Source organism: Gallaecimonas xiamenensis 3-C-1 (assembly GCF_000299915.1).
Taxonomy (GTDB): domain Bacteria; phylum Pseudomonadota; class Gammaproteobacteria; order Enterobacterales; family Gallaecimonadaceae; genus Gallaecimonas; species Gallaecimonas xiamenensis.
The window spans coordinates 1-56,705 of sequence record NZ_AMRI01000018.1; the positions used below are offsets into that span (position 1 = coordinate 1).

49 protein-coding genes (1 of these 49 running past the window's edge) are annotated in these 56,705 nt (G+C 62.2%); 16 read left to right on the forward strand and 33 right to left on the reverse strand.

Annotated features, from left to right (window positions below):
- Positions 1-150 precede the first annotated feature (150 nt).
- Together sohB and B3C1_RS12745 are read right to left on the reverse strand one after the other, a co-directional pair.
- Positions 151-1,119, reverse strand: coding sequence for a protease SohB (gene sohB / locus B3C1_RS12740; protein WP_008485287.1), 969 nt, complete (start codon positions 1,117-1,119; stop codon positions 151-153).
- 106 nt (positions 1,120-1,225) lie between these two features.
- A complete protein-coding gene (locus B3C1_RS12745) occupies positions 1,226-3,646 on the reverse strand; it encodes a VolA/Pla-1 family phospholipase (RefSeq protein ID WP_008485288.1) in 2,421 nt (806 codons plus the stop codon).
- 169 nt (positions 3,647-3,815) lie between these two features.
- Between B3C1_RS12745 and B3C1_RS12750 the strand changes: the two genes are divergently transcribed.
- The gene (locus tag B3C1_RS12750; RefSeq protein WP_008485289.1) at positions 3,816-4,559 is read left to right on the forward strand and encodes a YciK family oxidoreductase; all 744 of its coding nucleotides are present in this window, start codon (positions 3,816-3,818) and stop codon (positions 4,557-4,559) included.
- Positions 4,560-4,589: 30 nt separating this feature from the next.
- Here the strand turns inward: B3C1_RS12750 and B3C1_RS12755 are convergent, their stop codons facing one another.
- Together B3C1_RS12755 and B3C1_RS12760 are read right to left on the reverse strand one after the other, a co-directional pair.
- Positions 4,590-5,201, reverse strand: coding sequence for a glutathione binding-like protein (locus tag B3C1_RS12755; protein WP_008485290.1), 612 nt, complete (start codon positions 5,199-5,201; stop codon positions 4,590-4,592).
- 53 nt (positions 5,202-5,254) lie between these two features.
- A complete protein-coding gene (locus B3C1_RS12760; RefSeq protein WP_237750995.1) occupies positions 5,255-6,247 on the reverse strand; it encodes a carbohydrate kinase family protein in 993 nt (330 codons plus the stop codon).
- A 108-nt stretch (positions 6,248-6,355) separates the two neighbouring features.
- Here B3C1_RS12760 and B3C1_RS12765 point away from each other — a divergent pair, with 108 nt between their 5' ends.
- Positions 6,356-7,498, forward strand: a complete 1,143-nt coding sequence (locus B3C1_RS12765) for a 3-phenylpropionate MFS transporter (RefSeq protein WP_035482098.1) — start codon at positions 6,356-6,358, stop codon at positions 7,496-7,498.
- A gap of 39 nt (positions 7,499-7,537) precedes the next feature.
- Here B3C1_RS12765 and tesB read toward each other — a convergent pair whose 3' ends face one another.
- The 3 genes from tesB to B3C1_RS12780 all read right to left on the reverse strand — a co-directional run bounded on the left by tesB (position 7,538) and on the right by B3C1_RS12780 (position 9,585).
- On the reverse strand, positions 7,538-8,410 hold the full coding sequence (gene tesB / locus B3C1_RS12770) for an acyl-CoA thioesterase II (protein ID WP_035482100.1): 873 nt from the start codon (positions 8,408-8,410) through the stop codon (positions 7,538-7,540).
- Between the two features lie 9 nt (positions 8,411-8,419).
- Positions 8,420-9,064 carry an MBL fold metallo-hydrolase gene (locus tag B3C1_RS12775; RefSeq protein ID WP_008485296.1) on the reverse strand — a complete coding sequence of 215 codons (645 nt, stop codon included), beginning with the start codon at positions 9,062-9,064 and terminating at the stop codon, positions 8,420-8,422.
- Between the two features lie 68 nt (positions 9,065-9,132).
- A complete protein-coding gene (locus B3C1_RS12780; RefSeq protein WP_008485297.1) occupies positions 9,133-9,585 on the reverse strand; it encodes a hypothetical protein in 453 nt (150 codons plus the stop codon).
- Between the two features lie 89 nt (positions 9,586-9,674).
- On the opposite strand from B3C1_RS12780, the gene B3C1_RS19445 reads away from it, so the two are divergent.
- Entirely contained in the window at positions 9,675-10,907 is a 1,233-nt protein-coding gene (locus B3C1_RS19445) for a GGDEF domain-containing protein (RefSeq protein ID WP_083858333.1), read from the forward strand.
- 61 nt (positions 10,908-10,968) lie between these two features.
- On the opposite strand, the gene sucD is transcribed toward B3C1_RS19445, so the two are convergent.
- The 8 genes from sucD to sdhC form a co-directional block, all read right to left on the reverse strand.
- Positions 10,969-11,841 (reverse strand): succinate--CoA ligase subunit alpha, encoded by an 873-nt coding sequence (gene sucD / locus B3C1_RS12790; RefSeq protein ID WP_008485299.1) that lies wholly within the window; start codon positions 11,839-11,841, stop codon positions 10,969-10,971.
- Positions 11,841-13,007 carry an ADP-forming succinate--CoA ligase subunit beta gene (gene sucC / locus B3C1_RS12795; RefSeq protein ID WP_008485300.1) on the reverse strand — a complete coding sequence of 389 codons (1,167 nt, stop codon included), beginning with the start codon at positions 13,005-13,007 and terminating at the stop codon, positions 11,841-11,843. Before sucC ends, sucD begins: the two co-directional genes overlap by 1 nt.
- Before the next feature lie 112 nt (positions 13,008-13,119).
- A complete protein-coding gene (gene odhB, locus B3C1_RS12800; protein ID WP_008485301.1) occupies positions 13,120-14,310 on the reverse strand; it encodes a 2-oxoglutarate dehydrogenase complex dihydrolipoyllysine-residue succinyltransferase in 1,191 nt (396 codons plus the stop codon).
- 18 nt (positions 14,311-14,328) lie between these two features.
- Complete coding sequence (locus B3C1_RS12805) at positions 14,329-17,142, reverse strand: 2-oxoglutarate dehydrogenase E1 component (RefSeq protein WP_008485302.1); 2,814 nt, start codon at positions 17,140-17,142, stop codon at positions 14,329-14,331.
- Between the two features lie 160 nt (positions 17,143-17,302).
- Positions 17,303-18,010, reverse strand: coding sequence for a succinate dehydrogenase iron-sulfur subunit (locus tag B3C1_RS12810; protein WP_008485303.1), 708 nt, complete (start codon positions 18,008-18,010; stop codon positions 17,303-17,305).
- 10 nt (positions 18,011-18,020) lie between these two features.
- Positions 18,021-19,742: a succinate dehydrogenase flavoprotein subunit gene (gene sdhA / locus B3C1_RS12815; protein ID WP_035482103.1), complete on the reverse strand. Its 1,722-nt coding sequence runs from the start codon at positions 19,740-19,742 to the stop codon at positions 18,021-18,023.
- A 57-nt stretch (positions 19,743-19,799) separates the two neighbouring features.
- A complete protein-coding gene (gene sdhD, locus B3C1_RS12820; RefSeq protein WP_008485307.1) occupies positions 19,800-20,147 on the reverse strand; it encodes a succinate dehydrogenase, hydrophobic membrane anchor protein in 348 nt (115 codons plus the stop codon).
- The gene (sdhC, locus tag B3C1_RS12825) at positions 20,141-20,518 is read right to left on the reverse strand and encodes a succinate dehydrogenase cytochrome b556 subunit (RefSeq protein ID WP_035482123.1); all 378 of its coding nucleotides are present in this window, start codon (positions 20,516-20,518) and stop codon (positions 20,141-20,143) included. The genes sdhD and sdhC overlap by 7 nt, the downstream gene beginning before the upstream one ends.
- Before the next feature lie 422 nt (positions 20,519-20,940).
- On the opposite strand from sdhC, the gene B3C1_RS12830 reads away from it, so the two are divergent.
- The 7 genes from B3C1_RS12830 (at position 20,941) to B3C1_RS12860 (ending at position 33,706) form a co-directional block, all read left to right on the forward strand.
- Positions 20,941-22,221 (forward strand): citrate synthase, encoded by a 1,281-nt coding sequence (locus tag B3C1_RS12830; protein WP_008485310.1) that lies wholly within the window; start codon positions 20,941-20,943, stop codon positions 22,219-22,221.
- A gap of 294 nt (positions 22,222-22,515) precedes the next feature.
- Positions 22,516-23,550, forward strand: a complete 1,035-nt coding sequence (locus B3C1_RS12835) for an efflux RND transporter periplasmic adaptor subunit (protein WP_008485312.1) — start codon at positions 22,516-22,518, stop codon at positions 23,548-23,550.
- A complete protein-coding gene (locus tag B3C1_RS12840) occupies positions 23,547-26,654 on the forward strand; it encodes an efflux RND transporter permease subunit (protein ID WP_008485314.1) in 3,108 nt (1,035 codons plus the stop codon). Before B3C1_RS12835 ends, B3C1_RS12840 begins: the two co-directional genes overlap by 4 nt.
- Positions 26,647-29,676, forward strand: a complete 3,030-nt coding sequence (locus tag B3C1_RS12845) for an efflux RND transporter permease subunit (RefSeq protein WP_008485315.1) — start codon at positions 26,647-26,649, stop codon at positions 29,674-29,676. Before B3C1_RS12840 ends, B3C1_RS12845 begins: the two co-directional genes overlap by 8 nt.
- 89 nt (positions 29,677-29,765) lie before the next feature.
- Positions 29,766-29,993, forward strand: a complete 228-nt coding sequence (locus B3C1_RS12850; RefSeq protein WP_008485316.1) for a hypothetical protein — start codon at positions 29,766-29,768, stop codon at positions 29,991-29,993.
- 79 nt (positions 29,994-30,072) lie between these two features.
- Positions 30,073-32,562: a hybrid sensor histidine kinase/response regulator gene (locus tag B3C1_RS19450; protein WP_008485317.1), complete on the forward strand. Its 2,490-nt coding sequence runs from the start codon at positions 30,073-30,075 to the stop codon at positions 32,560-32,562.
- A gap of 1 nt (position 32,563) precedes the next feature.
- Positions 32,564-33,706 (forward strand): response regulator, encoded by a 1,143-nt coding sequence (locus B3C1_RS12860; protein ID WP_008485318.1) that lies wholly within the window; start codon positions 32,564-32,566, stop codon positions 33,704-33,706.
- On the opposite strand, the gene B3C1_RS12865 is transcribed toward B3C1_RS12860, so the two are convergent.
- The 9 genes from B3C1_RS12865 to B3C1_RS12905 are packed head-to-tail and all read right to left on the reverse strand — an operon-like array spanning position 33,703 to position 42,002.
- The gene (locus tag B3C1_RS12865) at positions 33,703-34,722 is read right to left on the reverse strand and encodes a protein-glutamate methylesterase/protein-glutamine glutaminase (protein ID WP_008485319.1); all 1,020 of its coding nucleotides are present in this window, start codon (positions 34,720-34,722) and stop codon (positions 33,703-33,705) included. The genes B3C1_RS12860 and B3C1_RS12865 overlap by 4 nt on opposite strands.
- Positions 34,719-35,297: a chemoreceptor glutamine deamidase CheD gene (locus B3C1_RS12870; protein ID WP_008485320.1), complete on the reverse strand. Its 579-nt coding sequence runs from the start codon at positions 35,295-35,297 to the stop codon at positions 34,719-34,721. Before B3C1_RS12870 ends, B3C1_RS12865 begins: the two co-directional genes overlap by 4 nt.
- Complete coding sequence (locus B3C1_RS12875; protein WP_008485321.1) at positions 35,294-36,109, reverse strand: CheR family methyltransferase; 816 nt, start codon at positions 36,107-36,109, stop codon at positions 35,294-35,296. The genes B3C1_RS12870 and B3C1_RS12875 overlap by 4 nt, the downstream gene beginning before the upstream one ends.
- Positions 36,094-38,475 (reverse strand): aerotaxis transducer Aer2, encoded by a 2,382-nt coding sequence (gene aer2, locus B3C1_RS12880; RefSeq protein WP_008485322.1) that lies wholly within the window; start codon positions 38,473-38,475, stop codon positions 36,094-36,096. The genes B3C1_RS12875 and aer2 overlap by 16 nt, the downstream gene beginning before the upstream one ends.
- Positions 38,466-38,948: a chemotaxis protein CheW gene (locus tag B3C1_RS12885; RefSeq protein ID WP_008485323.1), complete on the reverse strand. Its 483-nt coding sequence runs from the start codon at positions 38,946-38,948 to the stop codon at positions 38,466-38,468. The genes aer2 and B3C1_RS12885 overlap by 10 nt, the downstream gene beginning before the upstream one ends.
- The gene (locus tag B3C1_RS12890; protein WP_008485324.1) at positions 38,938-39,387 is read right to left on the reverse strand and encodes a chemotaxis protein CheW; all 450 of its coding nucleotides are present in this window, start codon (positions 39,385-39,387) and stop codon (positions 38,938-38,940) included. Before B3C1_RS12890 ends, B3C1_RS12885 begins: the two co-directional genes overlap by 11 nt.
- A gap of 9 nt (positions 39,388-39,396) precedes the next feature.
- A complete protein-coding gene (locus B3C1_RS12895; RefSeq protein WP_008485325.1) occupies positions 39,397-41,370 on the reverse strand; it encodes a chemotaxis protein CheA in 1,974 nt (657 codons plus the stop codon).
- Positions 41,371-41,378: 8 nt separating this feature from the next.
- The gene (locus tag B3C1_RS12900; protein WP_008485326.1) at positions 41,379-41,738 is read right to left on the reverse strand and encodes a response regulator; all 360 of its coding nucleotides are present in this window, start codon (positions 41,736-41,738) and stop codon (positions 41,379-41,381) included.
- A 9-nt stretch (positions 41,739-41,747) separates the two neighbouring features.
- Complete coding sequence (locus B3C1_RS12905) at positions 41,748-42,002, reverse strand: STAS domain-containing protein (RefSeq protein ID WP_008485327.1); 255 nt, start codon at positions 42,000-42,002, stop codon at positions 41,748-41,750.
- A 132-nt stretch (positions 42,003-42,134) separates the two neighbouring features.
- Here B3C1_RS12905 and B3C1_RS12910 point away from each other — a divergent pair, with 132 nt between their 5' ends.
- The gene (locus B3C1_RS12910) at positions 42,135-42,929 is read left to right on the forward strand and encodes a CLCA_X family protein (protein ID WP_008485329.1); all 795 of its coding nucleotides are present in this window, start codon (positions 42,135-42,137) and stop codon (positions 42,927-42,929) included.
- Here the strand turns inward: B3C1_RS12910 and B3C1_RS12915 are convergent.
- Positions 42,916-44,067, reverse strand: a complete 1,152-nt coding sequence (locus B3C1_RS12915; protein WP_008485330.1) for a benzoate/H(+) symporter BenE family transporter — start codon at positions 44,065-44,067, stop codon at positions 42,916-42,918. The genes B3C1_RS12910 and B3C1_RS12915 overlap by 14 nt on opposite strands.
- A gap of 84 nt (positions 44,068-44,151) precedes the next feature.
- Here B3C1_RS12915 and B3C1_RS12920 point away from each other — a divergent pair, with 84 nt between their 5' ends.
- Positions 44,152-44,688, forward strand: coding sequence for a helix-turn-helix domain-containing protein (locus B3C1_RS12920; RefSeq protein WP_035482112.1), 537 nt, complete (start codon positions 44,152-44,154; stop codon positions 44,686-44,688).
- Positions 44,689-44,705: 17 nt separating this feature from the next.
- Here B3C1_RS12920 and kdsB read toward each other — a convergent pair whose 3' ends face one another.
- Genes kdsB through B3C1_RS12945 form a run of 5 tightly spaced genes read right to left on the reverse strand, consistent with a single transcriptional unit; the run spans position 44,706 to position 50,473 of the window.
- Positions 44,706-45,464: a 3-deoxy-manno-octulosonate cytidylyltransferase gene (gene kdsB, locus B3C1_RS12925; protein ID WP_008485332.1), complete on the reverse strand. Its 759-nt coding sequence runs from the start codon at positions 45,462-45,464 to the stop codon at positions 44,706-44,708.
- Positions 45,461-45,649: a Trm112 family protein gene (locus tag B3C1_RS12930; protein WP_008485333.1), complete on the reverse strand. Its 189-nt coding sequence runs from the start codon at positions 45,647-45,649 to the stop codon at positions 45,461-45,463. Before B3C1_RS12930 ends, kdsB begins: the two co-directional genes overlap by 4 nt.
- On the reverse strand, positions 45,639-46,607 hold the full coding sequence (gene lpxK / locus B3C1_RS12935; RefSeq protein WP_008485334.1) for a tetraacyldisaccharide 4'-kinase: 969 nt from the start codon (positions 46,605-46,607) through the stop codon (positions 45,639-45,641). Before lpxK ends, B3C1_RS12930 begins: the two co-directional genes overlap by 11 nt.
- A complete protein-coding gene (msbA, locus tag B3C1_RS12940) occupies positions 46,608-48,389 on the reverse strand; it encodes a lipid A export permease/ATP-binding protein MsbA (protein WP_008485335.1) in 1,782 nt (593 codons plus the stop codon).
- Between the two features lie 38 nt (positions 48,390-48,427).
- Entirely contained in the window at positions 48,428-50,473 is a 2,046-nt protein-coding gene (locus B3C1_RS12945; RefSeq protein ID WP_192813379.1) for a DNA internalization-related competence protein ComEC/Rec2, read from the reverse strand.
- Between the two features lie 72 nt (positions 50,474-50,545).
- Here B3C1_RS12945 and B3C1_RS12950 point away from each other — a divergent pair, with 72 nt between their 5' ends.
- Positions 50,546-51,028, forward strand: coding sequence for a DUF2062 domain-containing protein (locus B3C1_RS12950; RefSeq protein ID WP_336391124.1), 483 nt, complete (start codon positions 50,546-50,548; stop codon positions 51,026-51,028).
- A 49-nt stretch (positions 51,029-51,077) separates the two neighbouring features.
- On the opposite strand, the gene B3C1_RS12955 is transcribed toward B3C1_RS12950, so the two are convergent.
- From B3C1_RS12955 to B3C1_RS12965, 3 genes are read right to left on the reverse strand one after another with little or no spacing between them, the layout of a single operon-like run.
- Complete coding sequence (locus B3C1_RS12955) at positions 51,078-52,310, reverse strand: FtsX-like permease family protein (protein WP_008485339.1); 1,233 nt, start codon at positions 52,308-52,310, stop codon at positions 51,078-51,080.
- Complete coding sequence (gene lolD, locus B3C1_RS12960) at positions 52,307-52,975, reverse strand: lipoprotein-releasing ABC transporter ATP-binding protein LolD (protein WP_008485340.1); 669 nt, start codon at positions 52,973-52,975, stop codon at positions 52,307-52,309. Before lolD ends, B3C1_RS12955 begins: the two co-directional genes overlap by 4 nt.
- A 31-nt stretch (positions 52,976-53,006) precedes the next feature.
- Entirely contained in the window at positions 53,007-54,200 is a 1,194-nt protein-coding gene (locus B3C1_RS12965; protein ID WP_008485341.1) for an ABC transporter permease, read from the reverse strand.
- Positions 54,201-54,278: 78 nt separating this feature from the next.
- Here B3C1_RS12965 and B3C1_RS12970 point away from each other — a divergent pair, with 78 nt between their 5' ends.
- The 3 genes in view from B3C1_RS12970 to B3C1_RS12980 are tightly spaced (each overlapping or abutting the next) and all read left to right on the forward strand, a layout consistent with a single transcriptional unit that may run on beyond the window.
- Entirely contained in the window at positions 54,279-54,824 is a 546-nt protein-coding gene (locus B3C1_RS12970) for a hypothetical protein (protein WP_008485343.1), read from the forward strand.
- Positions 54,825-55,874, forward strand: a complete 1,050-nt coding sequence (locus B3C1_RS12975) for an agmatine deiminase family protein (protein ID WP_008485346.1) — start codon at positions 54,825-54,827, stop codon at positions 55,872-55,874.
- Positions 55,871-56,705 carry the 5' portion of a carbon-nitrogen hydrolase gene (locus tag B3C1_RS12980; RefSeq protein WP_008485347.1) on the forward strand. The gene runs 47 nt beyond the window's last position, so the window shows 835 of its 882 coding nt (coding positions 1-835); the start codon lies at positions 55,871-55,873; its stop codon lies off the right edge, out of view. The genes B3C1_RS12975 and B3C1_RS12980 overlap by 4 nt, the downstream gene beginning before the upstream one ends.

Below are 56,705 nucleotides of genomic sequence, written 5' to 3' on the forward strand. Positions count from 1 at the left end.
CATGTTGCTGTCGATGCCCGCCAGGGCCTCGTCATAGCTGTGGACTATCTTGTTAAACCCAGACATCACAGGCTCCTTATGAGATTTGGGTCCATGCTAGCCCCAGCCTGACGCCGGGTACCAGCCTACTTTGGTACTAGAGACAAGGCGTTAAATCCCAAGGCGGGTCAGCAGGCAGCGAAAGGCCAGGCCTACCTTTTCACCCAGTTTGCGGCGCAGCTGGAATTTGACCGCCAGGATCTTATGACTGTCGAGTCGCTCGGTCAGGTAGCTGTCGGAGGTACTGATCCCGTCCACCAGGCCTTTTTCCAGGGCGTCGACACCCAGCCACACTTCCCCTGTGGCCACGTCGTCCAGGGCCAAAGCCGGCCGGTAGTGACCCACATGGTTACGAAAATGCCCGTGAATGACATTGAGATCGGCCACGAACTTTTCACGCCCTTCCTCGGAGTTTTCCCCCAACACCGAGAGGGTGCGCTTGAACTTGCCTGCGGTGTGCTGCTCGTAGTCTATATCGTGCTTTTTCAGCACTTTATGAAAGTTAGGGATACCGGCAATAACGCCGATGGACCCCAGCATGGCAAAAGGCGCCGCCAGGATGCGGTCGGCCACACAGGCCATCATGTAGCCGCCGCTGGCCGCCACCTTGTCCACCGCCACCGTCAGGGGCACACCGGCATCCCGGACCCTGGCCAGTTGCGAGGCCGCCAGGCCATAACCATGGACCACGCCGCCGGGAGATTCCAGGCGCAGCAGCACCTGGTCGGTGCTGGAGGCCACCGCCAATACCGCCGTCACTTCCTCACGCAGGGCGTCCACTTCGTGGGCGTCCATGGAGCCGTTAAAGTCCAGCACGAACAGGTTGGGTTTGCCCTGCTCGTCCTTCTGCTTTTTCTCGGCCTTGGCTTTGGCCTTGAGGGCCTTCTTGTCCAACAGCTCGGCTTGCAGCTTGTGGCCGTAGCTTTTCAGGCGCTGGCCCAGATCGGTCACCGTCAGCTCACCTTTTTGGCGCTGCTTGCGCATCGACAGGGCCGAGACCACCACCAGCACCAACACCAGGGCCAGCACCAAAGTCAGGGTCTTGGCCAGGAAAAGACCGTAGTCGCTAAGAAAGTCCAATGTCGCTACTCCATGACGTTAAAGGCTTGAGTGTAAAACAAAACACCCGGCCAGTGGCCGGGTGTTTTTCATTGCCCTAAGGGGTCCCCGAGGGTTCCCTCAAGGCTTATTCGGCGCCGATCAGCACAGAAGCGTTTTGCACCTGGATGCTCAGACCCTGGCTGGCCAGGAAGCTGGCCACCTGGTATTGCATCTCGGTGGTCACGGCAGGGCTGGCAGTGGGGTCCAGCAAGGAGCCGTGGGAACCGGCGTTAAAGCGCGCCACACCGCTGACCTGGGCACCGTCGCTGCTGGTGACAGAAGCGGTGATGGGGGTCAGACCCATGGCGGCGATCAACGGTTCAGTACCGGACAGGGGCGCACCGAAGGCAGCGTTGGAGTTGGGGATCACCTGGTCTCCACTGCCGGCAGTGCCGTCACCCACCACTTCGTGTACCAGCACGGCAGTGTTGCCGGTCAGGGTAGCCCCGTAGGCGATGGGGTCGGCGGAATCGACGATGGTCTGGGCGGCGAACAGAAAGGTGGGCAGGAACTGGGCGTAAACCGCCGCCACCAGTTGCTCGTAGCCGGCATCGCCAGGCTGCAGGTTGTTGGGGTTGGCTGCCGCCAGGGCCGCCTGGAAGGTGGCAGAGGCTTGCAGGCCGGTGGCAACGGTGCTGCTAAAGGTCGGTGAGTAGGCAAAGATACCCGCTACGCCGGCACCCGGTACAGACAGGGCCGCCGTCTTGAAGCTGAAGAAAGCGGAGTAATCGTTGCCGGTGAGCGGGTCTTTGGTTTCGGTGTTACCCACAGCTACCGCCTCGGAACCGACGATAGAGCCCATGGATACACCCACGTAGCTGACATTGGTGCCGTCCAGGGTGGTGCCGCCGCCAAGGTTCTGGGCGGTAATGGCGGCGCGCAGGGACAGCTGGTCGATGACGCTTTCACGCAGGTTGTCGCGCACTGTGCCAAGGCTGGCCAGGTTGGTGTAGATACCCACGTTGTCGCCGGCGTTGAGGTTTGAAGCACCGTCACCGGTCAGATCCAGGCCACGTTTGCCGTGCAGCGGCAGATCGATGGCGATCATCGCCTGGCCATTGAGGGCCAGGGTGCCGGCCATGGCCAGGCCGGTCTCCTTGTAGTTAGTGATGCCGTGACCATAGATGGTGGTGGGCCAGCCGGCAGCGCCTTTGGCAATGGTGCCTTGCATGCCCAGGTTGCTGCGCAAGACATTCACGGTGCTGGGAATAGGCAGGGTCACCAGCACGTCGATGGTCTTGAGAGAGCGGACCTGGGGCACCGGGTTGTACTGGGTGATGAATTGGTACGGGTCAATATCTTCACCGGCGTCATTGGTAAAGCTTGCACCGATCAACAGGGCGTTGTTGGCCAGCGCCGCCTGGGGATCGATACCCTGATTGACCGCCTGCTCGGCAAAGCTCGCCTGGCTCAGGGCGCCGCTTTGCAGGGCCAGCAGCACGGCGGCCGGGCTGTCGCCGGACGCTATCCAGCGGGAAGAGAGCTTGTCGCACTGGGTCAGGTCGCCGGTGGCGATATTACAATCACCGCTGGCAAAATCAGTTGCGGCAGGCTTATCCAGGAAGTACGGCAGGGTCAGGGTGGCGCTATATACCTCAGCGCCGCTGGCCAGCTGGCCGGCAGTAGTGGAGCCATCCAGGCCCAGGGCGTCGGCAGCGGTATAACCGGTGTCGGTCAGGGCAGAAAGCTGGAGCTGGCCAGCTTGCAGGGTCTGCATCAACACCAGTTTGGCGTAGTTGAGGGTGTCGGCAGTGCTCTGGGTGGTAAACAGGCCGGAATAGGTGACGCTGTCCTTGTCCACACCGGCCTCGGCCAGCACGTTCTCATAGGAGTTCACCGCGCCTTGCAGCAGTTTTTGCTGGTCGGTTCCCAGGGGGGCGGTGCTCAGGTCCTGCTTGAGCAGGTTGTAGGTGGAGGACCCCAGCACGGAGCGACCCATGGAGTCGGTTACCATGCTGGTGGTGGCCACCACGTAAGAGGTCTTGGCTTTCAGCGGCTTAAGGGGCACAACGGCGATGGAGTCGCCGGAGACCTGGGCCACGTAGTCGCTGCCGAAGGTCAAGGCGGTAACCAGGTTACAGGCGTTGACGGCAGAATCGGCGGCGCACTCTTCGTCACTGCCACCACCGGCGGTCACTTCCAGCAACACCACGGCGCCCGGCTGCTGCACGGACTCGGCATTGAGGGTCACGCCTTCGGGCAGAGACAAGTCAATGGTGAAGGGGGTACTGACAGACCAGCCGTCCAGGCCGGACAGTACGGCATAGGGGTCGTAGGGCGAGCCTTCGTCGGCGACATCCGGAATGTTCAGGGTGCCGTCAGTGGTGCCGGATTTGAGAATGTCGTTCGGGATGGGCAGGACACCATTGCTGGGATCAAAGGCGATCCTTGCGGTGGGGACTGCCGGGTCCGTGTTGTTTTGCTGCTCTTTGTAGTTGTCGCTGCCACCACAGGCACTCAGGCCAAGTGCGGCCAGCACAGCGATACTGATGATTTTCTTATCCATGATTCTCCCCAAAAATGGTTATTTTTATTAAGTTGACCATCGACTGATTACGTTATCGTACTGGTCGGACTTTTTACAAATATTTCCTGAAAAATCTCTCAGTTGCCATGACTTTGGCTTCTAAAGCCGCTGAGGTAGACTGGCCACAGACCGTCAAATGGGATAGCCAATGCTCGATTACCAGCCCCCCCTTTCTCTGCTTGCAGGTCGCGTCATTCTGGTCACCGGCGCCAGCACCGGCATAGGCCGTGAAGCGGCGCTGCACTATGCCCGCCACGGCGCCACCCTTATTCTGCTGGGCCGCAATGTGGCCAAGCTCGAAACCCTCTACGACGAGATAGCAGCAGCCGGCTACCCCCAGGCGGCCATTATCCCCCTGGATATGCTGGGGGCCACCGACCAGCATTACCGGGACATGGCCGCCACCATCGACAACCAGTTTGGGCGCCTGGACGGGGTCTTGATGAATGCCGGTGAGCTGGGGGTGCTGAGTCCCTTTGAGACCATAGACGACAGCACCTGGGACAAGGTGATGAAAATCAACGTCGACGCCACCTTTCGCATGACCAGGGCGCTGCTGCCCCTACTCAAGGCCGCCCCGGACGGGCGCCTTATCTTCACCAGTTCTGGGGTGGGCAAAAAAGGCCGGGCCTACTGGGGCGCCTATGCGGTGTCAAAATTTGCCACCGAAGGCATGATGCAGGTACTGGCCGACGAGCACAGCAAGGGCCCGCTGCGGGTCAACTGCATCAACCCCGGCGGCACCCGCACCTCCATGCGCGCCAAGGCCTTTCCGGGTGAAGACCCACAAACCCTGAAAACCCCGGCCGATCTGATGCCCCTTTATCTGTACCTGATGGGGCCGGACAGCAAGGACGTTAACGGCCAGAGCCTGGACGCCCAGCCCAAATAAAAACAAACCCGGCCATGGCCGGGTTTGTTTTTATTGCAGGCCTTCGCTGGCCATGGCCCGCTGCACCGCCGGCAAGGCCAGCATCCGCGCAAGGTAAGCCGCCACTGCCGGCACCTGTTCCAGGCCCACCTTGGCCTTGGCCCATCTGAGCATGGGAAAGAGATAGAGATCGGCAATGGTCAAACGCCCTTCGGCCAGGAAGTCCTTACCGGCCAGCACGGTTTCCAGTTGCACCAGCAGCTGCTCGACCTTGGCCTTGGCAGCCTCCTGGACAGCCGCCAGGCTGGGGTCGTCGGTCTGTAGGGTGAAACGCTGGGCACCGAAAAGGGGTTTGAAGGCGCCGTGGAAATCGCTGCTGGCAAAGGCCAGCCAAGCCTGAAGCCCGGCCTGCACTTCCAAGGAGGCCGCCTTGCCCAATTGCTGCTCGGGAAAACGGTCAGCTAGGTACTGCATAATGGCCGGGCCCTGAGTCAGTACCTGGCCGGAGTCCAGCACCAGGGCTGGCACGGCCTTGGCTGGGTTTACCTTGGCGAAAGCCTGCGAGCCCAGGTCGGCCTTTTCCAGGCTAAAGGGCACCCCCAGTGTTTCCAACAGGGCATGGATCCCAAGAGAGCAGGCCCCAGGCAGGTAAAAGAGTTTCATGTCACGGCTCCTTGTTTATTAGGCGCCTACAGTGACCCAGGGCATTTTCGTCGTCAATGTGCCGGCCAGGGTGATACGGACAAGGCTCTGTCGTCTTGTTTGAGCTGGGCCTGCAGCTCGGCGAGGCTCAAGAGGCGGTTCTTGGCGCCCTTGAAGGCCAGCACCGACTCGGCGTTGAGCATGCCGGCCCTGACCGCATCCGCCAACTCCTGGCCTCGGGCCAGGGCCGCCACCAGGCCGCTGGCACAGGCGTCCCCTGCCCCTGTGGTCTCCACTATGGCGAGGCCGTCTCTCGGCTTGGCCACCACCTTCACCTGGCCGTCGGTGGCCAACAGGCCCTCGGCGCCGTCGGTAATGGCCAGGGTTTTACCGGGCAGGGCCTGGTAAAGGGCGGCCAGCAGTTGGTCCAGGCTGTGCTGTTGGTGCTCATCCAGCCCCAGCAGCATGGCGCTTTCTTCTTTGTTCAGCACCAGCACCGCCACCGCCGACAAAATGGGCGCCAGCGCCGCCAAGCCCTGACGGGCCAGGTAGCTGGACGGGTTAAAGGCCACCTTGGCCTGGGTCTTGGCCAGCAGAGCCTTCATGGTGTCCAGGCTCTGGCCCAGCATGGCCGAGCAATAGAGCCAGCGGCTAGGGGGCAAGTTGGCCTCGGCCAGGCTGAGGTGGTCGGAGGCGCCCTTGAAGGCCAATATGGTCCTGTCGTCATGGATGGAGTCCAAAATCACCGACAGCCCGGTCTGGCCGCCCCTGGCCCCAACAAAATCCACTCCTTCCTTGGCCAACTCGTCCAGCACCTGCTGGCCCTGGGCGTCGTCCCCTACCTTGCCCAGAAAGGCGGTTTTCAGACCTTGGCGGGCAAAGGCCACGGCGCTATTGGTGCCGCCACCGCCGACGGTGACATTGAGATCCTTGATAAGGATCTTGCCCCCCAGGGGATAGGCGATGAGTTTTTCCAGGGAATGACGGGTCTCAATCTGCACCAGCTCCGAATCGGTGTCGGCAAACAAATCCACCGTGGCCGAGCCCAAGGTCACCATGTCGTACATAATGCGGTCCTCTTTTTTATCGAGCATGGCAGCAACTGGCCGAGGGCGCCTTGACCCGGCGCAAATCAGCAGCCAAGATCGCCCACCCCGCCTTTCCCGGAACTGGTTATGACCCTCAGGCCGTCAATTTGGTTATCGCTGTTTTATGTGCATTTCTTCCTAGGATGGGGTATTTACCTGCCGTTTTGGTCATTGTGGCTTAAGGGCCAGTCACTGACCCCGGCCCTGATCGGTATCATTTTGGGCCTGGCCCAGGGCACCCGCGCCCTGGGGTCGCTCTTTATCACCACCCGCATCAAACGCTCCGAGCAGCTGATGCCGGCCAGCCGCCTGTTGGCCCTGGCCACCCTGCTGACTTTTGCCGGTTTCCTGCTGCCCCAAAGCCTGCCGCTGCTGCTGGGGCTGACCCTGGTCAGCTCCCTGCTCTACTCGCCGCTGATGCCCATTTCCGACGCCATGGCCACCCGCATGGTGGCCCAGACCGGCATGGATTACGGCAAGGTCCGCCTCTGGGGGTCGGTGGCCTTCGTGCTGATGTCCACCGCCATGGGCTATATCACCGGCCTGTGGGGCAGCCAGGCGGTGCTGTGGTGCCTGCTGGCCACCCAGCTGCTGATGTTTGTGGGCACCCTGCCGGCCATGACCGAGCCCCTCACCGACGGCCCCAAGGCCCGCCCTGCCCTGCCCTGGACCCAGCTGCTGAAAGAACCGATGCTGCGCCGCTTCTTGCTGATCATCATGGCCATCCAGGGCAGCCACGCCGCCTACTACGGCTTTTCGGTGATCCATTGGGAGCGGCTTGGCATCAGCGCCGCCACCAGCGGCGCCCTGTGGAGCTGGGGTGTGGTGGTGGAAGTGCTGGTGTTCTTCTTTGCCCGGCGCCTCTTTAACCACCAAAGCGCCGCCACCTTGCTGAGCCTGGCCGCCGGGGCCGTGCTGCTGCGCTGGACCGGTACCGCCTTTGCCACCGAGCTTTGGCAACTGGTGATACTGCAAAGCCTGCACGGCTTTACCTTCTCCCTGGCGCACCTGGGGGCCATCCGCTTTATCAGCAAGGAGCTGCCCAGTCATTACGGGGTGGGCACCCAGGCCCTCTATTCGGCCCTGGCCCTGAGCCTGGCGGTGGCGGCGATGATGCTGGTGACAGGAGCCCTGTTCGATAGCCTGGGGGGCCTGGTGTTCCTGCTGATGGCGGCCCTTGGCCTGCCCGCCTGGTGGCTGGCAAGGGGCCTTAAACCCCTTAGCGAATAAAAAAGGGCGCCCCGGGGCGCCCTTTTTATTGCCACAGCCTTAGCCGTTACGGGGCTTTCGCTGGCGAATAAGGCCTTCTTGGGTGGTGGACGCCACCAGGCGGCCCTGGCGGTCGAAGAACTGGCCGCGCACCAGGCCTCGGCCGGCGCCGGCATTGGCGCTCTTGACCACGTACAGCAGCCAGTCGTCCATGCGAAAATCCCGGTGGAACCACATGGCGTGGTCGATGGACGCCACCTGCAGGCTCGGGTCCATGTAGGAGCGGCCATGGGGCTGCAAGGAGGTGGGCAGGAAGTTGAAGTCCGAGGCGTAGGCCAGCAGGTACTGGTGGATACGCAGATCGTCCGGCATCTGGCCATTGGCCTTCATCCACACGTAGCGTACCGGCTCGGCTACCGTCGGCGCCGTGGGGTCGTGAAAGACCACCGGGCGCATCTCGATGGGCATCTCGGTCAGGAAATTTTCGAGGATCTTCTTGGGCAAGCGTTCGGCCAGGGGTTCGGCCAGCTCGCGCTCGCTTTTCAGCCCCTCCGGGCCCGGCACCGCCGGCATCTCGTCCTGGTGTTCAAAGCCTTCCTCGGCTACCTGGAAGGAGGCGGTCAGGGCGAAGATGGCGCGGCCGTGCTGCACCGCCTTGATGCGGCGGGTGGAGAAGGTGCCGCCGTCGCGCAGGTTTTCCACCAGGTAGACCACCGGGCTCTTGGCGTCGCCCGCTTCCAGGAAATAGGCATGGAGGGAGTGGGCCGTGCGGCCCGGCTCTACCGTGGCCTGGGCGGCGCTCATGGCCTGGCCCAGCACCTGGCCGCCAAACAGGGCCGGAAAGCCCAGATCCTGGCTCTGGCCACGGAAGATGTCCTTTTCTACCGGCTCCAGTTCCAGCAGGGACAGCAATTCATTCAATACAGTCGACATAGGTTGTCCTCAACCGAAGCGGTGATCCGCCACAAAGGGGTTGCTGCGGCGCTCTTCACCCAGGGTAGACATGGGGCCGTGGCCGGGCACGAAACGCACCTGGTCCCCAAGAGGAAAGAGACGGTGACGGATGGCGTCCAGCAGCTGCTGATGGTTGCCCATGGGAAAGTCGGTGCGGCCGATGGAGCCTTTAAAGAGCACGTCCCCCACCTGGGCCCACTGGGCCTTGGGATTAAAGAGCACCACGTGGCCCGGGGTATGGCCGGGGCAATGCAGTACCTCGAAGGTTTCTTCCCCCAGGGTCAGGATATCGCCCTGCTCCAGGTAGCGGTCGGGGCTAAAGGGCACCGGCTCGGGAAAGCCGAACATCCGGGCCTGGTCCTCAAGACGGCTCAGCCAGAAGTCATCGTCCTTGTGAGGGCCGATGACAGGCACCCCAAGGCGATTTTTCAGCTCCCCTGTGGCACCCACATGGTCCAGGTGGCCATGGGTGAGCCAGATGGCGCTGATGGTGACACCCAATTCCTGGGCCTTGGCCAGCAGCTTGTCCGGCTCGCCGCCCGGATCGATAAGGGCCCCCTGCCTGGTCTGGCTGCACCACACCAGGGTGCAGTTCTGGGCGAAGGGGGTGACGGGGATCAGGGTAAAATCCATTGCCTTACTTCACGTTTTCATCAATTGCAGGCCATGGTACCCCGAAGGGGGCGCGCCCTGGCAAGTGGTTATTGCCCGGCCCGGCAGCGCTCCAGCTCAGCCAATACCCGGTCGGCCCGGGCGGCCAGCCAACTGGGCAGCACCACGTCCACGTCCATGCGCTCACGGTCATAAACCCGCCCCGGCCAGGCGTCGCGGCCGGCGTCGGTCAGGCAAAGGCCCACAGAGGGGAAAATATGGTGGTAGACCAGGCCCAGGGTTTCCACCTGCTGCCAGGAAATATGGGCCTTGCTGAACCAGTAATGGAGAGTCAGGCCCTCGGCGTCGGCAGCCAGCCACATGCAGCTGCGGCTAATGGCAGAGGCAAATAGCAGGGCAAGGACGGCGAAGATCCCCAACACCCAGACACCGTAATCTTCCCCCAACTGCCAACGCCAGGCGCCGATGGCCCCCAGCAGAGCGCAAAGGAGTACGGCAAGAAGGATCAGCCCTTTATTGGCGCCTTGGCTATATTGGTTCATAGGTCCTCCGAGAATCTTTGGAGGCACATGATACGACGTCGATAAGCACTTGTCTTACAAGGACGCAAACAAGGCACCAGAGTAGCGGCATGACAGCACACACTAAGGCAGAAGACATGGCCAAAAAACGCCTCGGCGCCATGCTGGCTCCTTTCAGTCTTACCTTCAAGGGAGAGCAGGCCGATTGGGAAGCGCCGTTTCGTCGAGCTTATTTTAAAAGCACCCTGGGCCAAGCCCGGGTCGCCATAGGTTTTGGGATCCTCTACTTCTCTTTGTTTGCCATCCTCGACCTGTTGGTGATCCCCAACCGGTTGCTGGAAGCCTGGCTGTGCCGCTTCGGGGTCTTCCTGCCGGCCGGCCTGGTGGTGCTGGCCCTGTCCTACCACAAGAGCTTTATGCACTACTTCCAGGCGTCACTGGCCTTCTTGGTGATACTGGGGGGGCTTGGGGTCATCTATCTGACCACCCTGACCACGGCTCAGGACGCCTACCTCTATTATGCGGGGCTGATCCTCGCCTTCATGTTCGGCTACGGTTTTGCCCGGCTGCGCTTCGTGGTGGCTACTTGCTGCGGCTGGCTGTTGGTGCTGGCCTTTTTGGTGGTGGAGCTGGGGGTCAACCACCCCAGCCTCAAAGGCCTGGTGGCCAACCAGTTCTTCTTCGTGGGGGCCAACATCGTCGGCATGATGATCTGCTACCACCAGGAAAAAGCCGCCCGTCTGGCCTTTTTGCTGCAAAACCAACTGTCTGACCAGAATGCCTTGCTGCTGAGCCACAACGAGAACCTGGCCAAACTGAGCAACCTCGACGGCCTGACCAAGGTGGCCAACCGCCGCCACTTCGACCACTTCATGTTCCAAAGCTGGCGCCAGTGCCAGGCCGGCCACCAGCCCATCGCCGTGATCATCTGCGACATAGACGTCTTCAAGCAGTACAACGACCATTACGGCCATCTGGCCGGTGACGACTGCCTGGTCAAGGTGGCCAAGGCCCTGGCCAGGACGGTGCGCCGCCAGGGCAGCCTGGTAGCCCGCTACGGCGGTGAGGAATTCGCGGTGGTACTGACCGGGGTCTACATGGAAGAGAGCATGCGCATTGCCGAGCGCATTCGCCAACAGGTGGAGGACTTGGCCCTGCCCCACTGCCTGTCGGCCCAAGGGGTGGTGACCCTGAGCCTGGGGGTGGCGGCAGTCATTCCCGACAACAGCCTCAGCCAGCGGGAATTGTTCCAGTGCGCCGACAGCGCCCTTTACGAGGCCAAGCTGGCCGGGCGCAACCAGGTCAAAGCCGGCAAGCTCTTTACCAGTCAGGTGCGGGCCTAGGCCCTTACGCTGCCATAAAAAAAGCCGCCCTAGGGCGGCTTTTTAGCAAAAACAACCGAGCTTACCAGCCGGTTACTTCGCGCAGGGCTTTGCCGATGTCGGCCAGGGAACGTACGGTTTTGACACCGGCGTCTTCCAGGGCAGCGAACTTCTCGTCGGCAGTACCGGCACCGCCGGAGATGATGGCGCCAGCGTGGCCCATACGTTTGCCCGGAGGAGCAGTTACACCAGCGATGTAGGAAACCACAGGCTTGGTGACGTTGGCCTTGATGTAGGCAGCCGCTTCTTCTTCAGCAGTACCGCCGATCTCGCCGATCATAACGATGGCTTCGGTCTGCGGATCATTCTGGAACAGTTCCAGAATGTCGATGAAGTTGGAGCCAGGGATCGGGTCGCCGCCGATACCTACGCAGGAGGACTGGCCGAAACCTTCGTCAGTGGTCTGCTTGACCGCTTCGTAGGTCAGGGTGCCGGAGCGGGAAACGATGCCCACTTTACCTGCTTTGTGGATGTGGCCAGGCATGATGCCGATCTTGCACTCGTCCGGAGTGATAACGCCGGGGCAGTTCGGGCCGATCATGCGCACACCGGTCTCTTCCAGCTTGACTTTAACGTCCAGCATGTCGAGGGTCGGGATGCCTTCGGTGATGGTCACGATCAGCTGGATACCAGCGTCGATGGCTTCGAGGATGGCGTCTTTACAGAAAGGAGCCGGAACGTAGATCACGGTAGCGGTAGCGCCAGTGGCTTCTACGGCTTCGCGAACGGTGTTGAACACCGGCAGGCCCAGGTGGGTGGTGCCACCTTTACCCGGGGACACGCCGCCAACCATCTGAGTGCCGTAGGCGATGGCTTGTTCGGAGTGGAAAGTACCTTGACCGCCGGTGAAACCCTGGCAGATCACTTTGGTGTCTTTATTAATCAGGACGCTCATTATTTACCCTCCGCAGCTTTAACAACCTGCTGGGCAGCGTCAGTCAGGCTGGTGGCGGCAATGATGTTCAGACCGCTTTCGGCCAGTTTCTTGGCACCGAGTTCAGCGTTGTTACCTTCGAGGCGAACCACGACAGGTACCTTAACGCCCACTTCTTCAACGGCACCGATGATACCTTCGGCGATCATGTCGCAGCGAACGATACCACCGAAGATGTTGACCAGAACGGCCTTAACGGCGTCGTCAGACAGGATGATTTTGAAGGCTTCGGATACGCGCTCTTTGGTGGCGCCGCCGCCTACATCCAGGAAGTTGGCAGGTTGGCCGCCGTGCAGCTTGACGATGTCCATGGTACCCATGGCCAGGCCAGCGCCGTTAACCATACAGCCGATGTTGCCTTCCAGGGCTACGTAGTTCAGTTCCCACTGAGCAGCACGGGCTTCACGGGCGTCTTCTTGAGACGGATCGTGCATTTCGCGCAGCTTGGGCTGACGGTACATGGCGTTGGAATCGATGTTGATCTTGGCGTCCAGGCAGTGCAGGTTGCCCTTGTCGGTGATGACCAGCGGGTTGATTTCCAGCAGGGCCAGATCGTAATCGGTGAACAGCTGGCCCAGACCCATGTAGATCTTGACGAACTGTTTGATTTGGTCGCCTTCGAGGCCCAGCTTGAATGCCAGCTCACGGCCTTGGTAAGGCTGCGGGCCGACCAGCGGGTCGAGGGCCATCTTGAAGATCTTCTCAGGAGTTTCGTGAGCAACGGTCTCGATGTCCACGCCACCTTCGGTGGAAGCCATGAACACAACGCGACGGCTGGCGCGGTCCAGAACGGCACCCAGGTACAGTTCTTTGGCGATGTCGGTGCAGGACTCAACCAGGATCTTGTTGATCGGCTGACCTTTCTCGTCGGTCTGGTAGGTCACCAGGTTCTTGCCCAGCCAGTGCTCGGCGAACTCGCGGACTTTCTCTTTAGAGTCGACGACTTTCACACCGCCCGCTTTACCGCGGCCACCAGCGTGAACCTGACATTTAACAACCCACTGGTTACCACCGATGGAGGAGGCGGCTTCTACAGCGGCCTGAGGATTGTCAACCGCGACACCTTCGGATACGGGCAGACCGTACTCGGCGAGCAGTTGCTTAGCCTGATACTCGTGCAAGTTCATTATGCTCAGTCTCTTTGCGTGTTTGTGGCAGCTAGGGGCTACCATCCCAAAAAGGGCCAAGGGCCCTTTCGTCCAGATTTAGGGGGGCCTTGGCCCCCCTTTGCCTGAAAGCTTAAACGTCCAGCAGAAGACGCGTCGGATCTTCCAGCATGTCCTTGATGGTGACCAGGAAGCCTACGGACTCACGGCCATCGACGATGCGGTGGTCGTAAGACAGGGCCAGGTACATCATCGGCAGGATCTCTACCTGACCGTTCACCGCCATGGGGCGATCCTTGATGGCGTGCATGCCAAGGATAGCGCTTTGGGGCGGGTTGATGATGGGGGTGGACATCAGGGAACCGAACACACCGCCGTTGGTGATGGTGAAGTTACCACCGGTCATGTCTTCGATGGACAGCTTGCCGTCACGGGCCTTGATGGCCAGGTCACGGATCGCTTTTTCGATGTCAGCCAGACCCATCTGGTCGGCATTGCGCAGCACGGGGGTAACCAGGCCTTTGGGGGTGGAAACCGCGATGCTGACGTCGAAGTAGTTGTGGTAAACGATATCGTCGCCGTCGATGGAGGCGTTGACATCGGGGTAGCGCTTCAGTGCTTCGACTACGGCCTTCACGTAGAAGGACATGAAGCCCAGCTTGATGCCGTGCTTCTTCTCGAAGATCTCTTGATACTGCTTACGCAGGCTCATGATCGGCTTCATGTTGACTTCGTTGAAGGTGGTCAGCATGGCCGTGTTGTTTTTGGCGTCCAGCAGGCGCTTGGCAATGGTCTTGCGCAGGCGGGTCATGGGCACACGCTTCTCGGAGCGGTCAGCCATGGCCGGGGCCGGGGCAGCGGCAGGAGCAGCCTTGGCAGCACCGTTCTTGATGTAGTTGTCTACATCTTCCTTGGTGATGCGGCCACCAACGCCAGTGCCTTTGATCCCGTCGGGGCTCAGGCCTTTTTCGGCCAGGGCGCGGCGTACGGAGGGGCTCAGGGCGTCGTTGGACTCGTCGCTGGCGGCAGCAGGAGCGGCGGCTTCAGCCTTGGGGGCGGCAGCGGCCGGGGCGGCAGCAGGGGCAGCGCCGGCTTTGAGGATGGCGATCACTTGCTCGGCGGTGACGGTAGCACCCTCTTCGAACAGGATCTCACCCAGCACGCCGTCTTCAGGGGCCGGTACTTCCAGAACGACTTTGTCGGTCTCGATGTCAACCAGGTTCTCGTCACGAGATACCGCTTCACCGGGCTTCTTGTGCCAGGTGGCGATAGTGGCGTCCGCCACAGATTCCGGCAGGACGGGTACCTTGATTTCGATGCTCATTCTATTGTTCCTTTTGCCTTAATCTTTTACTTCGAGGTTGAGCGCATCGGCGACCAGCGCCTGTTGCTGCTGGGCGTGCACAGAGGCATAGCCCACGGCCGGAGCGGCAGACGCCTTGCGGCCGGCATAACCCAGCTTGGCAGCCGCCGGCAGGGCCTCGCGGATGTCGTGCTGGATGAAATACCAGGCACCCTGGTTTTTGGGCTCTTCCTGACACCAGGCGAATTCAGTGACGTGGCTGTACTGAGCCAGCACTTTTTGCACTTCGTCGGCCGGGAAGGGATAGAGCTGTTCGACACGGACAATGGCGATGTCCGAAATCTCGTTCTTGCGGCGGGCGTCAAGCAGATCGTAATAGACCTTGCCGGCGCAGAACACCACTTTCTTGACCTTCTTCGGATCCAGGCTGTCCACTTCGCCGATCACGTTCTGGAAGCTCTCGGCTGCCAGTTCGTCCAGGCTGCTGACGGCCAGCGGGTGGCGCAGCAGGGACTTGGGCGACATGACGATCAGCGGGCGGCGTACCGGGCGTACCACCTGGCGGCGCAGCATATGGAATACCTGGGCCGGGGTGGAGGGGACGCAGACCTGCATGTTGTCGTCGGCGCACAGCTGCAGGAAACGCTCCAGACGGGCGCTGGAGTGCTCAGGGCCCTGGCCTTCGTAGCCGTGGGGCAGCAGCATGGTCAGGCCACAGAGGCGGCCCCATTTCTGCTCGCCAGAGCTCAGGAACTGGTCGATCACCACCTGGGCGCCGTTGACGAAGTCACCGAACTGGGCTTCCCAGATGAACAGGCCGTTAGGCTCGGCAGAGCTGTAGCCGTATTCGAAAGCCAGTACCGCTTCTTCGGACAGTACGGAGTCGTAGATGTCCAGGGTGCCCTGCTCTTCCTTAAGGTGCTTAAGGGGCAGGTACTCGTTGCCGGTGGTCTGGTCATGGACCACGGCGTGGCGGTGGAAGAAGGTGCCACGGCCCACGTCTTGCCCTGTGATGCGGACATGGTAGCCCTCATCCAGCAGGGTGGCGTAAGCCAGGGTCTCGCCCATACCCCAATCCAGGGCCTTCTCACCCTTGGACATGGTCAGGCGATCTTCGTAGATCTTACCAACCTGGCGCTGCAGCTTGACCTCGGCCGGCATGGTGGCCAGGGTGGTGCCCAGCTGGGCCAGCTTGTCGGTGCTGATGCCGGACTTGTACTGGGCATCGAACTGCTTGTTGAGGTAAGGGGTCCAGTCGGAGCTGTGCTCGCTCATGGGACGCCATTCCTCTACCACGCACTCGCCTTTGTCCAGCTGGTCACGGTAGTTGTCAGACAGGGCCTTGGCCTGCTCGGCATTGACGCTGCCTTCAGCGGCCAGGCGCTCGGCGTAGATAGCGCGCGGGGTCGGGTGGCTCTTGATCTTCTGGTACATCAAGGGCTGGGTGGCATTGGGCTCGTCGGCCTCGTTGTGGCCGTGGCGGCGGTAGCACACCAGGTCGATAACCACGTCACGCTTGAAGGTGTTGCGATAATCCACAGCCAGCTGGGACACGAACACCACCGCTTCCGGATCGTCACCGTTCACGTGGAAAATAGGCGCCTGCACCATCTTGGCGATGTCGGTACAGTACTGGGTGGAACGGGTGTCTTCCTGCTTGGAGGTGGTGAAACCAACCTGGTTGTTCACCACGATGCGGATGGTGCCGCCCACGCCGTAGGCACGGGTCTGAGACATGTTGAAGGTCTCGGCTACCACACCTTGGCCGGCGATGGCGGAGTCGCCATGGACGGTGATGGGCAGGACTTTGGAACCGTCTTGGTCGCCACGGCGGTCCATACGGGCACGGACAGAGCCCATGACCACAGGGTTGACGATTTCCAGGTGGGACGGGTTGAAGGCCAGTGCCAGGTGCACATTGCCGCCCGGGGTGGCGAAGTCGGAGCTGAAGCCCATGTGGTACTTCACGTCACCGCTACCCAGGGTGTCCTTGTGTTTACCGGCGAACTCGTCAAACAGGTCTTGGGGCTTTTTACCCAGGACGTTGACCAGCATGTTCAGGCGGCCACGGTGGGCCATACCGATAACGGACTCTTTAACGCCCTGCTCGCCGGCGCGGCGGATCATTTCCTTGACCATGGGGATCAAGGCATCGCCACCTTCCAGGGAGAAGCGCTTGGCACCGGGGAACTTGGCACCCAGGTACTTTTCCAGGCCTTCTGCCGCCGTCAGGCTATTGAGAATGCGGGTTTTGTCTTCGGTGCTGAAAGACCCCTTGCCGGCAACAGCCTCAACGCGGGACTGGATCCAGCGCTTCTCTTCGGTGTTGACGATATGCATGTACTCGGCGCCGATGGAGCCGCAGTAGGTCTTTTTCAGCAGGTCTGCCAGCGCGCCCAGCTTCATGGTCTCATCTTTGACCGCCAGGGAGCCGACATGGAAAGTCTTGTCGTTGTCGGAGCTGTCCAGGCTGTGGAAAGCCGGGTCCAGCTCAGCAACACGCTCTTGCTGCCACAGGCCCAGAGGGTCGAGGTTGGCGTGCTGGTGACCACGGAAACGATAGGCGTTGATGAGTTGCAGGACTTTGACCTGCTTGGCGTCGACGCCATCACCGGCAACGGTGACGCGGCGGGGTTGAGAAGCCATGACCCGGAATTGTTCGCGGATCTGACTGAAATTGGCTTCGGGGGAGCCGTCCTTGACCTTGGGGAGCTTGTCGAATTCGACTTTCCACTCGGCGGGTACCGAACCCGGGTCTTCCAGGTAGCTCTCGTAGAGCTCCTCGATGTAGCTGGCGTTGCCGCCCGCAAAGGGGGACGATTCCAGCCACGCCTGCATTGTGCCTTCGTGCATAGTGATCCCTTGAACCTCGCGTGATCGCAGTTGGGATTGGCCTGTTTTAAACGGCTGCTGTTTACACAGCCACGATTTTCAAAAAAATAGCCACCCCTCGGCAGAGGCGTGGCTATTTAGTTAGCGCTTGGTCCCCATTTTACTCTGAGGACGCAAGAGACTAAACAGCCCGCTTAAGCAGCATGGACTTAATGTGACCGATAGCCTTGGTAGGATTCAAACCTTTGGGGCATACGTTCACACAGTTCATGATGCCGTGGCAGCGGAAAACGCTGAACGGGTCTTCCAGATCGGCCAGACGTTCTTCGGTAGCGGTATCGCGGCTGTCAGCCAGCCAGCGGTAGGCAGCCAGCAAGCCGGCAGGACCGATGAACTTGTCCGGGTTCCACCAGAAGGACGGGCAGGACGTGGAGCAGCAGGCGCAGAGAATACACTCGTACATGCCGTCCAGCTTGGCGCGCTCTTCGGGGCTCTGGAGGAATTCGCGAGCAGGGGGCTGCTTGCTGTCGTTCAGCAGGAAGGGCTTAACCTTTTCCCACTGGGTGTAGAACTGGCCCATGTCCACGACCAGGTCGCGGATAACGGGCAGGCCGGGCAGCGGACGCACGACCACCTTGTTGCCAAGGGCAGACAGGGGGGTGATACAGGCCAGGCCGTTCTTGCCGTTCATGTTCATGCCGTCGGAGCCACAGACCCCTTCGCGGCAGGAGCGGCGCAGGGACAGGGTCGGATCCTGCTCTTTGAGCTTGATCAGGGCATCCAGCACCATCATGTCGGAGCCTTCTTGCACTTCAAGCTCGTAGTCTTGCATGCGCGGCTTGGTGTCGACGTCCGGGTTGTACCGGTAGACAGAAAACTTGACTTTCATCCCGTACTCCTTAGTAAGTCCGCGCCTTGGGCTTGAACTTCTCCAGTTCTTCGTCGGTCAGCATGGTCGGCGCGCGGTTAACGTCGCGCTTGCTGATACCGCCAGTGATCGGGTCAAACAGGCTGTGGCACAGCCACTGCGTGTCGTCACGTTCCGGGAAGTCAAAGCGGGTGTGGGCGCCACGGGATTCGGTACGGAAGTTGGCCGCTACGGCAGTGGCGTAGGCGGTTTCCACCAGGTTGTCCAGCTCCAGACACTCGATGCGCTGGGTGTTGAACTCCTTGGAGGTGTCGTCCAGGCGGGCGTTCTTGACGCGCTCACGGATGACTTTAAGCTCTTCCAGACCTTCCGCCATGGCGTCGCCTTCGCGGAATACCGAGAAGTTACGTTGCATGCAGTTCTGCAGATCTTTTTTGATCTGAACAGGGTCTTCACCGGTCTGGTTGTTTTCCCAGCGGTTGAGACGCTCAAGGGCTTTCTCGATGTCGGCGTCGGTGACGCTGGGCTCCGGAATTTCTTCCAGGGCTTTGCCCAGGTGCATACCGGCAGCGCGGCCGAAGACCACCAGGTCCAGCAGGGAGTTACCGCCCAGGCGGTTGGCGCCGTGTACGGATACACAGGCGATTTCGCCTACGGCGAACAGGCCAACAACGGGTACGTCCTGACCGTCCACCTGTTTCAGGGCTTGGCCATGAACGTTGGTGGGGATACCGCCCATCATGTAGTGACAGGTGGGGATAACCGGAATGGGTTCTTTGGAAGTGTCCACGTGGGCGAAGGTCTTGGCCAGTTCGCCAACGCCGGGCAGGCGCTCGTCCAGCACTTCCTTACCCAGGTGATCCAGCTTGAGCTTGAGGTGCGGACCGTACTGGGGGTGGTCACAGCCACGGCCTTCACGGATCTCGATCATCATGGAACGGGCCACAACGTCGCGGGACGCCAGGTCTTTGGCGTTAGGGGCGTAACGCTCCATGAAGCGCTCACCGTCCTTGTTCAGGAGGTAACCGCCTTCACCACGGCAGCCTTCGGTCACCAGCACGCCGGCGCCGGCGATGCCGGTGGGGTGGAACTGCCACATTTCCATGTCCTGCAGGGGCACGCCGGCACGGGCGGCCATGCCAACGCCGTCACCGGTGTTGATGTGGGCATTGGTGGTGGACTGGAAGATACGGCCGGCGCCGCCGGTGGCGAGCACCACGGCTTTGGACTTGAAGAACACCACTTCACCGGTTTCGATGTCGATGGCGGTACAGCCAACCACGTGGCCTTCTTCGTTCTTCACCAGATCCAGGGCGTACCACTCGGAGAACACCTTGGTTTTGTTCTTCACGTTCTGCTGGTACAGGGTATGCAGCAGGGCGTGGCCGGTACGGTCAGCGGCAGCGGCGGTACGGGCACCTTGCTCGCCACCGAAGTTCTTGGACTGGCCGCCGAAGGGGCGCTGGTAAATCTTGCCGTTATCCAGACGGGAGAACGGCAGACCCATGTGCTCAAGCTCGAGGATGGCTTCAGGGCCGGTGTTACACATATATTCGATAGCGTCCTGGTCACCGATATAGTCGGAGCCCTTGACGGTGTCGTACATGTGCCATTTCCAGTTGTCGTCGTGGGTGTTACCCAGGGCAACAGTGATACCGCCTTGGGCGGACACGGTATGGGAACGGGTCGGGAAGACCTTGGAGAGCAGTGCGCAGGACTTGCCCTCTTTGGAGATCTGCAGTGCCGCACGCATGCCGGCGCCGCCAGCACCTACCACGACAGCATCAAATTCATAAGTTGCAATAGTCACTTACACACCCCACAGAATGGCGAAACCGCTGATCACATAGGCCAGCACGGCTACGTTCACGAGGAACTGCAGCACGATGCGCAGGCCAGTCGGTTTGACATAGTCAGTCAGGACCTGCCACAGACCAATCCAGGCGTGCACCATCAGGCTGATCAGGGTCAGGAGGGTGAAGACCTTCACGCCCAGGTTGCCGAAGAACGCCTTCCAGGCATCGAAGGTCAGGTCGGGGGTGATGACAAGGAAGCCCACCAGGAAGATCACATAAAGTGTCATCACGATGGCGGAGGCGCGTACCAGAACATAGTCGTGGACGCCGGTACGGCCGAAGGTGCCGGTGTTAGTTACCATAGCCACACTCCTGCAAGTACGGAAAGGATCAGGGTAATGACAAAGGCGACGGCGGCGGAGGCCTTACCGGAGGGAAGTTCTTCCCAGTAACCCATGTCCATGATCAGGTGACGAATACCACCAACCAAGTGATACGCCAGTGCGGTCAGGATCCCCCACAGGATGAACTTGGCGAAACCGCCAGTCATCATGGCCTTGACGGACGCAAAGCCGGCTTCAGACGACAGGGACTGTGCCAGCATCCACAGCAGGATGGCTACGGCAAAGAACATGATGACGCCGGAAACGCGATGGAGGATGGACGCAATAGCGGTGATTGGAAAGCTGATAGTCGTCAATTGTAAATTGACAGGTCTTTGCTTTTTCACGATGTCTGCCCACTCGGCCCTTAAGAGCCTTTGTTGTTGTATCACCAGCTAAACCGGATGGAGGTGCCCTGGGCTTCGCTGGTCACATTCTAAGAGGAATTAAGAATGTAAAACTGGGTGACTGTAGGAAGTCAGACAGCATCGGCAAAGCCGGCAAGGCCAACCCGGGGCCAAGTATAATGATGCAACCAGCCAATTTCAACGACTTGAACCCGGTCACATTTTGGCGCCGGTTTCGCGCGAAAGTCCGCTGTTGTCTAGGCTTCTAAAGCGACCCCGCTGAACCGAAAATGTAGACCGTTCATCCCCAATCTAAGACCGTTGGGATTGTGGTCAAATTGACAAATCGGACCATTTGCGATTACAAAGGGCGGCTGTTTGCGACCGCAACATCGACGAATTCACGACCAAAGGAGACATGTTGTATGGCGGAAAAAATTGCCAAACTTATGGTGGAAGGCAAGGAAGCTATTGAATTGCCTATCCTTTCTGGCACCGCCGGCCAGGACGTAATCGACGTCCGGACTTTGGGCAAACACGGTCTTTTCACTTTTGACCCTGGTTTCCTGGCCACTGCATCCTGCGAATCGGCTATTACTTTTATCGACGGCGCCAAGGGTGTACTGCTGCATCGCGGCTTCCCTATCGATCAGCTCGCTGAAAACGCTGAATACCTGGAAGTCTGTTACATCCTGCTGTACGGCGAAGCCCCGACCAAAGAGCAATACGAAGAGTTTCGTAATACCGTTAAAACCCACACCATGCTCAATGAGCAGCTGCGCGCCTTCTTCAAGGGCTTCCGCCCCGACGCACACCCCATGGCCGTAATGTGTGGCGTTGTAGGCGCCCTGTCCGCCTTCTACCACGATTCTCTGGACATCAGCAACCCCCGTCACCGCGAAATCGCGGCCTTCCGCCTGCTGTCCAAAATGCCGACCATCGCAGCCATGTGCTTCAAGCACAGCATCGGCCAACCTTATATCTATCCGCGCAACGATCTGTCTTATGCAGAGAACTTCCTGCACATGATGTTCGCTACCCCTTGCGAGGAATATAAGGTCAGTCCTGTACTGGCGGACGCCATGGATAAAATCTTTATCCTGCACGCCGACCACGAGCAGAATGCCTCTACTTCTACCGTGCGCCTGGCCGGTTCTTCCGGTGCCAACCCCTTCGCCTGTATCGCGGCCGGTATCGCCTCCCTGTGGGGCCCTGCCCACGGCGGCGCCAACGAAGCCTGCCTGCGCATGCTCGAAGAGATCGGCTCTGTTGACCGTATCCCCGAGTTCGTGGCTCGCGCCAAAGACAAGGAAGACCCGTTCCGCCTTATGGGCTTCGGTCACCGCGTCTACAAGAACTTCGACCCCCGCGCCAAAGTGATGCGTGAAACCTGTCACCAGGTGCTCAAAGAGCTCAACATCCAGGATCCGCTGCTGGACGTGGCCATGGAGCTGGAGCGCATCGCCCTGTCCGATGAATACTTCGTCGAGAAGAAACTCTACCCCAACGTGGATTTCTACTCCGGTATCATCCTCAAGGCCATCGGCATCCCCACTTCCATGTTCACCGTGATCTTCGCCATGTCCCGTACCATCGGCTGGATCGCCCACTGGAACGAAATGCACTCTGACCCGACCGCCAAAATCGGCCGTCCCCGTCAGCTGTACGTTGGCCAAACCCAGCGCGACTTCGCTTCCAAGAAGTAAGGTCTGCACTACCCAAAAGGGCGGCTTTGGCCGCCCTTTTTTATGCCCGCCTTCTTTCATTCTCGCCTTCATCCTCCCCTCCTCTTGCGGTCAAAGCGATTGCCACTATCGTAAAAAGCAGCCACAGGGCGGCGAGCGTTTTTTAACCTGTCGTTAGCATTCTCGCCACCCAATGGTGAAATTCACCAATGAGCGCTGAACAGGAAAACATAACCAATTGAAATAAAAGAAAAATAAAACTTGGCACAACCTTGGCTTAACCAGACTCATCTCACGCACCAAGGACATTGCGTCATGAACAAAACCCTGATTGCCCTGAGCCTGGCCGCCCTGCTGAGCGCCTGCTCCTCCGGCGAAGCCACCGTTGATAAGAAAAGTGAAGAAGCAGCGGTGCGGATCCCGGTCAGTGTCGCCAACGTCAAGGTGGCTCCCATGGCCGCCCAGTTCGACAGCCACGGCGTACTGAGCGCCGAACACGAAGCCCAAGTGGTGGCCAGGGTCTCGGGCCTGGTGGAGTCCCTGGACATCGAGGAAGGGGACGAAGTCAAAGCCGGCCAGGTATTGGCCCGTATCGAGCCGGACCGCTATCAGTTGGAAAGGGACAGGATGGCGGCCCAGGCACGCTCGGTAGCCCAGGAACTGGACCGCACCCAGAACCTCTATGCCAAGAAACTGGTGAGCGCCGACACCCTGGACAAACTGCAATTGCAACTGGCCGCCCTGCAGGCCCAACTGGGCATGGCGGAGCTGGACCTGATGTACGCCACCGTCAAGGCCCCCATCAGTGGTACTGTGGCCCGCCGCCACATCAAGGCCGGCAACCTGGTCAACCCGGACCAACCCCTGTTCGACATAGTCCAGCACCAGGACTTGCGCCTGGAAGTGGCGGTGCCAGAGCAGTACCTGGGCCAGCTGCAAAAGGCCCAGGGAGCCCACTGCACCTTCGCCGCCCTGCCCGGCAAGACCTTCGAAGCCCGCATTACCCGCCTGAGCCCGGTGGTGGACCCCGCCACCGGCACGGCGCGCCTGACCCTGAACCTGCCCAATGAAAACGGCCAGCTGCTGCCCGGCATGTTTGCCAATGTCAGCATCAGCTACGATCTGCACCCCGACGCCCACCTGGTGCCGCGCCAGGCCCTTATCAACCAGAGCGGCAGCTACAAGGTGTTTGTGGTGCAGGACGGCATGGCCAAACTCAAGGCGGTGACCCTGGGTAACGGCGACCGCGACTGGGTGGAAGTGATAGGGCTGGACGCCGAAGAGCAGGTGGTCACCCTGGGCCAGCACCACCTCAAGGATGACGCCATGGTCGAGGTCATTGCCGGATGAACAGTCTTGTCGCCTTTTCGGTCCGCCGTCCGGTGACGGTGGCCATGATGACCCTGGCGGTGCTGCTGTTCGGCATGGTGTCCCTGGGCAAACTGGCGGTTACCTTGCTGCCGGATCTGTCCTACCCCACCCTGACCATCCGCACCGACTACGACGGTGCCGCCCCCCTGGAAATCGAAACCCTGATCTCCAAGCCGGTGGAAGAATCGGTTGGGGTGGTCAAGGGTCTCAAAACCCTCACCTCCTACTCCCGCCCCGGCCGCTCGGACGTGGTGTTGGAGTTCGAATGGGGCACCGACATGGATTGGGCCAGCCTGGAAGTACGGGAAAAACTGGACCTGGTGCTGCTGCCCCTGGACGTCGATCCGCCCATTATCCTGCGCTACAACCCCAACCTGGACCCGGTGCTGCGCCTGGCGCTGTCGGCCCCAGAGGCCGACCTCAAGCAGCTGCGCAGCTTCGCCGACGACGACTTAAAGCAGCGCCTGGAGGGCATCGACGGGGTAGCCAGCGTGCGCCCCGGCGGCGGCCTGGAGCAGGAAGTGCAAATCCTGGTGGACGACGTCAAGGCCGCCCGCCTTGGCCTTAACCTCAGCGACATTGCCAAACGCCTGGAACAGGAAAACGTCAATCTGGCCGGTGGCCGCATCGAAGACAGCGGCCGCGAGCTGTTGGTGCGCACCCTCAACCAATACCCGGACTTGGCCAGCATGGGCAATACCTGGGTTGCCGACGGGGTGCGCCTCAAGGACATCGCCACCGTCCGTGACGGCCACAAGGAAAGAGACGCCATCAGCCGGGTCAGTGGCGCCGAGATGATCGAGCTGGCCATATACAAGGAAGGGGACGCCAACACCGTGGCCATGGCCAAGGCGGTCAAGGCCGCCCTGCCCAGGCTGCAAAAAATGCTGCCCCCCGGCGCCGAGCTGACCTTGCTGTACGACCAGTCCGGCTTTATCGAGCAGGCCATCAACGAGGTGATGGGCTCGGCCTGGATCGGCGGCATACTGGCCATGCTGGTGCTCTATTTGTTCCTCCGTGACTTCAAGGCCACCGTCATTATCTCCCTGGCGATACCGGTGTCGGTGATTGCCACCTTCAATCTGATGCTGTCCCAGACCGTCAGCCTCAACATCATGTCCCTGGGGGGCCTGGCCCTGGCGGTGGGCATGCTGGTGGACAACGCCATAGTGGTGCTGGAGAACATCGCCCGCTACCGTGCCAAGGGTCTGTCGCCCCTGGAGGCGGCCCAGCAGGGCGGCCAGGAAGTGGCGGGGGCCATCACCGCCTCCACCCTCACCTCCCTGGCGGTATTTGTGCCTTTGGTGTTCGTAGAAGGCATTGCCGGGCAGCTGTTTCGCGACCAGGCCCTCACTGTCACCTTTGCCCTGTCGGTATCCCTGCTGGTGGCCCTTAGCCTCATTCCCATGCTGGCTGCCAGGGGCGCCAAAGAGCAATCCCAGGCCCAGCCCCTGCGCCGCCGCGCCCTGCCCTTGATGTGGCTGCTGGCCGGCCTTTACTGGTGCTGGCATCAGGCCGGGCGCCTCCTTGGCTTGTTGCTGTGGCCCTTTAGGGCCCTGTTCGGCAAAGGTTTTGGCGGCCTGCAATCTGGGTATGAGCGGCTGCTGCCAAAAGCCCTGGCCCGCCCCTTTATGACCCTGGCCACCGTGCTGCTGGTGGTGGCCGCCAGTGGCCTTTTGGCCAGCCGCCTGCCCATGACGTTGCTACCCAACCTGGCCCAGGGGGAGTTTTTCCTGGACGTGACCCTGCCCCCCGGCTCTCGCCTCGAAGAAACCGACAAGCTGCTGGACAAGCTGGCCAAAGCCATTGCCGACGACCCCAGGGTCAGGCATGCCTACAGCCAGTCCGGCGGGGCCCTGCTGGCCAACCAGGGGGCGGCGGACAACAGGCCTAACCAGGGCCGCCTGAACGTGGTGCTCAATAGCGCCGCCGACGAGGAGGCGGTGATCGCCAAGCTGCGCCAGAGCCTTTATCGCCTCCCCGGGGTGGAAGGCCAGTTCAACAGACCCGCCCTCTTTACCTTCGACCAGGATATCCGGGTGGAGATCGCCGGCCATAACCTGGACAGCCTGGCCACGGCGTCACGGCTGGTGGCCGCCGGCCTGGAAAGCCAGGGCCGCTTTGCCGACGTCAAGGCCGGCCTTGCCAGCGGCCAGCCGGAGCTGACCGTCAGCTTCGACCAGGCCCGCCTGGCCAGCCTGGATCTCACCGCTCCGGAAGTGGGCAAGCGCATCGCCAACAAGGTGCGGGGTACCCTGGCGTCCCGCTACCAGCTGGACGACCGCAAAATCGACATGCTGGTGCGCCTGGACGACAACCACAGGGACGAAGTGGCGGACTTGGCCGGCCTTTGGATCACCCGCGACCTGCCTCTGTCGGCAGTGGCCAAGGTGGAAGAGCGCATGGGCCCCAGTGAGATCACCCGTATCGACCAGTCCCGGGTAGCTCTGGTGGATGCCGCCCTGGCCTATGGGGACCTCAAGGCCGCCGAAGTGGCTGCCCAGGATATGCTGGCCGGCCTCAGCCTGCCGGCGGACGTGCGGGTGAGCCTGGCCGGCCAGAGCGGCGAGCGCCAGGCGGCCTTTGCCTCCCTGGAAGCGGCGCTGCTGGTGGCCATTTTCCTGGTCTACCTGGTAATGGCGTCCCAGTTCGAGTCCTTTATCCAGCCGCTGCTCATTCTGGTAACAGTGCCCCTGGCCGGGGCCGGGGCCGCCTTGGGCCTGTGGCTGACCAACACCCCCTTGTCGGTGGTGGTCTTTATCGGCCTTATCATGTTGGCGGGGATAGTGGTGAACAACGCCATCGTCCTTATCGACAGGGTCAACCAGCTGCGCGCCCAGGGCGAGAGCCTGCAGGCCGCCATTTTGGAGGCGGGCCAGAGCCGGCTGCGCCCCATTATCATGACCACCCTGACCACGGTGCTGGGGCTGCTGCCCATGGCCCTTGGCCTGGGTGAAGGGGCCGAAGTCAGGGCGCCCATGGCCATCGCCGTCATGGCCGGCCTGGTGTTTGCCACCATATTGACCCTGGTGGTGCTGCCGGTTCTGCTCCAGCTCACCGGCCGGGAGACTGCCCATGAATAACGCCGCCGCCCGCCTGGCCAGGCTGTCCCTCAAGCGCCCTGTTACCGTGCTGATGCTGAGCCTGTCGCTGCTGCTGATGGGGGTGCTGGCGTCCCGCTGGTTGCCCCTGGAGATGTGGCCCGGCATCGAAATACCGCAAATCAGCGTCCAGGTGCCCTATGCCAACGCCACCCCCCAGGAGGTGGAAGACAACATCACCAGGCCCATCGAAGAGGCCCTGGCCACCCTGTCCGGGGTCAAGGAGATGCGCTCCTGGTCCACCAGCGACGGCGCCAACGTCACCCTGCAACTGGATTGGTCTGCCAACATCAACGCCAAAAGCATAGAAGCGCGGGAAAAACTCGACAGCATCCGCCACCTGCTGCCCAAGGACGTGGAACGGGTCTTCGTGTTCCAGTTTTCCACCAACGACATGCCGGTGCTGACCATGCGCCTGTCCGGCAAGACCGACTTTGCCACCGCTTACGCGCTGCTGGAAAGGGAGCTGAAAAGACCCTTGGAGCGCCTGGCCGGGGTGTCCAAGGTCACCCTGTACGGGGTAGACAAGCCGGAGCTGAAAATCGACCTCAATGCCGAGCGCCTCTACGCCATGTCCCTGACCCCGCTGGACGTGGCCAGCCGCTTGCAGGCTGCCAACTTTCAGTTGGCCGCCGGTAACGTCTATGCCCCTGGCCAGCAGTGGCTGGTGCACCCCAACGGCACCTGGACCGACCCCGAGCAGGTAGGGGACCTCTACATCACCCCGGCGGTGCAGCTCAAAGATCTGGCACGGATCTCGGTGGGTGAACCGGAGCGCCGCGAAGGCCGCCACTTTGACCAGACCTACGCGGTGGGCCTGGACGTCTTCAAGGAGTCCGGCGCCAACCTGGTGGACGTAGCCCAGCGGGTGCTGGCCGTTATCAAGGACGCCGAGCAGAACCCGGCCCTGGACGGGGTCAGGCTCTTTGTCATGGAAGATCAGGCCAAATCGGTGCAGGACTCCCTGTCGGGCCTGTTGCAGTCCGGCCTTATCGGCGCCGCCCTGTCGGCCCTGGTGCTGCTGGCCTTCCTGCGCCGCTTCGCCATGACCGCCGTGGTGGTCTTGTCGGTGCCCTTCGCCATCTGCCTGACCCTGGCCATGATGTATTTCATGGAACTGAGCCTCAATATCCTGTCCATGATGGGGCTGATGCTGGCGGTGGGCATGTTGGTGGACAACGCCGTGGTGGTGGTGGAATCCATCGCCACCGAGCGGGCCCGAGGCCTGGACGGCGACGAAGCGGTGACCCAGGGTGTCAACCGGGTGGCCCTGGCCATGGCCGCCGGCACCCTGACCACCGCCATCGTGTTCCTGCCCAACCTCTTTGGCGCCAAGATAGACATCACCGTCTTCTTGAAACACGTGTCGGTGGCTATCTGCATCTCCCTGGCCGCTTCCCTGATACTGGCCATCACCCTTATCCCCCTGCTGACCAAACGCTTCTCCGGAGCGGCGCCACATCAACCCACCGAGCCCAAGCGCTACCTGGGGGCGCTGAACTGGTTGCTGGCCCGTCCCAAAAGGGCCTGGCTGCTGTTTATCCTGCTGGCCGCCAGCACCGCCCTGCCCCTGGGCCAGCTGCCGTCAGACGATAACTTCGACGGCGACGACGAGCGGCTCTTTATCTCCATGCCCCTGCCTGGGGAGTTCCCCCTGGCCATGGTGGAAGCCGAGGTGACCCGCATGGAGGAATACCTCTATGCCAACAAGGACGAACTGGGCATAGAAGGGGTTTACTCCTATTTCGCCCCCTTTGAGGCCACCCTGACCCTGCTGCTGAAAAAGCCGGCCCTGCTGCCTAGGAACGAGCTGAAAAAGCGCCTGCGTGACAACTGGCCCAAGACCACCCTGGCCCGGCCGCAGTTCGGTTGGTCCAACGGCGGCGGTGGCGGCGTGCAGCTGACCTTGCAGGGCCCCTCCAGCGAGCGGCTGCGCATTCTGGCCGACCAGCTGGTGCCGCAACTGGCGGCCATCGAGGGCCTCAAGGACGTGCGCGCCGACCAAGACGCCCTGGCCCGGGAGATCCGTATCCATCCCGACCCAGAACGGGCCCGCCAACTGGGCCTGGATGCCCGCGCCATAGCCAGCCAGGTGAGCCTGTCGCTGCGGGGCCAGCCGGCCCGCACCCTGCGCACCGACGACGGGGAAACCGACGTCAGCCTCTATGCCAACCACGGCGCCCACCTGGATCTGCGCCAGCTCAAACGGCTGCCGGTGGCCTGGCACGACGGCAAGCTTATCCGCCTGGAACAGGTGGCCGAGGTGGTCGAAGCGCCCCAGGTGGGCGCCATACAGCGTTTTGACCGCCAGACCACAGTGATGATCGGCGCCAACCTGGAAGCATTAGCGCTGTCGGACGCCCGTACCAAGATCACCGCCCTGATGGAGCAAGTGGCCCTGCCCGCCGGTTACCGCTGGAGCCTGGACGGCCGTTTTCGCACCCAAGACGAAGGCCAGCAGGCGATGATGGTCAACATGATGCTGGCCCTGGTGATGATCTACCTGGTGATGGCGGCCCTGTTCGAATCGGTGCTGATGCCGCTGGCCATCCTCACCGCCATCGGCTTTTCCATGACCGGCGCCTTCTGGGCCTTTTGGATAACCCAGACCCCCATGTCGGTGATGGGCATGATTGGCCTGCTGATCCTGATGGGAATAGTGGTCAACAACGGCATAGTGCTGGTGGATCGCATCAACCAACTGAGGGACCAGGGCCCCTTGCGGGAGATGATCCAAAAAGCCTGTGGCGAGCGGCTGCGCCCCATCTTGATGACGGTGGCCACCACTGTGCTGGGGCTGGTGCCCCTGGCCCTTGGCAGCACCCGGGTCGGTGGCGGCGGCCCCAGCTATGCCCCCATGGCCATCGCCATTATCGGCGGCCTGCTGCTGTCCACCCTGGTCAGCCTGTTCCTGGTGCCGCTTTGCTACCAGAGTCTGACCGGCCTCAAACGCCGTTGGCAGGCCATTTCCCAGGCCGCCCGCCTCAAAGCCGGGCTGGCATAAAAAAGGGCCTTCGGGCCCTTTTTTGTTTGATCTGCCCTAGCCTCCATGCCGTACCATGAAAATTGCCTGCCCCAACAGGGAGTGTTGTCATGAGGTTTCACGATCCCCACCACTGCCGACAATGCCAGTGCTGTCGCAGCCAACAGCAACGCCAAGCGGTTTTCAGCCGTAACCAGCATATCCTGCTGGTTTTGGCCAGTGGCGGTGCCTGGCTGGTGCCCTGGACCCTCAAGCACTTGGTGCTGGGCCTCTATCTCCGGCTAAAGGGCTGGCGCTGCACCAGTTGCCTGACCAGCGCCGACGCCTTTCGCGCCTGAGCACAGATTTTCGCCGCTATTTTTGCAATATATTTAATCACTTCCATACTTTGGTGCAGGAACCAAAGAGCAAAAGGCAATGGCGAGCCTCTTTCCCCAACTGACCACCCTGAGCTGGGCACCGGGGACAACCACAGTCGCCATCCACCAGGACGGCGATACCCGGCACCAAGGCACCAAACACACCTTACGCCAGTATTTTGGCCCCCAGGCCAAAGGGGTACTGACGGAGCTGCGCCGCCAACTGGCCCGGCAGCCCCAGGCCCATCTGGAAAGCCTGGTGGATGACCGCCAGCTGTGGCTGTCGGCAGAGCGTCAAGGTAAGGCGGTACAGCTGCAGCTGCTGAGCGCCGCCCCGGCCAGGGACGGCGAACTGATGCAGATGGCCGAGGGCCTGTGCGGTGTCGGCTACTGGCACTGGCACCTGGCCAGTGACCAGTTCAGCTGGTCACCCCAGGTCTATCGCATCTTCGGCCTGCCCCTGGACCACCCTACCTCCCTGGCCGATACCCTGAGCCGCTACCACCAGGACGACCAGCAGGTACTCAAGGCACTGATCGCCAAAGCCAGCCTTGAGCCCATAAGGCGCCAGTTCCAGGCGCAGATACTGCGGGCCGACGGGGAGTGGCGCCAGGTGGGGGTCCAAGGGGTCAGCACCGCCGGCAAGGATGGCCAGATCACCGACATCTACGGGGTCATTCGCGACGTAACCGCCGAGCAACAAAGCCGGGCGCAAATCAGCCGCCTGGCCCTGGTGGCCGCCCAGACCCGCACCAGCGCCTTTTTATGCGACACCGAGGGCCGGGTGGAATGGATAAACCCGGCCAGCGAAGCCCTCTACGGCTATAACCTGGCCGAACTCAAAGGCCGGCGCCCCGCCAGCCTGCTGGTGGGCAGTCAGACCGATCCGGACACCAGCAGGCGCATCAACGAAGCCATGGCCAGGCGCCAGCATTTTGAAGGGGACATCCTCAACTACCGGCGGGACGGCAAACCGGTCTGGGTACATCTGAGCATCACCCCCCTCTTTCACCGCCTGCGCCACGATGGCTTTATCGCCATCGTCAGCGATATTTCCGACCGCAAGGCCAGTGAGGAGCGGCTCAAACTCTATGAGGCGGCTTTCGATCAGGCCGAGGTGGGCATGTTGTTCCTGCGCCCCGCCGAGCAGGGCATGGTGGTGGAAGAAAGCAACCAGGCGGCGCAGCAGTTGCTGGGGTGCACTGAGCAGGCGCTGCTGGGCCAGCCCTTTCCCGGCCGTTTTTTTCACCAGGCCCTGCAAGGCCCCCTTGCGGGGGGCGACAACGACGGCCAGGAGCTGAGCCTGGCAGCGGCACCGGAGCGCAGCCTCTATGTGCTGCACTCGCCGCTCTTTGGACCAGACCGCACCCCCTACCAGTTGGTGATGCTGCGGGAAACCACCGAGCGCCGCCGTGCCGAGCGCCTGGAACAGCGCAACCAGAAGATGGAAACCCTGGGCCAACTGGTGTCGGGTATCGCCCATGATTTCAACAACATCATCGGCATCATCCAGGGCAACCTGGAGCTGCTGGACGCCAAGCTGGAGGCCGAGCACAGCGGTCACAAGGCCATTGCCAATGCCCTCAAGGCCGCCAACCGCGCCTCTACCCTGACCCGGCGCCTGTCCCAGTTTTCTCGCCAGGAGCCGGTCAGCAACGAAGAGGCCGACGCCCACCAGTTGCTGCTGGACGCAGAAGAAATGCTGTCGGCAAGCCTTGGCAGCCAGATCGCCCTGGACGTGGAGCTGGACACTCACAGCGGCACGGTGCGGGTGGACAGGGGCGACTTTGTGGACGCCATCCTTAACCTCGCCTTTAACGCCAGGGACGCCCTGGGAGAGGGCGGCCGCATCCGCCTGAGCTGCCTGCCGGTGTTGCTGGGCAGCCAGATCCCGGGCCTGGAGGCCGACGTGCGCCCCGGCCCCTATATCGAATTCGTGGTGACCGACAACGGCAGCGGCATAGCCCCCGAATTCAAAGACAAGGTACTGGAGCCCTTCTTTACCACCAAACCCAAAGGTAAAGGCACCGGCCTTGGACTATCCATGGTCTACGGCTTTGCCAAGCGCTCCAAGGGTTACCTGTCCCTGGACTCGGCCCCAGGCCGGGGTACCAGCGTCCACTTGTGGCTGCCCCAGGCCTCTCCCCTTAACCGCGAGGTGCTGGCAGCCCCCCAGGACCAGGCCCTGCTGGCAGGCAAACGGCTGCTGCTGGTGGACGACGAAGCCGATCTGCTGGCGGTGGTGGACGGGCTGCTGCGCAGTTTCGCCGTCCTGGTCACCAGCTTTGCCGATCCGGTGGAAGCCCGGCTCAGTTTTGGCCACCAGGATTACGATCTGCTGCTGTGCGACGTGGAAATGCCCGGCATCAACGGCTTTGAGCTGGCGGAGGCGTTTGGGGCCCATTATCCGGGCCGGCCCGTTGCCCTGATGTCCGGCTATATGTCCCAGGTGCCGGCCCACCTTGAACAGTTGCCCAGGCTGGCCAAGCCGGTCAGCCGCACCGCCTTGCTGCAATGCCTTATCTCCCTTCTCAACCGGAAGCCCTGACATGGACAATCATGTGCTCGTAGTGGACGACGACCCCCAATACCGCCAGCTCATCAGCGACATGCTCGACGGCGAGGTCAGCCAGTTGGGCACCGCCGCCGACGCCGGCGAGGCCCTTCGCTACCTAGAGGACAAGGACCCCAGCATCATACTACTGGACCTGGAACTGCCGGACAGGGACGGCATCAGCCTGTCCCAGGATCTGGTGCGAGACGACAGGGCCATTATCTTCGTCTCCGGCCACAACACCCTGGACGAGCGCCTCAGGGCCTGGCAGGCCGGGGCTGCCGACTTTATCGCCAAGCCCTTCGCCATGGCCGAGTTTTTGGCCAGGCTTAACCATTGCAGCCAGTTTTTAGCCAGCAAACAGCAGCTTAGCGAAAAGGAAGCCCGCTCAAGGGCCATGGCTTTTGCCTCCATGAAGGAGGCTTCCCAGTACGGCTTTATCACCCAGTTTTTGAAAAACCTCATGGCCTGCCAGAGCGAGGAGCAGTTGGCCGCGCTGTTCTTTGCCGCCGCCGACTTCTTTCAATTCAAGGCCAGCCTTTGCTTCCACCACCAGGGGCTGCGCTGCCATGGCCCCGGCGGCCAGCCGGTCAGCCCCATCGAGGCCAACATCTACAGCCTGCTTATCCACCAGGGCCGCCTTTATCCCTTCGGCTCCCGGCTGATGGTCAACGACCAGCATTTGTCCTTCCTGGTCAAAGATATGCCCACCGATGCAGTAGAAGCGGGCAAACTCAGGGACGTGGTGGCGGTGCTGGTAGAAGGCATGGAGGCCAAGTGGCGGGATCTGCACCGCCAGGACACCATGCGCGGCCTGGTAGACACCCTACAGGGCTCAATGGGGGACCTGGCCAACACCATACGCCAGTATGACCAGCGCCTGGAGGGGCTGATCACCAACCTCAACAACGAGATCCGCATGAGTTTTCACCTGCTGGAACTGAACGAGCAGCAGGAAGCCTTTTTCACCAACCTCATCGATCAGGGGGCCGACACCCTGAGGGCCACCGAAGGGGACTTGCGGGAGCTGGAAGTGCGCCTTAAGGCCATGCTGGAAACGGCCCAGGCCACCATGGTGCTGGAAAGCCAGGGCCCGGCAGCCCCGGTGGTCGAAGACGACGACGTGGAGCTGTTCTAGGAGGCCAGCAACTTCAGGGCCTTGGCGGCCAGTTGGTCCAAGGAATACTGGCCGCTGGCGGCTCCCGCTTCCCAGGCCGCCCTTGGCATGCCCCACACCACCGAGCTGGCCTGGTCCTGGACCCAGTTGGTGGCACCTCCTGCGGCCAGTTTGACCATACCCTCGGCCCCGTCCTTGCCCATGCCGGTCAGCAACATGGCCAACATGCGGCCGCAGCCGGTCTCGGCCGCCGATGAAAACAATACGTCCACCGCCGGCCTGTGCCGGCCCACCGGCTCATCGTCAAAGGCCTGGGCCCAAAGGGCGCCGCTGCGGCGTACCAGGCGCATGTGCCGGTCGCCGGGCGCTACCCAAACCTGCCCCGGTTTGATTGGGGTGTCCTTGGTCAGCTCCTGCACATCCAGGGGGGTGAGGCTGTTGAGGTGGCGGGTAAAGGCGCTGGAGAAAAAGGGCCTGATGTGCTGCACCACCAGGATCGGCGGCATCAGCGCCGGCCACTGGCATAGCACCCGTTTGACCGCCTCGGTGCCGCCGGTGCTGGCGCCAATCAATATGGCTTCGAGCTTGCGGGGGTTGACCCCGAATGCCGGGTGGCTGGGCAGGGCCTGGCGCTGCTGCAGGTTGGCCCCCGCCGCGACCTTGACCTTTTCCCGCAGCAGCTCCCCATAGGCCACCAGAGCAGCGGTAGCCCCGCCGGACGGTTTGGGTACGTAGTCCACCGCCCCCAGCTCCAGGGCTTCGAGGGTAACATCGGCGCCGTGCTGGGTAAGGGTGGAGACCATCACCACCGGCAGCGGATGCAGGCGCATCAGGTTTTTCAGGAAGGTCAGGCCGTTCATCTTGGGCATCTCGATATCCAGGGTCAGCACATCGGGCTTGAGGGCCTTGATGGCTTCCCTGGCTTCGAAAGGGTCCGCCGCTTCTCCCACCACTGTGATACCCGGATCCTTATTGAGGATGTCGCCAATCAGGGCCCGCATCAGGGCCGAGTCGTCCACCACCAGCGCTTTAATCATCGAAATAGCTCCACCTTGCCGTCTTCCTTGATGGCCAGCTGCCGGGCCAGCTGGTCTTCCCTCAGTACCAGGGTGTCGTTGGCCAGTTTCCTTAGGTGCTTGACCCAGGCCCGGCCGTCGCAGGGCTCGAACAGCACTTTGCGCGCCTGCTGGCCACCAAGGGAACGAGCCAATACCCTGATACCCTCTTTGGCCACAAAGGCCTCCACAAAAGCGATGTTCTGATCGCCGATGCGCCCTTCACCGTAGATCTGGCCGCCGCCAAAAAGCTTGGCCTGCAACCTGTCACGCCTGGCTCCCAGGGCCAGCAGGCCGTTGACCAGGCTTTCCATGGCATGGGTTCCATACCGGTTGGCCTGGGAAAGGGGCCCAAGGCCCCCTTTTGCCTCCGGCAGCATAAAGTGGTTAAGCCCCCCTACCCCGGCTTCCCCGTCCCAGAGACAGGCACAGACGCAGGACCCCAAAGTGGTGCCGATCAGCTCCTGGCCGGCGGTCACGTAGTATTCGCCGGGCAACACCTTGACCAGGGTGCGGCCACGGGTCGGGTCGAAAAAACAGCTGCTGGCCAGGGTCAAACGGCCACCTTCTGGTAAATGGTCTTGCCCAGGGACACAAAACCCTGCTGGTGCTTGTCCAATCCTTCGGCATGGCCCAGCAGCAAAAAGCCCCCGTCCTCCAACTGCTGGTAAAAGCGCTCTATTAACGTCGCCTGGGTGGGCCTGTCGAAGTAAATCATCACGTTACGGCAAAAAATCAGGTTGAACTTGTGGCGAAAGGGCCAGGGGCCAATGAGGTTGAGCTGGCGAAAGGTCACCCTGTCGCGGACCTGGCGGCAGGGACGCATCCAGCCGGCCTGGTCCCCCCGGCCCTTGAGAAAGGTGTCGGCCAGTATTCCCGGCGGGATGGACGCCGCCTCGTTGACGTCGTAAAGCCCGCTTTGGGCAGTGGCCAGCACCTGGGTGTTGAGATCGGTGGCCAAGATCCGGTCTTCCCTCCGCCCCAGGCTGACCAATTGGGCGGCGATGGAATAAGGCTCTTCACCGGTGGAACAGGCCGAAGACCAAATGCGCAGTGGCGCCGGATGATCCTCGGCAATGGCCGCCAAGAAATCGAAGTGGTGCCCTTCCCTAAAGAACTGGGTCTTGTTGGTGGTCAGGGCATTGATGAACTGGATTTGCTCGTCCCTGTCGTGTTCCAGGCGCAGGCAGTACTGGGCAAAGTCCCCCAGCCCCAGCTCGCGGATCCGCCGGCTCAGGCGGCTGTAGACCATCTTGTCCTTTTGGTCCGACAGCCGGATACCGGCCAGGGCGAAGATCCTGTCCTTGATGTAGGCAAAATCCTGGCCGGTAAAGACAAAGCCGTCCGGCGGATTTAAAAGGCTTCCCATTCTTCGCCCTCATCGGCCAACGAGCCCTTGGCCGCCTTGCGGGGCGCCGCCTTGGCTATCGCTTTGGGAGCGGCCTTGCGGGCCGCCTGGGCCGGCTCGGTCTGGGTCACCATTTCACCATTGAAAAAGGCCATCAGCTGCACCAACTGGCGGGCTTCGTCCAGCAAGGACTCGGAGGACGCAGCGGCCTCTTCCACCAGGGCGGCGTTCTGCTGGGTCATCTCGTCCATCTGGGTGACGGCGCGGCTGACTTCGTCTATGCCGGTGGCCTGCTCCTGGCTGGCCATGTCGATTTCCTTCATCAACTTGGTCACCTCTTCCACCGAGGCCACTATCTCGCTGAGGCGATGGCCAGAGTCACCCACCAGCTTGGAGCCCTGGGACACCTTGGCTACCGAGTCCTGGATAAGGGCCTTGATCTCCTTGGCCGCCCCGGCGCTACGCTGGGCCAGGTTGCGGACTTCCGAGGCCACCACCGCAAAACCCCGGCCCTGTTCACCGGCCCTAGCCGCTTCGACGGCGGCGTTAAGGGCCAACAGGTTGGTCTGGAAGGCGATTTCGTCGATGACACCGATGATGTCGGCGATCTTGCGGCTGGCGCTTTCGATCTCGGTCATGGCGTCCACCGCCTGGGTGACCACCTGGCCACCGTCCCTGGCCCTGTCCATGGCGTCCTGGGCCTGGCGGCTGGCCTGACGGGCATTGTCGGCGCTGCTTTTCACCTGGGCCGACAACTCTTCCATGCTGGCGGCGGTTTCTTCCAGGCTGGAGGCCTGCTCCTCGGTGCGCTGGGACAGGTCGTTGTTGCCCTGGGCAATCTCGGTGGAAGCGTTGGTGACCTTGGCGGCGGCGGTGTTGATCTGCGCCACCATGTCCCGCAGGTTTTCGATGCTGGTGTTGACGGCGCTGGCCAGGCGGCCGAACTCGCCGCCGAAGGCGTCGGACATGCCGCTATTGAGATCTCCCTTGGCCATGGCGCTCATCACCCTGATGCTCTGGTCTATGGGGTGCACTATGGCCTCAAGCAGACTGTTGATGCCTTCCCCCAGGTTCCGCATAAAGCCCTGGTAACGGCTGACGTCGATGCGCTCGCCCAATTGGCCGTCGGTGGCCTTGGCGATCAGGCTGGCCACCTGGCGCTGGGCATCTTGCACTTCGGTGATGTCCAGCCACTGTACGGCGGTCCCGATGTGTTTGCCCTGATGGTCACGCATGGCGATGACGATAAGCTCGAATTCCAGCTCCCCCACCGCTATCTGGGCGGTGTGGGGCAGCCGGTCCGGGTTGCCGATGATGCCCCTTTGGTGGCTGGGCTGCTTGTGGAAGCGGTCGATGTTTTCCCCCAGCAGCTTGTCCACCTGGAACCCAGGGAAGATATCGGCCAGGGCCCGCTCGCGGCTTTTAAGGAGTTTGACCAGGGAGGGGTTCATGTAGACGATGCGCCCGTCCAGGTCCGCCATCATCAGGTTGGTGGTCATGCCCATCACCGCCGAGGTGAGCCGGCCCACTTCCAGCTGGCGAGCCCGCTCGTCGGTGACGTCCCGCCATTCCAGGGTGTTACCGATATAACCGCCCTTACCGTCGAGGATGGAGGACACGTTCAGCTCGATGATCACCTCACCGATGCGGATATCGGTGCTGTATGGGAGCTTGGAGGTGTCCGCCAGCATCTTGCGCTGGTGCTCGGGTTTTTGGTGGAACTCGTCGATGCAGCGCCCCAGCAGCCAATTTTCCTCGGCGGCAAAATTAGGCCAGACCTGGCGAAAGGCCCCCTGGTGTTTCTGGAACAGGTTAAGGGACGCCTGGTTGACGTAAGTGATAAGAAAATCCCGGTCGATGGTGACGATGGCGGTCTGAATTTGGTCCACCGTCGAGTGCAGCCGGGCGATGTCGGCCTCCTGCTGGCGAAGGGCGGTCACATCGGCCCACTCCAGGCTGGACCCCACATAGCGGCCTTCGGCGTCCATGATGGCCCCCACCGTCAGTTCCAGCTTGAGGGGGCCTATGGTGATGTCGGTCTGGTAAGGCAGGTTCTTCGGGTCTCCCAGCAATTTGCGCTGGTGGCTCGGGTCTTTGTGGAAGCCGTCGATACAACGACCCATCAGGTAGTCGCTGCTGGCTTTGAACTCGGGCCAAATGCTGCGAAAGACCGCCTCGTTGTTCTTGAACAGCACCAGGCTCTGGTGGTTGACGTAGGTAATCAGCAGATCCCGGTCGACAATCATCATGGCGGTCTGGGTCGAGTCCAGGGCCGCCTTGAGGTGGGCCTTGCTGATGCCCTTGTCGTCGTCCCGGCGCAGTCCCAGCCGGCCGCTTTGCCTTGAAAAGAGTTGCCCCAGTTTACGCATCGAAGTAGTTACGGACATGAGTGGCTCTCCTCCTTTGAGAAAGCGCTGTCTACCAGGCTAAAAATTTCATCAAAATCAAATAGGTGCTCTACGTCTAACAACAGCAGCATCTCGTCGCCCCGGCCCAGCACGCCCTTGACGGCGCCCTGGGCCAGGCACTGGCCCATTTGCGGCGCAGGCTTAAGATCACCCTCGCTGACTTGCAACACGTCGGCCACGGCATCCACCACCAGGCCAAGGGCAGGACCCTGGCCCTGCTGCACTACGATCACCACTGTGGTGGCCTCGACCTTGGTGGCGCCAAGGCCCAGGCGCCGGCCCAGATCCAGCACCGGCATGGAGTTGTCTCTTAGCATCACCAGTCCCAGCAGATGGGGCGGTGCGTCCGGCACCTTGCGGGTCTTTTGCCAACCACGGATCTCCCGCACCACGTCGATGGGCAGGGCAAAGCAGTCGTTGGCGCAGTGGAAGGTCAACAGGTCATGCAGCATGGCCGTCCTCCAGGTTGGGTACCTTGTCCAGGTCCATCAGGGCGTCCACGTCCAGCACCGCCACCACCTGTTTTTGGTGGCGCACCAGGTATTGCAAAAAGGGCAGCACGGCGCTGTGGCCCAGGCGGGTGGCGACCCTGTCCTGGTCAGCCAGGGCCAAGACGTCGGCCACGGCATCCACCACCAGGCCCATCAGCCGTTCTTCGCCGTTGCCAAGGATCAGGGTGACGGTGTTGGCGTCGTACTGGCGCTCTCCCAGGCCAAAGCGTTGGCGCAGGTCAAGGATGGGCACTATCATGCCGCGCAGGTTAATGACGCCGCTGACGTAGGCAGGTACAGCCGGTAGCCGGGTGGGAGGGGACCAGACCCTGATCTCCCGGACCCTGAGGATATCCACCGCAAAACGCTCTTTTCCCAGCAGGAAAGTGAGGCATTCCATTGTTGGCTCCTAGGCGGCGCTGACCGCCGCGCTGTCGCTGTCCCGGCCCACCTGGCGGGATACCAGGCCGGGCACGTCGAGGATAAGGCAGACTTGGCCGTCCCCCAGTATGGTGGCCCCGGAGATCCCCGGCAGGCGCCGAAAGTTCTGCTCCAGGGACTTGATCACCACCTGCTGCTGGGCCAACAGGGCGTCCACCACCAGCCCCAGCTTGCGCCCCGCCGCTTCGACCACACAGAGCAGTGGCAGCGGCCCGGGCTCCCCTTGGGTGCCCAGTAACTCGGCCAGCCAGATCACCGGCAGCATTTCCTGCCTGAGCTGGTAGAACACCACCCCACCGCCGGCCTTGAGCAGGCAGTCGGGTTCCACTTTGAGGGACTCGACGATATTGATAAGGGGAATGACGAACAGCTCGTCCCCCACCGCCACCAGTTGGCCGTCCAATATCGCCATGGTCAGGGGCAGGCGGATGCGAAACAGGGTGCCGCGCCCCAGTTGGGACTGGATCTCGACGCTGCCCCCCAGCTCGCTGATGTTGCGTTTGACCACGTCCATGCCCACACCACGGCCGGACAGGTCCGACACCGCCGCAGCCGTGGAAAAACCGGGGGCGAAGATAAGGTCGTAAACCTGACCGTCACTGAGCTCTTCGAGCTTGTGCTCCTGGGTCAGGGGCAGACCCTTTTCGCAGGCTTTTTGCCAGAGCTTTTCCTTGTTAAGGCCGGCGCCGTCGTCGCGGATGTCGATGACCACATTGCCTCCTTCGTGGCAGGCGGACAGGGTCAGGGTACCTTTGGGGTTCTTACCGGCCTGACGGCGCTGGCCTGGCTGTTCTATGCCGTGGTCCAGGGCGTTTCGCACCATGTGCACCAAGGGGTCACCGATGCGCTCGAGCACCGTCTTGTCCAGTTCGGTCTGCTCACCCACCAGTTTAAGGTCCACGTCCTTACCTAGCTGTTTGGCCAAATCCCGTACCAGGCGCGGAAAGCGGTTAAAGGCAAAACTGATGGGCAACATGCGGATCCCCAGCACGCTTTCCTGCAGGGCCTTGGTATTGCTTTTCAGCAGTGACAAGCCCCGGCTAAACCGCTCCTCTATGGCCTCTCCCCCCAGTCCTTCTAGGGACGCCAGCATGGACTGGGTAATCACCAGCTCTCCTACCAGGTTGATAAGGGCGTCAATCTTGCGAATATCGATGCGGATACTTTGCTCGGGAGCCGCCTTGGCTTCGGCCACCTGGGCCTTTGCCTCTGCCTGAGGCTGGGGGGCGGCTTCAGCGGGGCCTGCCTGGCGGCTCAGGCTAATGTCGCACTCGTCTTCCACCCATTCGAAGATCTCGCGGATATCGGCCTCGGGGATCTGGCCGGGCCCGGCCAAGGTCCAGCCAAGATAGCAATGCTCCGGCTGGTAGTTGCCCTGGTGCAGCGCTCCCAGAGACACCGAGATGACCTTGAACCCCAGTGCCGCCAGCTCACGCAGCAGGCGCAGGGGTTCGTTGCCGCTGGCCAAGATGTCGCCGTGGGGCTGCATCACCAGCTGCCAATCGCCGCTGCCTTGGGCGGCGCTGGCCTTGGCCTGCTCCGGGGGCGCGGCCGCCATGCCCAGTGCCGCTTCCAGCTGCCCCCGCACTGCGTCCGCCTCCGGGCTTTGGCCTTCACCGCCCCCTTCGGCGTCGCCGCGCATCTGGGCGATGACGTCGGTGGCCTTTAGCATCAGGCTGACCAGGTTGGCGTCGATGCTGCGCTTGCCGCTGCGTAGCTCGTCAAGGAGGGTTTCTAGATGATGGGTAAAGCCACTCATGGCCTTGAGGCCAAAGGTACCGGCCCCGCCCTTGATGGAATGGGCGGCCCTGAATACCCGGTGGATACAGTCCTCGTCGCCGCTGCCCCTTTCCAGGGCCAGCAAGTCGGACTCCAGCACCGCCAGGTTTTCGGCACACTCTTGCAAGAAGATCTGGCGGAAACGGTCCATGTCCAGTTCCATGATGGCCTCTAGCGCACTTTATCCAGGGTTTTGAGCAGGGTTTCGGGGTTGAAAGGCTTGATGATCCAGCCGGTGGCGCCGGCCCCTTTGCCTTCGGCTTTCTTTTCCGGCGAGCTTTCGGTGGTGAGGATAAGGATGGGAGTGAACTGGTAGGCCGGCAAAGCCCTCAAGGCCTTGGTCAGGCCAATGCCGTCCAGGTTCGGCATATTGACGTCGGAGATCACCACATCGAACTGGCGGGTCTGGGCCAGGGCCAGAGCTTTGGCCCCGTCCTCGGCGCATTGCACCTGGTAGCCGGCGCTCTCCAGGGTGAACTGCACCATTTCCCGAATAGAGGCGGAGTCGTCGGCGGCAAGAATGCTGGTCATGCAATGTCCCTATATGGCTGGAAGAGAAAAGGCGTCGTCTAAACCGGCAAGTACCAGGCTCTGGTAAAGGGGCTGGCTACAGGCAGTCCAGGTCAGGGTGCGGTCCTGGGCCAGGCATAGCAGCAATTGCAGGCCCGCCACATCCACCTGGGTCACTGCTGCCCCGTCAATGTCGATAACGGCCTCGGTCAGGGCCTGCCAGTCGGCCCATAACGGTTGCACCTGGGCCACCGTCAAGCGTTCGGGTAAGGTCAGTGATGTCATGTTTAGCGTTTGTTAACATTTGTCCTAGTTATAGCAAGGGCTTGGCACTTTGCTTTGCCAAAGGCCAAAAAAGCACAGAAAATTGACGCACCTCATCCTCCGGCCCCAGGCCAGCTTCTTAAAGGCAATGACGTGACCGACCAGGGCCTGTCCAGGCTGCACAAACCCTACTTCAGGCGGGGCCCCGATTACCGCTTCGGGGAAGACCGCAGTTTTGCCGATGTCAGGGACCAGTTTGCCCTGGCCGGGGTCAGGGTGGGGGCCTGGGTCAGCGCCGAAGAACAGCAGTTGGCGGCTAACCTGGTGTTTGACGCCTTGGCCGACCTGGCCTGGGTGTTGAAGGTGCCGCCAGCAGTGCTGGGGTTGCGGGGGCAATTGCAGCTGGCCTTCGGCAGCCGGGGCCAGCTAAGTGCCCAGGCCCACTATGAACCTGCCACCCGTATTCTGGCCCTGGCCAAAAACGCCGGCGGCGGCGCCCTGGCCCATGAGTTCTGGCACGCCTTTGATCATCATATGGCCACCAAGCTCTACCCGGACGCTTCCCCCAGGGCCATGGCTTCACACCTGTGGCTGGCAAGGCCCAACTTTCGCCCCCATCCCCTCAACCAGCTGCTCCATGGGGTGTTGAAGACGGTACTGCTAAGCGAAGACGGCCAAAGCCCCAGCGACTATATGACCCGGGCCCTGGCGCTGGACAAAGGGCGGGGCAGGCCCTATTTCAGCCAGCCCACAGAACTGCTGGCCCGGGCCTTTGAGGCCTTCGTGCAGGATGATGATGAGGTATCCAACCGTTACCTGGTGTCAGGAACCCGGCAAAGCGAGGCGGCCCGCCAGGGAGCCTATCCCCAGGGCAGCCACCGCCGCCGCTGCCAGCAGGCCTTTGCCCACTACTTTACCGCCCTGGGCCAGGCCCTTAGCGGGGCTTAAAGAGCAGGCAAATGCCGCCCAGCACCATGCCCCAAAAGGCGCTGCCCACCCCCCATAGGGTCATGCCCGAAGCGGTAGCCAGAAAAGTGACCAGGGCCGGTTCCAGGTAATGGGGGTCGGCCAGTGCTCCCTTCAAGCTGGCGGCCAGGGTCCCCAGCAAGGCAAGGCCAGCCAGGGCCATCACCAGGGCCAGCGGCATGGCGGCAAAGAGCGCCACTATGCTGGCCCCAAAGAGCCCGGCCAGCAGATAAAAGCCCCCTGCCGCCACCGCCGCCTTGTAGCGCCGGCGCGGCTCTGGGTCGGCCTGCTCCCCCATACAGATGGCAGCGGTAATGGCGGCCAGGTTAAAGGCGAAGCCCCCCAGGGGCGCCAGCAGCACATTGGCAAGGCCGGTGCCGGTCAATACCGGGGAGATGGGGGCCTGGTAGCCTTGGCTGCGCAGCACCGCCACCCCCGGCAGGTTTTGCGACGCCATGGTCACCACAAACAGCGGCAGAGCAATCCCAAAGGCCCCCTGCCAAGAAAATGCTGGCCATTGCCATTGGGGCATGGCCAGCGCCAAGGCCACGGCCCCAGTGCCAAAGCCCCCCTGCAGCCAGGCCACCAGGCAGCCGGTCAACAACACCAGCAACATGGCGTAACGGGGCAGCCATTGTTTGGCCAGCAGGTAGCAAAGCAGCATGGGGCCCACCAGCCAGGGGCTGGCCTGCAGATGGCTGAAAAGGCCCAGACCAAACTGCAGCAGGATACCGGCCAACAGGGCATTGGCCAGGGCCAGGGGAATTCTGTCCATGACCCGGGCAAAAAGGCCGCTGACACCGCAAAGAAGGATCAGCAGCCCCGACAGCATAAAGGCACCGTAGGCCTCGGCCAGGCTGTGCCCGGCCAGGGCGGTGACCAGCAGCGCCGCCCCCGGGGTGGACCAGGCGGTCAGTATCGGCACCTTGTACCAGAGGGAAAAGCCGGCCGAGGTCAGCCCCATCCCCAGGCCCAGGGCCAGGATCCAGCTGCCTATCTGGCCGCTGTCGGCACCGGCGGCCTGGGCCGCCTGGAAGATAATGGCCACCGAGCTGGTAAACCCCACCAATACCGCCACCAGGCCGGCGGCCAGGTGGCTGGGTGCCAGGGCTTTTGTCATCACTGCCTCCTTGTGGTGCCGGCGGCACCCTTGTACGCTATAACGCACAGCCTACCGCCGTGCGCTATAACGCACAAGCTCCCCATGGATCCATTAAACCGACAAATACAGCAGAGAGTGAAAGCGGCCCGCCAGGAGCGGGGGTGGAGCCTGACGGTGGCCGCCGACAAGACCGGCGTGTCCAAGGCCATGCTGGGGCAGATTGAGCGGGGGGAGTCCAGCCCCACGGTGGCGACCCTCTGGAAGCTGGCCACCGGTTTTGGCCTGTCGTTTTCGGCCTTCTTGCTGGCCGGCAGCCCCTCACCCCTGGCCGATGCCGCCCAGATGCAGGTCACCACCCTGTTCCCCTACGACCCCCAATTGGGTTTTGAGGTGTTCGCCATTACCCTGGCACCAGGCTTTGAACGCCGCTCCGAAGCCCACAGGCCAGGGGTGGTGGAGCAGGTGGTGCCCCTCGATGGCAGCCTGGAGATCTTTGCAGACGGCCAGTGGCAGGCCGTGCCGGCGGGCCAGGGCCGGCGCTTTGAGGCTGACCGGCCCCACGGCTACGCCAATCGCGGCCTGGTGCCGGTGACCTTCCACAACATCATCAGCTACCCCCATGAAAAAAGCCGCCCTTAGGCGGCTTTCTACAAGGCTTAGTGGCCCAATAGCTGGTTGACCCTGTCCAGATCGGCCTGGGTGTCGATACCGGCCGGCGGCAGCTGGCAGGCGTCGGCAACGATGATCCGTTCACCGTGCCACAGCACCCTGAGCTGCTCTAAGGATTCGAGCTGCTCTAGGGAGCTGATCGCCAGCTGGGTGTAGCGGCGCAAAAAGCCGGCCCGGTAGGCATAGATCCCCAGATGGCGGCGCAGCAGGCCCCCTTCCAGCATGGGCCCCTGCCCCGCCAGCAGGCGGTTGCGCTGAGCCGGGATAGAGGCGCGGCTGAAGTAGAGGGCAAAACCCTGCTTGTCGGTCACCACCTTGACGGCGTTGGGGTTGACCGCCTCGGCCTCGTCTTCGATGGGGGTGGCCAGGGTGGCTACCGCCGCCTGTGGGTGGTCGGCCAGCAACTGGGCCACCTGGGCTATTACCGCCGGGGGCACCAGGGGCTCGTCTCCTTGGACGTTGACCACTATGGTGTCGTCAGCCAGGCCCAGTTTTTCGGCCACTTCCGCCAGGCGATCGGTGCCCGACTCGTGGTCGGCACGGGTCATCATCACCTGGCCCCCGGCGTCCTGGACCGCCTTTTGTATCCTGTCGTCGTCGGTGGCCACCCAGATCTGCTGGGCACCGGCGGCCTGGGCCTTATCCAGTACGTGCAGCACCATGGGCTTGCCCGCCACCGCCAGCAGCGGTTTGCCCGGCAGCCGGGTCGAGGCGTAGCGGGCCGGGATCACCACCAGGAAATTCAAGGCAGCACCTCGTCCAGGCTCAGCTTGCGGGCCTCATCGGGCAGCATCACCGGGATGTCTCCACGAATGGGGTAGGCCAGCTTGTCAAAGCTGCAGCACAGTTCCTGTTTTTCCTCATCCAGCTTGAGTTTGCCTTTGCACAGGGGGCAGGCGAGGATGTCGAGCAATCGCTTATCAAAGGCCATGACGGCTCCTTAGGGTGTCCAATACGGCCTGGCGCAGATCCGGCGTAAAAGCCGCCTCTACCGGCACATAATACCAATGGTCGGCGGCAAAGGCCTGGCACTTGACCGCGTCTTTCTCGGTCATCACCAGGGGTCCCTCTACCCCCTTGAAATCCTCCGGGCCAAAGCCGTGATGGTCGGCAAAGGCCAGGGTCTGCTTGAGCTTGAGGCCGCGCTGGCCGAGGCTGTCGAAAAACCGCCCCGGGTTGCCAATACCGGCGGCAGCGCTTACCTCGTCCCCCAGCACTTGCCAGTCCAGGGGGGCGTCGTCTTTGACCCGGCGCGGCAGGCTTTGGGTCAGGCCCATGGCAAACTGGCCGGCGGCCGCGTCCTTGCCGTTAACCACCACAAAGTCCACCCCGTCCAGGCGCCAGGGGCCTTCGCGCAGGGGCCCTGAGGGCAGCAGGTAGCCGTTACCCAGCAGGCGCTGGCCGTCCATCACCACGATTTCGATATCCCGTGCCAGGGCGTAATGCTGCAGGCCATCGTCGCAGATGATGACGTCCAGCTGGTGCTGGGCCAGCAGCAACTCGATAGCCGCCCGCCGGTCGCCACCCACCGCCATGGGCAGGCCGCTGCGTTTAACCAGCAGCCGCGCCTCGTCCCCTACCTGGGTGGCGGGGCTGTCTTCGGCTACCAGGGCCGGGAAGGGCCCCTTGGCGCCGTAGCCTCGGGCGATAAGGCCGGGCTTGAGGCCGGCCTGTTGCAGGTATTCGGCCAGGGCCAGCACCACAGGGGTCTTGCCGTTGCCCCCCACCGACAGATTACCTACGACTATGACCGGCAGCGGCGGCCTATAGGCCTTTTTCAGGCCCTGGGCAAAAAGCTGGCGGCGCAGGGCGCTTATCAGCCAGAACAGGCCGGTCAGGGGCAGCAGCAGCCAGGCGCGCCAGCCGGCCCTTTGGTACCAAAAATCCATTTAACTCCCAAACTGCATCTTGTGCAGGCCGGCGTAGGCGCCGTCCTTGGCCAGCAGTTGCTCATGGTTGCCCTGCTCTATGATGGTGCCATGGTCCAGCACCAGAATTTGGTCGGCCTTCTCGATGGTGGACAGGCGGTGGGCTATGACCAGGGCGGTGCGGTTTTGCTGCAAGGCCTCGAGGCCGGCCTGGATATGGCGCTCGGACTCGGTGTCCAGAGCCGAGGTGGCCTCGTCGAGGATCAGCAGCGGCGCGTCCCGCAGCAGGGCCCGGGCGATGGCGATGCGCTGGCGCTGGCCGCCGGACAGCATCACGCCGTTTTCACCGATCACGGTATCCAGGCCCTCGGGCAGGCGCTCGATAAACTCCATGGCGTGAGCGGTGGTGGCCGCCTGGACGATGGCCTCGCGGCTGACATCCCCTTCCAGGCCATAGGCGATATTGGCGGCAATGGTGTCGTTGAAGAGATACACCTGCTGGCTGACCACGGCAAATTGGCGGCGCAAGTCCTTGAGCTTGTAGTCGCGAAGGTCATGGCCGTCGAGGCGGATATGGCCGCTGTCGATATCGTAAAAACGGGTCAATAGCGAACTGATGGTGGTCTTGCCGGAACCAGAGCGCCCCACCAGGGCCACCGTCTTACCGGCCGGTACCTGGAAGTTGATGCCCTTGAGGGCCGGCTCGTCCTTACCCGGGTAACTGAACACCACATCCTCGAAGGCCAGGCTCCCTTGGGGCCTGTCCAGGGTCAGAGTGCCGTTGTCCACTTCGATGTCCTTGTCCAGCACCACGAAGATGGACTCGGCGGCGGCAATGCCCCGCTGCAGCTCGGAGTTGACGTTGGTCAGCTGTTTGATAGGCCGCATCATGGCCAGCATGGCGCCCACCAGGCCCACAAAGTCCCCCACCGACAGCTTGCCTTCGGCGGCCAGCTTGCCGGCCATAAAGAGCACTATGGCCAAACCAATACCGGCCAGCAGTTGGATAAAGGCATCGGAACTGCCCTGGGTGGCCAGCACCTTCATATTTTGCTGACGATTGTTGTTGTTGATGGCGGCAAAACGATCGGACTCCATCTGTTCGGCACCGAACAGCTTCATCACCTTGTTGCCGCTGACCATCTGTTCGGACTTGTCGGTGACCCGGCCCATGGCGGCCTGGATCTGCAAGCCGAGCTTACGAAAACGGGTGGAGACCTTTTTCACCGAGAAGGCGATAGGCGGTATCACCAGGAAGAACACCAGGGTCAGTTCCCAGCTGTAGGTGAACATGGTGTAGAGCAGGAAGAAGACCAGGGCCCCTTCTTTAACCACCGTCAGCAGCGCCTTGGTGATGGAGTTGGCCACCAGCTCCACGTCGAAGGTGATCTTGGAGATAAGGCTACCAGAGGTGGCCTTGTCGAATTCCTTGATGGGAAAGCGCACCATCTTTTCAAAGAGTTCCTGGCGCAGCGCCCGGATCACATGGCGGCCTACCCAGGCCAGGCCGTAGCTGGCCATAAAGGAGGTGACCCCCCGGGCCAGGAACAGGACGATGACCACTATGGGGGCCAGCATAAAGAGGTCACCGGCAGGGTTGACCAGGCCTGAGGTGCTATCGGCAGCGGCTGTGGTCCCGAAGGATTTATCCAGGAAGGGGCCCATCAGGTAGAGGAATGCCGCTTCAAAGCCTGCGTTGGACACCATGCCGATGATGGCCAGAACCAGGCCGAGGCGAAAGGGAATGGTGTACTTGAGCAGGCGTTTGTAGGTTCCCAGGCGGGAAGGCGCGTTATCAGACATGCTGTCAGCTCATTGCAATCAAGGCCGCTAGTGTAGCCTTAGCGTTGTCCCACGCCAACCGCCTGGCCCTCCCACCAAAAGCGCTTAAGTCCCTGACAACCCTCAACTGAACAAAAAAGCGCCCCTTGCTCACCAATAACCCAGGTTTGGGCCCCGCTCGCACGGTAACGGGCCAGTACCGGCGCCTTGGGAAAGCCAAAAGCATTACCCTTGCCGGTGGAGAAAACCGCCAGCTCGGGCTGCACCTGGCGGATGAAATCGGGGCTCGATGAACTCAAGGAGCCATGGTGGGGCACCGCCAGCCACTGGGCCCTTGGCCAGGGCCGGCGCCCCTCGCTGCGCCGGCTGATATCACCGGGCAGCAGCAGGCTGTGGCCGGCGATATGGGTAAAGAGCACGCAGGAATGGTCGTTATCCTCGCCCTTAAAGCCTGCCGGGGGCCACAGCAGCGCCACCGGCTCTGCCCCCCAATGGAGCGCTTGGCCGCCGATACAGGGCTCTTGGCCTGGGCCGCTTTGCCCGGCCAGTACCGGCACCTTAAAAGCGCTGGCACCGCCGCTGTGGTCAAGGTCGCTGTGGGACAGCACCATCAGCGCCAAGCTGCGGCTTGCCGCCAGATAGCGGGCACCGTCAAGGGCCCAGGGGCCGGGGCCGGTGTCTACCAGCAGCATCTGCCGGCCTTTGATAAGGGCGGTGGCACTGCCCTGCCCCACATCCAAAAACCACACTCCCTGCGCCGTGGGCCTTAACAGCAAGGCCCCGGCCAGGGCCAGCGCCAACATGGCCCGGGCCAGGCGTCTTAAGGGCAGCGCCGCCACCGGTAACAGCAGCAACCACAGCAGCCAGGGCCCGGGCAGGCTGCCGTTGGTAAAGGCCAGCCCCCACAGCAAGGCGCCAAGGGCGCCATCGGCCAGCTGCCAAGCCAGGGGCAGCACCAAACCCAACAGCAGCAATGGCATCACCACCAGGCTGACCAGGGGCACTGCCACCAGGTTTGCCAGCAGGCCAAAGGCCGGCACTGTGCCAAACAGCCACCACTGCAAGGGCCACAGCAAGAGCCCCAAGCCCAGCTGCAACACCAGCAAAGCCCGCCAGCCCCGGCTGGGAAAGCGCCACAAGGCCAACAGGATAAGGCCCACGGCACTAAAGGACAGCCAAAGCCGGCTGTCGAGCAGCACCAAGGGGTCCAGGGTGCCAAAGAGGGCCAGTAACCCCAGCCACAGGCGCCCGGCCATCACCGGCTGGCGCCACCCCAACCAAAGTACCCAGGCACTTAACGCCACCAGGGCCCGCAAGGTCGGCGGCGCCAGCCCCGACTGCCAAGCATAAAGACCGGCCATGGCCAGCCCCAACAGCCAGCCTAGGCGCCGGCCGTTTCCGGGCAACAGGTGGCCAAGCCAGAGCCCAAGGCCTGCTACCAGAGCCACATGCAAACCGGAGATAGCCAGCAGGTGGGCGGTGCCACTGCCTTGCAGCAGGGCCCGTTGCGGTTCACTGATGGCACGCCTGTCGCCGGTCAGCAAGGCCAACATCAGGCCCTGGTGGCGAAAGTCCGCCAAACGTTCCCCAAGGTATTGGTGCCAGCGGCGCTGCCAACTGGCCTGTCCCTCAACGCTGTCCAGACGGCGCACGTAGCCGGTCCAGGCGATCCCCATGGCAGCATCGCGGCGGGCCTGGGCCCTGCTGCCGGGGTTAAGGCGGTGATGCAGGGGTTTGAGACGCACCTGGGCGCGAAAGCGCTGGCCAGGCTCGGGGCGCTCCTCCTCGGCGTACCAGCCAAGGCGCGCTTTGACCGGCGCCAGCGCCTTGTCATCAAGTTCCTCAATTGCTACATAAAGTGCTGACTCGGCTGCCAGAACCCGCGCTTCTATGCTATGGTCCTGTGCAAGCAACGGCGGCGCCGGTGTCAGGCTGCCCCACAGACAGCTGTAGCACAGCCCTACCAGAAAAACCGCCAGACGTTGCCACCCCAACCACAACAGCAGCAGCGCCAGGCCACAGAGCAGCGCCGTGGTACCTGTGGTTGGCAGCTGTTCCCAGAGAAAAGGGGTCACCAGGCCCAAAAGCCAGGTCAGTAAAGGCAAAACGTGCATCCCTTATGTGGTTTCCTGGAGTGAATAAACGTTCCCATGCCTAAGAAAACAATAAAGCGGTTCATGCCGGATCACACCAAGATCCGCAACCACAAGCACCTGAAGATCTTCGGAAGTCTGGTGCACGAACCCAACCTGTGGTGCCTCAACCGCCGCAGCGCCGCCGGTGCTTTTGCCGTCGGCCTCTTTTGTGCCTTTATCCCCATCCCCTTCCAGATGCTGCTGGCTGCCGGTATGGCCATCATGTTCAGGGTCAACCTGCCCCTGTCGGTTGCCCTGGTCTGGCTGACCAACCCCATTACCATGCCCCCCATCTTTTACGCCGTGTACCGGGTCGGTGCCTGGCTGCTGGGCAATCCACCCCGCCATTTTGCCTTCGAGGCCAGTTGGGACTGGTTGGTGCAAAGCCTCGAGTCGGTAGGGCCGGCTTTTATGCTGGGCTGTATCGTCTGCGCTCTGACTGCCGCCTTGGTGGGCTACTTTGGTATTTCCTGGCTATGGCGCTACTCGGTGGCCCGCAGTTGGCAAAAGCGCAAAGAGCGTTAAAAAAAGCCCCATCCGAAGATGGGGCTTTTTATTGGCCTGTCTGCCAAGCTTAGCCGCCCGACAGCACCCTTGCCGGTTGTAGCCTGGCGGCGTGGAGCGCCGGGTATAGGGTTGCGGCCAGGGCCACCAGCAGCGCCAACAGCGCCGTGACCAGGGCGTCGGCCAGGTGGACTTGGGTGGGCAGGGTGTCGGTGAAATAAATATCCCCGGCCAGCACTGTGCTGCCGGTCAGCTGTTCCCACCCGCTCACCAGGGTCGGCAGCGCCATGGCCAGCAGCAGACCAAGACCTGTCCCCAGCACCACCCCAAGGCCGCCCAGCATGCCGCCGCGCCACAAGAAGAGGCCGGTGATGGTGCTTTGGCGAGCCCCCAGGCTCCTGAGCATGGCGATTTGCGGCGCTTCCTCGCGCACCGTCACCATCAACAGGGAAATGATATTGAAGCTGGCCACCAGCATGATAAGGCCCACCACCAGGTAGATGATCACCCTGACCATCTGGATATCCTGGTAGAGGTGGCCCTGGGTGCGGGTCCAATTGTCCATGTACAGGCCTTCGTGGGCCCGGTAACCCACATCCCTTGCCACCTGGTCGGCGGCAAAGACGTCCCGCACTTTCAGGCGCAGGCCTTCGGGGCGCTGCATTTCCTTCCAGCCGTTGGCGGTGGCGATGGGCAGGTAGGCCAGGCTGTAATCCAGCTGTCCCCCCACCTTCACCACCCCCACCAGGGTCAGGCGATGGCGGCGCGGCGTTGAAAGGCCGCCGGTGCCTGGTGGTGCCACCAGTATGCTCAGCTCCTGGCCCACCTTGACCTTGAGCTTGTCGGCCAGGGCCTGGCCGAGGATAAGGCTGTTGGGGTTGGCCTCGAAATCACGGGTCATCTCGGCAGAGATAAGCCGGCCTATGCCCGACACCTGCTTTTCCTTTTCCAGGTCGATGCCTCGCAAGGCCAGGGCATTGAGGTGTTCGCCGCTGACCGCCAGGGCATTGATGTTGCGAAAGGGCGCCACCGCCAACACCTGGGCATTGGACTCGGCCAGGCTGGTGAGGCTCTTGGGCCTTTTCAGTTCCCCTTTGACGGCGATCAGTTCCACCTGGGGCACCAGGGACAAAAAGCGCTCGGTCAGCACCTTTTGAAAACCGTTCATCACGCTCAGCACCAGTACCAACACCAGGCAGCCCAGGGCCACACCGCTGACGGCGGCAATACGCAAGAAACGTTGCAGGCGGTTGAGGTGGCCCTGGCGGAACTGCCGCCAGGCCAGATGCAGACTCAGGCTCATGCTTCCTGCAAGACTCCCTTTTTAAGGGCCAACACCCGCTTCATCTTGGCGGCCAGGCCCCTATCGTGGGTCACCACCACAAAGGCGGTGCCAAACTCCTGGTTCAGCTCCTGCATCAGCTGGTAGACCTGCTCGCCGCTGGCCTCGTCCAGGTTGCCGGTGGGTTCGTCGGCCAATACCAGGCGAGGGGAATTGACCAGGGCCCTGGCCATGGCCACCCGCTGGCGCTCACCGCCAGACAGGGCCGAGGGCCTGTGATTAAGGCGGTGGCTGAGCCCTACCCTATCCAGCAGCATCCGGGCCCGCTCGTTGGCCTTGGCCGGGCTTTCCCCGTGGATAAGGGCCGGCATGGCGGCATTTTCCAGGGCGGAAAATTCCGGTAGCAGGTGGTGGAACTGGTAGACAAACCCCAGGCTCTGGTTGCGAAAGCGGCAGCGGCTTTCCTCGTCCCAGGCCAGCATGTCCTGGCCTTCGAACTGCAACTGGCCGCTGCTGGGCTGGTCCAGGGTGCCCATCAGGTGCAACAGGGTGCTTTTACCCGACCCGGACGAGCCGACGATAGCCAGGGTTTCGCCGGGCTCTACGGTCAGGTTCACCCCACCCAGCACGGCGGTTTCCATGCCTTCGTCCTGGTAGATTTTGGTCAGTTGATGACAACGCAGCACTGTGGTTCCTCGTTGTGGCCCAAAGGCCTTATTAATCGCGTTCCGTCAGCACGACGGCCGGGTCGATACGGCTGGCCCTATGGGCCGGAGCCAGGGTCGCCAGGGCACAGATCAAGATGACAAAGGCACCGATGACGCCCATCTGTACCGGGTCACGCACCACCGGCAGCCCCTGGGGCCCATAGCCCCAGGCCACCCCGCCCAAGCCAATCACGTCCAGCACCAGGTTCAGGTGTTCGGTCAGCAAAAAGCCCAGGGACAGGCCAAGGGCCGAGCCCAGCAGGCCGGTGCCTATTCCTTGGGCCACAAAGATGCGCTTGAGGGCCTTGGGGGTCATGCCAAGGCCGGCCAGCACGGCGATGTCCCGGCGTTTGTCCGACACCAGCATGGCCAGGGCCGCCAGGATATTAAAGGCCGCCACGGCGATGATCAGTACCAGCAAGGTGGACATGGTGCGTTTTTCCTGGGCCACGGCGGCAAAAAAGTCCCCGTAGCGGGAGCGCCAATCCCAGAGCTGTTCACCCTTGGCGGCCAGGCGTTCAAAGGTCTGCACTGCAAAGGGGTCCTTGAGGGTGACCCTGAGCTTGTTCACCTCTTCCGGGCTCTGGCCATAAAGGCGGCGAAGGTCGCTGTAATGGGTGATGGCCAGCACGTCGTTCAGTTCAGAGGCCAGATCCACCACCGCCACCACGGTGAACTGGCGCTGGGCCGGCAGCCGGCCAAGGGGGGTATAGAGGCTGCGCCCCGGCAGGTAAAGGCGCACCACGTCGCCGACCAGCAGGTCCAGCTTGCGGGCCAGGCCGGCCCCCAATACCAGTTCGTACTGGCCAGCCCGGGGGGCCCTTGCCAAGTCAGGGAGATCGGTGCCTGGCCACCAGCCTTGCAACCAACCTCCTTGCAGGCCGTTCTGGCTTTGCAGCATCACTTCCCCGTCCACATAGGGAAAGGCGGCCTTGACCTCAGGGCTTTGGCCCAACTGGGCCGCCCTTTGCTGCCAGTCGGCAAAGCCCTGGTCCTGGCTCAGCACCAGGTGCGGCACCCTGTCCAGTAGCCGGGTCTTGAGCTGGCTTTCGAAACCGTTCATCACGCTCAACACCACCATCAGCACCATGACCCCCAGGGTCACGCCGAACAGGGCAAAGAGGTTAACGAAATTGGCAAAGCCGCCACGTTGGCCGCGCAGCAGGTAGCGGGTGGCGATGAAGAGCGAGGCTGGTCGGAACATCCCGTTATTAGAGGTTTTATTTGTTAAGGAAGTCAGGGGATAATACGGGACTTATTTCTGGATGAACAGCAAGGCGCCATGGCCGACCGTCTTTTCGATGACTACTTCAGTGTCCATTTGGCCTGTGATGTCCATTTGGACTGGCTGGCGGACGCCACCTTGCCGGACGCAGAAGCCCTGGCCGGGGAACAGCCGGCCCTCAAGCGCCAGCTCGACGCTCTGGCAGAGCAGGAACAGTTGCTCTGGGCCGAGGTCAAAGACGATCGCCAAGGCCCCCTGGCCAGGCTCATTGAGCTGTTTGGCCAGAAGCTGACCCTGGTGGCCGACCAGGTGCTGAGCGATCAGCTGGGGGCCACCGACTGGCACCAGACGGTGCATTTTAGCGCCGGTGGTTTTTCGGTGGCCAAGGCCCTGTGCCAGGGCAACCAATGCAAGGTCAGCCTGCGTTTGCCTGTGGGTCTGGTGCAGGGCTATGCCCGCCTCGACGCCCAGGACCAGGAACTGGCCTATTTTCATTTCGTCAGCCTGCTGGAGCCGGACCGGGAACGCCTGGTACGCCTGGCACTGCAAACCCAAAGCGATCAACTGCGCGCTCGCCGCGAGCGCCTCGAGGAGAAGTCATAAGTGCAACGTCTGCTTGCTGAATGGGAAGGCCTGGATGGGGTTCTGCTCACCTGGCCCCACAAAAACACCGACTGGGACCACATGCTGGACGAAGTCCTGCCGTTGTATGAAGCCCTGGCCTATGTGATCAGCGACTACGCCGATGTGCTTATCGCCGCCCCCGAAGACGAAGTCGACAACATCAAAGCGCGGCTGCTGGCCCTTGGCATCAGCGACGACGCCTTTATGGTCTACGGCGTGGCCAGCAACGACACCTGGGCCCGTGACCACGGCCCGCTGACGGTGGAAACCCCCGAAGGCCTCAAGCTGCTGGACTACAGCTTTACCGGCTGGGGCAACAAGTTTGACGCGACCCTGGATAACCAAATCACCCAGCGCCTTTTTGAGCTGGGCGCCTTCGCGGTGCCGGTTGAGAAAAAAGATCTGGTGCTTGAAGGCGGCGGTATCGAGTTCGACGGTGACCGCACCCTGCTGGCCACCAGCGAGTGTTTGCTCAACCCCAACCGCAACCCCCATCTGACCAAAGAACAGATTGAAGCCCAGCTCAAGGCCGATTTTGGCGCCGAGAAAATAAACTGGCTCAACCACGGTTACCTGGCCGGTGACGACACCGACAGCCATATCGACACCCTGGCGCGGCTGTGCCCCAATAACGTCATCGCCTACGTTAAATGTGACGACGAGCAAGACGAGCACTTCGAGGCCTTCCAGAAGATGGAAGCCGAGCTTGCGGCCATGACCGACGCCGACGGCAAGCCCTACAAGCTGGTGCCCCTGCCCTGGCCCTTCGAAGTCTATGACGACGAAGGCCAGCGCCTGCCGGCCACCTATGCCAACTTCTTGATTTGTAACGGCGCCGTGCTGGTCCCCGTCTACAACGACGACAGGGACAACGAAGCCCTGGCGGCCATCAGTGAAGCCTTCCCGGGCTTTGACGTGGTGGGCCTGAACTGCCTGCCCCTTATCAAGCAACACGGCAGCCTGCACTGCGTGACCATGCAGCTGCCCCAGGGCACCCTTAGCCTGCTGCCCCCCGGAGCGGAACTATGAGCATCATCAACGTCGGCCTGGTGCAGCACGCCTGCACTGGCAATCTGGAAGACAACCTGGCCAAATCCATCGAAGGCATTCGTGACGCCGCCGAGAACGGCGCCCAGTTGGTGGTGCTGCAAGAGCTGCACCGCAGCCTCTATTTTTGCCAGGTAGAAGACACCGACCTTTTTGACTTGGCTGAAGCCATCCCCGGCCCCAGCACCGAGCTGTTTGGGGAACTGGCCAAAGAACTGGGCATCGTCATTGTCACCAGCCTCTTTGAGCGCCGCGCCCCCGGCATCTACCACAACACCGCCGTGGTGCTGGAAAAGGACGGCTCCATCGCCGGTAAATACCGCAAGATGCACATTCCCGACGACCCGGGCTTTTACGAGAAGTTTTACTTCACCCCCGGCGATCTGGGCTTTGAGCCCATCCAGACCTCGGTAGGAAAACTCGGCATCCTGGTGTGCTGGGACCAGTGGTTCCCGGAAGCGGCCCGGCTGATGGCCATGAGCGGCGCCGAGCTGCTCATCTATCCCACCGCCATCGGCTGGAACCCTGCCGACGACCAAGCCGAGCAGGACCGCCAGCGCAATGCCTGGGTCACCATCCAGCGGGCCCACGCCATCGCCAACGGCGTGCCTGTGGTGTCGGTAAACCGGGTTGGCCATGAGTCTGATCCGGCCGGTGGCCCCGGCACCGAATTCTGGGGCACCAGCTTTGTGGCCGGCCCCCAGGGGGAGTTCCTGTTCGAAGCGGACACCGAGTCGGAACTGAGCGTGGTGGTACCGGTGGACCTGGCACGGAGCGAGTCGGTGCGGCGCTGGTGGCCCTACCTTCGCGACC

What these genes read in the sequence shown, in the direction of transcription:
- B3C1_RS12885 (WP_008485323.1), bottom strand. Translation starts at nt 38,948, where the DNA reads ATGCTGCATGACCTGTTGACCTTCCACTGCGCCAACGACTGCTTTGCC.
- B3C1_RS12955 (WP_008485339.1), bottom strand. Translation starts at nt 52,310, where the DNA reads ATGAGCCTGAGTCTGCATCTGGCCTGGCGGCAGTTCCGCCAGGGCCAC.
- odhB (WP_008485301.1), bottom strand. Translation starts at nt 14,310, where the DNA reads ATGAGCATCGAAATCAAGGTACCCGTCCTGCCGGAATCTGTGGCGGAC.
- B3C1_RS12755 (WP_008485290.1), bottom strand. Translation starts at nt 5,201, where the DNA reads ATGAAACTCTTTTACCTGCCTGGGGCCTGCTCTCTTGGGATCCATGCC.
- sdhA (WP_035482103.1), bottom strand. Translation starts at nt 19,742, where the DNA reads ATGCGTGCGGCACTGCAGATCTCCAAAGAGGGCAAGTCCTGCGCACTG.
- B3C1_RS12920 (WP_035482112.1), top strand. Translation starts at nt 44,152, where the DNA reads ATGGATCCATTAAACCGACAAATACAGCAGAGAGTGAAAGCGGCCCGC.
- B3C1_RS12915 (WP_008485330.1), bottom strand. Translation starts at nt 44,067, where the DNA reads ATGACAAAAGCCCTGGCACCCAGCCACCTGGCCGCCGGCCTGGTGGCG.
- lpxK (WP_008485334.1), bottom strand. Translation starts at nt 46,607, where the DNA reads ATGGATTTTTGGTACCAAAGGGCCGGCTGGCGCGCCTGGCTGCTGCTG.
- B3C1_RS12965 (WP_008485341.1), bottom strand. Translation starts at nt 54,200, where the DNA reads ATGTTCCGACCAGCCTCGCTCTTCATCGCCACCCGCTACCTGCTGCGC.
- B3C1_RS12760 (WP_237750995.1), bottom strand. Translation starts at nt 6,247, where the DNA reads ATGTACGACATGGTGACCTTGGGCTCGGCCACGGTGGATTTGTTTGCC.
- B3C1_RS12950 (WP_336391124.1), top strand. Translation starts at nt 50,546, where the DNA reads ATGCCGGATCACACCAAGATCCGCAACCACAAGCACCTGAAGATCTTC.
- B3C1_RS12765 (WP_035482098.1), top strand. Translation starts at nt 6,356, where the DNA reads ATGACCCTCAGGCCGTCAATTTGGTTATCGCTGTTTTATGTGCATTTC.
- B3C1_RS19445 (WP_083858333.1), top strand. Translation starts at nt 9,675, where the DNA reads ATGACAGCACACACTAAGGCAGAAGACATGGCCAAAAAACGCCTCGGC.
- B3C1_RS12775 (WP_008485296.1), bottom strand. Translation starts at nt 9,064, where the DNA reads ATGGATTTTACCCTGATCCCCGTCACCCCCTTCGCCCAGAACTGCACC.
- B3C1_RS12835 (WP_008485312.1), top strand. Translation starts at nt 22,516, where the DNA reads ATGAACAAAACCCTGATTGCCCTGAGCCTGGCCGCCCTGCTGAGCGCC.
- B3C1_RS12850 (WP_008485316.1), top strand. Translation starts at nt 29,766, where the DNA reads ATGAGGTTTCACGATCCCCACCACTGCCGACAATGCCAGTGCTGTCGC.
- B3C1_RS12970 (WP_008485343.1), top strand. Translation starts at nt 54,279, where the DNA reads ATGGCCGACCGTCTTTTCGATGACTACTTCAGTGTCCATTTGGCCTGT.
- B3C1_RS12865 (WP_008485319.1), bottom strand. Translation starts at nt 34,722, where the DNA reads ATGATTAAAGCGCTGGTGGTGGACGACTCGGCCCTGATGCGGGCCCTG.
- B3C1_RS12860 (WP_008485318.1), top strand. Translation starts at nt 32,564, where the DNA reads ATGGACAATCATGTGCTCGTAGTGGACGACGACCCCCAATACCGCCAG.
- B3C1_RS12805 (WP_008485302.1), bottom strand. Translation starts at nt 17,142, where the DNA reads ATGCACGAAGGCACAATGCAGGCGTGGCTGGAATCGTCCCCCTTTGCG.
- B3C1_RS12875 (WP_008485321.1), bottom strand. Translation starts at nt 36,109, where the DNA reads ATGGGAAGCCTTTTAAATCCGCCGGACGGCTTTGTCTTTACCGGCCAG.
- B3C1_RS12830 (WP_008485310.1), top strand. Translation starts at nt 20,941, where the DNA reads ATGGCGGAAAAAATTGCCAAACTTATGGTGGAAGGCAAGGAAGCTATT.
- B3C1_RS12745 (WP_008485288.1), bottom strand. Translation starts at nt 3,646, where the DNA reads ATGGATAAGAAAATCATCAGTATCGCTGTGCTGGCCGCACTTGGCCTG.
- sucD (WP_008485299.1), bottom strand. Translation starts at nt 11,841, where the DNA reads ATGAGCGTCCTGATTAATAAAGACACCAAAGTGATCTGCCAGGGTTTC.
- B3C1_RS12905 (WP_008485327.1), bottom strand. Translation starts at nt 42,002, where the DNA reads ATGACATCACTGACCTTACCCGAACGCTTGACGGTGGCCCAGGTGCAA.
- tesB (WP_035482100.1), bottom strand. Translation starts at nt 8,410, where the DNA reads ATGTCGACTGTATTGAATGAATTGCTGTCCCTGCTGGAACTGGAGCCG.
- B3C1_RS12810 (WP_008485303.1), bottom strand. Translation starts at nt 18,010, where the DNA reads ATGAAAGTCAAGTTTTCTGTCTACCGGTACAACCCGGACGTCGACACC.
- B3C1_RS12930 (WP_008485333.1), bottom strand. Translation starts at nt 45,649, where the DNA reads ATGGCCTTTGATAAGCGATTGCTCGACATCCTCGCCTGCCCCCTGTGC.
- sdhD (WP_008485307.1), bottom strand. Translation starts at nt 20,147, where the DNA reads ATGGTAACTAACACCGGCACCTTCGGCCGTACCGGCGTCCACGACTAT.
- B3C1_RS12890 (WP_008485324.1), bottom strand. Translation starts at nt 39,387, where the DNA reads ATGGAATGCCTCACTTTCCTGCTGGGAAAAGAGCGTTTTGCGGTGGAT.
- B3C1_RS12845 (WP_008485315.1), top strand. Translation starts at nt 26,647, where the DNA reads ATGAATAACGCCGCCGCCCGCCTGGCCAGGCTGTCCCTCAAGCGCCCT.
- B3C1_RS12750 (WP_008485289.1), top strand. Translation starts at nt 3,816, where the DNA reads ATGCTCGATTACCAGCCCCCCCTTTCTCTGCTTGCAGGTCGCGTCATT.
- sucC (WP_008485300.1), bottom strand. Translation starts at nt 13,007, where the DNA reads ATGAACTTGCACGAGTATCAGGCTAAGCAACTGCTCGCCGAGTACGGT.
- B3C1_RS12780 (WP_008485297.1), bottom strand. Translation starts at nt 9,585, where the DNA reads ATGAACCAATATAGCCAAGGCGCCAATAAAGGGCTGATCCTTCTTGCC.
- B3C1_RS12900 (WP_008485326.1), bottom strand. Translation starts at nt 41,738, where the DNA reads ATGACCAGCATTCTTGCCGCCGACGACTCCGCCTCTATTCGGGAAATG.
- B3C1_RS19450 (WP_008485317.1), top strand. Translation starts at nt 30,073, where the DNA reads ATGGCGAGCCTCTTTCCCCAACTGACCACCCTGAGCTGGGCACCGGGG.
- aer2 (WP_008485322.1), bottom strand. Translation starts at nt 38,475, where the DNA reads ATGTCCGTAACTACTTCGATGCGTAAACTGGGGCAACTCTTTTCAAGG.
- B3C1_RS12895 (WP_008485325.1), bottom strand. Translation starts at nt 41,370, where the DNA reads ATGGAACTGGACATGGACCGTTTCCGCCAGATCTTCTTGCAAGAGTGT.
- msbA (WP_008485335.1), bottom strand. Translation starts at nt 48,389, where the DNA reads ATGTCTGATAACGCGCCTTCCCGCCTGGGAACCTACAAACGCCTGCTC.
- B3C1_RS12840 (WP_008485314.1), top strand. Translation starts at nt 23,547, where the DNA reads ATGAACAGTCTTGTCGCCTTTTCGGTCCGCCGTCCGGTGACGGTGGCC.